At 63.8% G+C, this 40,546-nt stretch carries 33 protein-coding genes and 1 pseudogene; 11 read left to right on the top strand and 23 right to left on the bottom strand.

The genetic code is table 11. The annotated features are described in order from the left end of the window. A partial coding sequence (locus INT12_RS26200; RefSeq protein WP_193059079.1) for an RHS repeat-associated core domain-containing protein occupies positions 1-4,147 on the bottom strand: 4,147 nt, incomplete at its 3' end. A gap of 286 nt (positions 4,148-4,433) precedes the next feature. On the opposite strand from INT12_RS26200, the gene INT12_RS26195 reads away from it, so the two are divergent. From INT12_RS26195 to INT12_RS26185, 3 genes are all read left to right on the top strand, one after another. Continuing rightward, the gene (locus INT12_RS26195) at positions 4,434-5,408 is read left to right on the top strand and encodes an ABC transporter substrate-binding protein (RefSeq protein ID WP_193040887.1); all 975 of its coding nucleotides are present in this window, start codon (positions 4,434-4,436) and stop codon (positions 5,406-5,408) included. A gap of 12 nt (positions 5,409-5,420) precedes the next feature. Beyond that, positions 5,421-6,770, top strand: a complete 1,350-nt coding sequence (locus INT12_RS26190; protein WP_193040888.1) for an LLM class flavin-dependent oxidoreductase — start codon at positions 5,421-5,423, stop codon at positions 6,768-6,770. A 61-nt stretch (positions 6,771-6,831) separates the two neighbouring features. After that, complete coding sequence (locus tag INT12_RS26185) at positions 6,832-8,010, top strand: acyl-CoA dehydrogenase family protein (protein WP_193059078.1); 1,179 nt, start codon at positions 6,832-6,834, stop codon at positions 8,008-8,010. 99 nt (positions 8,011-8,109) lie between these two features. Here the strand turns inward: INT12_RS26185 and INT12_RS26180 are convergent, their stop codons facing one another. From INT12_RS26180 to INT12_RS26160, 5 genes are all read right to left on the bottom strand, one after another. Next, positions 8,110-8,883 (bottom strand): energy transducer TonB, encoded by a 774-nt coding sequence (locus INT12_RS26180; RefSeq protein WP_193040890.1) that lies wholly within the window; start codon positions 8,881-8,883, stop codon positions 8,110-8,112. After that, positions 8,880-9,326: a protein TolR gene (gene tolR / locus INT12_RS26175; protein WP_193059077.1), complete on the bottom strand. Its 447-nt coding sequence runs from the start codon at positions 9,324-9,326 to the stop codon at positions 8,880-8,882. Before tolR ends, INT12_RS26180 begins: the two co-directional genes overlap by 4 nt. Positions 9,327-9,340: 14 nt before the next feature. Then, entirely contained in the window at positions 9,341-10,033 is a 693-nt protein-coding gene (gene tolQ, locus INT12_RS26170) for a protein TolQ (protein ID WP_046383854.1), read from the bottom strand. A gap of 49 nt (positions 10,034-10,082) precedes the next feature. Then, positions 10,083-11,948, bottom strand: a complete 1,866-nt coding sequence (locus tag INT12_RS26165; RefSeq protein ID WP_193059076.1) for a phytase — start codon at positions 11,946-11,948, stop codon at positions 10,083-10,085. A gap of 144 nt (positions 11,949-12,092) precedes the next feature. Next, positions 12,093-14,606: a TonB-dependent receptor gene (locus INT12_RS26160; RefSeq protein WP_046383856.1), complete on the bottom strand. Its 2,514-nt coding sequence runs from the start codon at positions 14,604-14,606 to the stop codon at positions 12,093-12,095. A gap of 379 nt (positions 14,607-14,985) precedes the next feature. On the opposite strand from INT12_RS26160, the gene INT12_RS26155 reads away from it, so the two are divergent. Continuing rightward, the gene (locus INT12_RS26155) at positions 14,986-15,900 is read left to right on the top strand and encodes a GGDEF domain-containing protein (protein ID WP_046383857.1); all 915 of its coding nucleotides are present in this window, start codon (positions 14,986-14,988) and stop codon (positions 15,898-15,900) included. Position 15,901: 1 nt separating this feature from the next. Continuing rightward, the gene (locus INT12_RS26150; RefSeq protein ID WP_046383858.1) at positions 15,902-16,939 is read left to right on the top strand and encodes an AraC family transcriptional regulator; all 1,038 of its coding nucleotides are present in this window, start codon (positions 15,902-15,904) and stop codon (positions 16,937-16,939) included. Here the strand turns inward: INT12_RS26150 and INT12_RS26145 are convergent. The 5 genes from INT12_RS26145 to INT12_RS26125 all read right to left on the bottom strand — a co-directional run bounded on the left by INT12_RS26145 (position 16,926) and on the right by INT12_RS26125 (position 22,102). Then, positions 16,926-17,813 carry a LysR family transcriptional regulator gene (locus INT12_RS26145; RefSeq protein ID WP_193039688.1) on the bottom strand — a complete coding sequence of 296 codons (888 nt, stop codon included), beginning with the start codon at positions 17,811-17,813 and terminating at the stop codon, positions 16,926-16,928. The genes INT12_RS26150 and INT12_RS26145 overlap by 14 nt on opposite strands. A gap of 198 nt (positions 17,814-18,011) precedes the next feature. After that, positions 18,012-18,629 carry an isochorismate family cysteine hydrolase YcaC gene (gene ycaC, locus INT12_RS26140; protein WP_046488519.1) on the bottom strand — a complete coding sequence of 206 codons (618 nt, stop codon included), beginning with the start codon at positions 18,627-18,629 and terminating at the stop codon, positions 18,012-18,014. Positions 18,630-18,656: 27 nt separating this feature from the next. Beyond that, complete coding sequence (locus INT12_RS26135; RefSeq protein WP_104903432.1) at positions 18,657-20,495, bottom strand: amidohydrolase; 1,839 nt, start codon at positions 20,493-20,495, stop codon at positions 18,657-18,659. After that, complete coding sequence (locus INT12_RS26130; RefSeq protein ID WP_046488522.1) at positions 20,492-21,082, bottom strand: antibiotic biosynthesis monooxygenase; 591 nt, start codon at positions 21,080-21,082, stop codon at positions 20,492-20,494. The genes INT12_RS26135 and INT12_RS26130 overlap by 4 nt, the downstream gene beginning before the upstream one ends. A gap of 108 nt (positions 21,083-21,190) precedes the next feature. Then, positions 21,191-22,102: a LysR substrate-binding domain-containing protein gene (locus INT12_RS26125; RefSeq protein WP_046383863.1), complete on the bottom strand. Its 912-nt coding sequence runs from the start codon at positions 22,100-22,102 to the stop codon at positions 21,191-21,193. Positions 22,103-22,308: 206 nt separating this feature from the next. Here INT12_RS26125 and INT12_RS26120 point away from each other — a divergent pair, with 206 nt between their 5' ends. Both INT12_RS26120 and INT12_RS26115 read left to right on the top strand, forming a co-directional pair. Continuing rightward, positions 22,309-22,704, top strand: a complete 396-nt coding sequence (locus INT12_RS26120; protein WP_046383864.1) for a helix-turn-helix domain-containing protein — start codon at positions 22,309-22,311, stop codon at positions 22,702-22,704. A 58-nt stretch (positions 22,705-22,762) separates the two neighbouring features. Continuing rightward, positions 22,763-25,522, top strand: a complete 2,760-nt coding sequence (locus INT12_RS26115; RefSeq protein ID WP_193039687.1) for an ATP-binding protein — start codon at positions 22,763-22,765, stop codon at positions 25,520-25,522. Here INT12_RS26115 and INT12_RS26110 read toward each other — a convergent pair. Together INT12_RS26110 and INT12_RS26105 are read right to left on the bottom strand one after the other, a co-directional pair. Then, positions 25,469-26,920, bottom strand: a complete 1,452-nt coding sequence (locus tag INT12_RS26110; protein WP_057004842.1) for a winged helix-turn-helix domain-containing protein — start codon at positions 26,918-26,920, stop codon at positions 25,469-25,471. The two genes, INT12_RS26115 and INT12_RS26110, sit on opposite strands and share 54 nt — an antisense overlap. A 150-nt stretch (positions 26,921-27,070) precedes the next feature. Beyond that, on the bottom strand, positions 27,071-28,021 hold the full coding sequence (locus INT12_RS26105) for a GlxA family transcriptional regulator (RefSeq protein WP_104903434.1): 951 nt from the start codon (positions 28,019-28,021) through the stop codon (positions 27,071-27,073). A gap of 178 nt (positions 28,022-28,199) precedes the next feature. Between INT12_RS26105 and INT12_RS26100 the strand changes: the two genes are divergently transcribed. After that, positions 28,200-28,922 (top strand): pirin family protein, encoded by a 723-nt coding sequence (locus INT12_RS26100; protein WP_046383868.1) that lies wholly within the window; start codon positions 28,200-28,202, stop codon positions 28,920-28,922. 144 nt (positions 28,923-29,066) lie between these two features. After that, on the top strand, positions 29,067-29,492 hold the full coding sequence (locus INT12_RS26095; protein ID WP_079443559.1) for a hypothetical protein: 426 nt from the start codon (positions 29,067-29,069) through the stop codon (positions 29,490-29,492). A 60-nt stretch (positions 29,493-29,552) separates the two neighbouring features. Here INT12_RS26095 and INT12_RS26090 read toward each other — a convergent pair whose 3' ends face one another. Then, the gene (locus INT12_RS26090; RefSeq protein WP_193039686.1) at positions 29,553-30,512 is read right to left on the bottom strand and encodes a GlxA family transcriptional regulator; all 960 of its coding nucleotides are present in this window, start codon (positions 30,510-30,512) and stop codon (positions 29,553-29,555) included. A 107-nt stretch (positions 30,513-30,619) separates the two neighbouring features. Here INT12_RS26090 and INT12_RS26085 point away from each other — a divergent pair, with 107 nt between their 5' ends. Next, on the top strand, positions 30,620-31,162 hold the full coding sequence (locus INT12_RS26085; protein ID WP_193039685.1) for an acyl-CoA thioesterase: 543 nt from the start codon (positions 30,620-30,622) through the stop codon (positions 31,160-31,162). A 433-nt stretch (positions 31,163-31,595) separates the two neighbouring features. On the opposite strand, the gene INT12_RS26080 is transcribed toward INT12_RS26085, so the two are convergent. The 7 genes from INT12_RS26080 to INT12_RS26050 form a co-directional block, all read right to left on the bottom strand. Continuing rightward, positions 31,596-32,384, bottom strand: a complete 789-nt coding sequence (locus INT12_RS26080) for an ABC transporter ATP-binding protein (protein WP_193039684.1) — start codon at positions 32,382-32,384, stop codon at positions 31,596-31,598. Continuing rightward, the gene (locus INT12_RS26075; RefSeq protein WP_193039683.1) at positions 32,378-33,367 is read right to left on the bottom strand and encodes an ABC transporter permease; all 990 of its coding nucleotides are present in this window, start codon (positions 33,365-33,367) and stop codon (positions 32,378-32,380) included. The genes INT12_RS26080 and INT12_RS26075 overlap by 7 nt, the downstream gene beginning before the upstream one ends. Next, a complete protein-coding gene (locus INT12_RS26070) occupies positions 33,354-34,421 on the bottom strand; it encodes an ABC transporter substrate-binding protein (RefSeq protein ID WP_126589514.1) in 1,068 nt (355 codons plus the stop codon). Before INT12_RS26070 ends, INT12_RS26075 begins: the two co-directional genes overlap by 14 nt. Before the next feature lie 377 nt (positions 34,422-34,798). Further along, positions 34,799-35,503, bottom strand: coding sequence for an aquaporin Z (gene aqpZ / locus INT12_RS26065; RefSeq protein WP_046383876.1), 705 nt, complete (start codon positions 35,501-35,503; stop codon positions 34,799-34,801). A 121-nt stretch (positions 35,504-35,624) separates the two neighbouring features. Continuing rightward, on the bottom strand, positions 35,625-36,809 hold the full coding sequence (locus tag INT12_RS26060; protein WP_046383877.1) for a sugar transporter: 1,185 nt from the start codon (positions 36,807-36,809) through the stop codon (positions 35,625-35,627). Between the two features lie 123 nt (positions 36,810-36,932). After that, positions 36,933-37,295, bottom strand: coding sequence for a type 1 fimbrial protein (locus tag INT12_RS26055; RefSeq protein ID WP_126585977.1), 363 nt, complete (start codon positions 37,293-37,295; stop codon positions 36,933-36,935). A gap of 95 nt (positions 37,296-37,390) precedes the next feature. Beyond that, positions 37,391-38,389: a bile acid:sodium symporter family protein gene (locus INT12_RS26050; protein WP_193039682.1), complete on the bottom strand. Its 999-nt coding sequence runs from the start codon at positions 38,387-38,389 to the stop codon at positions 37,391-37,393. 85 nt (positions 38,390-38,474) lie between these two features. Between INT12_RS26050 and INT12_RS26045 the strand changes: the two genes are divergently transcribed. Continuing rightward, positions 38,475-39,263, top strand: coding sequence for an AraC family transcriptional regulator (locus INT12_RS26045; RefSeq protein WP_104903438.1), 789 nt, complete (start codon positions 38,475-38,477; stop codon positions 39,261-39,263). A gap of 15 nt (positions 39,264-39,278) precedes the next feature. Here the strand turns inward: INT12_RS26045 and araH are convergent, their stop codons facing one another. Then, complete coding sequence (gene araH / locus INT12_RS26040; RefSeq protein WP_046489319.1) at positions 39,279-40,247, bottom strand: L-arabinose ABC transporter permease AraH; 969 nt, start codon at positions 40,245-40,247, stop codon at positions 39,279-39,281. Between the two features lie 9 nt (positions 40,248-40,256). Further along, positions 40,257-40,546, bottom strand: a pseudogene (gene araG / locus INT12_RS26035) (L-arabinose ABC transporter ATP-binding protein AraG); the annotation flags it as partial.

The raw sequence follows: 40,546 nt of genomic DNA, 5'->3' as shown, positions 1-40,546 counted from the left end.
GCTGAATGGCATCAGGTCTGCCAGCTTGAGGATAACTTTTAGTCCAGCCACGAGTGCTTAGATAGCCGTCAAGGTCAGCAGATTTCTTGCCTGTCAACTTATCAATCCAGCGTTTGGCTATCGTAGATTTCCTGGAAAAACCCTTCGATGAGCCACAGTTTAATCCTATAGGGTCGACATATCCAAAAGGGTTTGGTGCATATACGTATAAGTTAACCCCACCCATCAACCCAATCGGATCCGGCGTCGTAAATCGCCCCACATCCGGATCATAAAACCTGAACGTATTGAAATGCAGCCCCGTCTCCCGATCCAGATACTGTCCCTGAAATCGCAGGTTCTGCTCTTCGATAAAGTAAGGCTCACGTACCTCTTCTACCGTGTTCCCCCACACCTGATACCGCGCCCGCCACACCGTTTTCCCGTCGGCTTCGGTCAATTGTTCCGGCAAGCCGTTGAGGTCGTTGTGGTAGTAGCGGATTTTTTGCAGCGGGCCGATGCCGTCGACTCGCGCTAAGGGTTCGTAGCCTTCGTCTGCGTAGACGTAAAGGCTGGTCTGGCTGTGTTTATGCTCCTGCAACAGACGCAGGCCATCCCAGGTGAATCGGGTTTCTCCCAGCGCATAACCCCGGCTGTCGTGTTCGGTTTTAGTGATGCGTCGACCGAGCGGGTCGTAGGTCATGTTCACCAGCGTTTCGCGCCCGTTCTTCTGGCTGCGTACTTCGATCAAGCGGTGTTCAGCGTCGTAGGCAAAATGTTGCACGCCGCGTTTGGCGCTGCGTTTTTCGATCAGTCGGCCAAAGCCGTCGTAGCGGTAATGCTTGTCCTGATAGGTCAGCAGTTTGTTATGCCGTACCCAACCGCCCCTTACTTGCGGGGCGTCGAGTAGGTTGGCGGCGTCGTCGTAGGCAAAGGTTTCGCGCTGGCCTTGTACGTTGTCCTGGCTGGCGATGATTCGAGCGCTCGCGTCGTAATGTAGTGACTGGTGCTGAGTCCCTTCCCTGCGGCCGATCAGGTTGTCGGCGGGGTCGTATTCGAAGTTCTTTTGGTGGGTCGGCGGCAGTTGCCAGGGCTGGCCGGTGAGGCTGCGTTTGCGCTGGCGCAGGCGGCCGCTGCGGTCGTATTCGCTGCGGGTGGTGATCTGGCCTTGGGTGCGCAGCACTTCGCGGTGCAGGCGGTCGCGTTCGAAGTCGCTGATGACCTGGCCGTCGAGGTTGAGCTGGTGCAGGTGGCCGCTGCCGTAGTACAGGCGATTGAGCCAGCGGCCGTCCGGTAGTTGCGTCTGGATCAGGTTGCCGAGTTCGTCGTAGTGGTGGTGCAGATTGCCCGCTGAACTCTGTTCGGCAAGCAACTGGCCAAGGGCGTCGTAAGCGAAACCAAGAGCCTGGGTATTGCCCTGCAAGCCGCTGAAGGTGACGGCGGTTAGCTGGTCCACCGCATCGTAGCTGTAGTCGGTGCGGCCATCGTCGGTGGTCTTGGCAATCAACCGGCCAACCGCATCGCGCTCCAGTCGATGAATGATGGGGGCCGGTGGCTCCTCGGGAACTATCGCCAAGCCATTGCCATAAGGCGCCGCAACGGCGGTCACCGCCGTGATGTTATCCAGCAGGTCATAGGTGTAGCGCTTGGCGCTGCCGTCGAGGTCTTGTTGTTGGGTCAGCCGATCCCCGGCATCCCACGCGAACCGATAGCTTTCGCCGTTCTCGTTGACCAGCGCTTGCAGCCGCCCATAGCTGTCATAGCCGAATTGCACCTGTCGTCCATGGGCGTCGGTGCGCTGGCGTACCTGACCGCGACGGTTGTGCTGGTAGAGCGTGGTGTGCCCGGCCGGGTCGGTGTAGCCCACCAACTGGCCGCTGGCATCACGCTGATATTGCTCGGTGCGCCCGTCCGGCAGTTGGCTACTGAGCAAGCGTCCTTGAGCGTTGTAGCTGAATTGAGTGCGTTCGCCGAGGGCGTCGGTGATGACCTGCAAATAGCCGCGCTCGTCGTAGCGAAAGCGCGTGGGGTAGCCCGAGCAATCGACATGCTCGACCAGTTGCCCGAACGGGTTCCAGCGCAGCTTTTTACTTTTGCCGGTGGCGTCGATGATTTCCACTGCTTGGCCAAAGCGGTCGTATCGATAGCGCGTTGTCTGACCAAGTGGATCGATTTCGCTGACGCAGTTGCCGCGCGGGTCGTACCGGTATTGCCAAGCCTGTCCGGCGGCATCGGTTTCCACCAACGGCAGCGACCAATGCTGCAACCACAAGGTGGATTCGATCCGCCCCAACGGATCTTGCGTCTCGCACAGGTTGCCGGACTCGTCGTAACCGAACGTCCACTGACCGCCCTGAGGATCGGTGGCGCCGAGCAACTGGCGCTCGTCATTCCAGTCGAATTGCCAGGTTTGGCCGAGGTTGTCGGTGTACTCGGTGATCTGGTACTGCGGATTCCATTGGCGTGTGCTGACCCGTTGCAAACCATCGGTAATCTGCGTGATCCCAGCGTGTAGGTCATAGTCGAACTGGTAGTCATCGCCTTCGTCGGTCCAGTGTCGGACCACGCGCCATTCGGCGTCTTCCACACAGGCCCACTGGTAATAGCAACGCAGTCCGGTGGGCCGTTGGTGCTCGACCATGCGCTGGCCGCTGTCGTAGGCAAAGCGGCGCTGCACATGCCCAATTGCATCGCGAACTTCGGCCAGGTCGCCAGCGGCATCGTAGTGATAGCTGGCTAACACTTCGCGGCTTTGATCCGGGAACAGCCGTTCGATCTGTTCCACGCGCCCGGTCCATTGACGGCTGTAGCCCAGTTCAATTCGTACATCATTGAAGGAATCGTGTAACTGACTCAGGCGACCTTGGGCGTCGTAGTCGAGGAGGATGCGGTTGTCATTGCGGTCCCCCAGCTGGCCCAGGCGCAGGTGCGACGGGTTGCCTGGCGTTGGTTCGAACAGCCGATAAATACCGTCGACGCTTTCAATCAGCACCTGCCCGTTGGCATGGCGCCGCACGCTCAGGCCTTCGCCCGCGCTGAACACCGCACCGCCCAGGGGGATGACGCCCATGTCAATCTGCCGGGCCTGCTCGTCGGTGTAGATCAGGCGCTCGCCGCACTCAGCAAGCCCCTGCATTTCGACGAAAACCTCGTAGATCACACTCCAACCGGCGCCGAACAGGCCATCGCGGCGTTCGTCCCGACTGCTGTAGTAGCGCTGCCACTCGATCGGCAACAGGCCAGGCAGGGTGAAGTCCAAGTCGTCTTCACCGTCGAGAATTTTCGCGCCCGTGGCACTGTGTACCGGGTTGGGCGAACCGGCGACCGCCGAGGTAATGGCATTGCTCACCTGGCTGCTGCCCCACGACACCAGCCCGCTCACCGCCATGCACGGCAGCTTGCTGAAAAACTTCGCGCCACCGCCGCGCAAGGTCAGCAGCGCCGTCACCGCCAGCCCGACACCGGGCGTCTTGCCGCTGCGGATTTCGCGGACGACGACCGGGGCGCCGCCGATGATTACATTCGGCGAAACCTGCGCCGTCCCAACCTTGGCCTCGCAGGTGCTGCGATCCCCACTGCGCACGGCGGGCTGGCCGTTGATAAATACGCGACTGGAACCCTCGGCCATGTACTGCTCTGGCATCGGCGGGTGTTTATCGCAGTCGACTTTATCGCCAGGACAAGGCACGGCGCCCAAGGCTGGCGTAGCGACTGTCGGGCGCCATAGCTGAGAGAAAAAGCCTTCAGCGATATCCAGATAAGTAGGCTCACCCTCTGGCGCCGCGATTACATCCGAGATCTTGCCAGCCGCCCGCGCCGCGGGTTTGCCGTTGATGAATACGTTGGGCGAACCGCTGCTGATGAAGGCGTCGATGACGGGAGGAAACAGGGCATTGGCAAAATACTCACATAATCGTGAAAGGCCTTTATCCGCGCCGGATTTGCTCATGCCGACGCCGACCACCGCACCCACCACGGCGCCGAGTACAACGCAGCCGAGGCCGCCAGTCGCCACGGTGACACCCGCCGCCGCAACCACCGCCGCTGTCGCCAATGCGGTCACGGCCACATTGGCGGCAATCTCCAGGACGCCGCCTAACACGTCGGCCAGCATGGAACTGTGCAGAAGCGCATCGCCCTCGCGGGCAGCCCAAGGCGTGTCAGTCATGCGCAACGATCCGTGTTTGAAAAAGACCCGGATCAAATCACGCGGTGGTTGCCTTGCTCAGGTGAGACTTTCCGATGCGCTCGTAGGAATACTCCGAATCAGCAGCCAAACTAAATGCATCAAAGGAATAATCATAAACCAGATAATCAGTTATTTTAATAATTACCATATAACCAAAAAGAACTTCACAGCAGGTTTTTATGGGAATAACGTTAACCCCTCACCGACCCCTTCTCCAGGCGGAGGTAGCCGAACCCTTTCTTGATCTGCCTGGAGCCTGTATCCCATGGTCTTTGCCTCCCCGTTCAAACGCCTGCTCCTGGGCACCGCACTGGCCTTCGGCCTGAGCACCGGCGCCCATGCCGCCGACCTGCAACCGCTGCGGGTGGCCAATCAGAAATCGACGATCAAGGCGCTGCTGGAAGTCTCCGGCGAAGCCAAGAATGTGCCCTATGAAATCCAGTGGGCGGAATTCCCGTCCGCCTCGCCGCTGGGTGAAGCCTTGAATGCCGGCGCCGTGGATATCGGTGCGTTGGGCGATGCACCGTATGTGTTCGCCCTCGGTGCCGGTGCGGCGCTCAAGGTGGTCAGCATCATCCACGCCGACGGGCGTAGCACCACCGCCCTGCTGGTGCCGAAGGACTCACCCATCAAGACCGTGGCGGACCTCAAAGGCAAGCGCATCGTGACAGGCCGTGGCTCCGTCGGGCATTACCTGGCGATCAAGGCCCTGGCCAGCGCCGGCCTGACCACCCAGGACGTGCAGTTCATTTTCCTGCTGCCCAGCGAATCGCGCCTGGTGCTGGACAATGGCAGCGCCGATGCCTGGTCGACCTGGGACCCCTACACCACCGTGGTCACCTCACAAAGCCAGGCGCGGATCGTGGCCAGCGGCAACACGCTGTTGAGCAACCACCTGTACCTCGCGGCAACCAGCCAGGCCATCAGCGAAAAACGCGCGCAGCTCGACGACTTTGTCGCACGCGTCGACCGCGCCTACGCCTGGGCCAATACGCACCCCAACGAGTACGCCACCGCCCAGAGCAAAATCACCGGGCTGCCGCTGGCCGTGCATGTGGCCGTGGCCAAAGAAACCCACCTGACCCCGGTGCTGATTGACGACGCCGTGATCAGCGGCCTGCAAGCGACCGCCGACACCTACCAACAAGAAGGCCTGCTGCCCCGGCACATCGACGTGTCGCAGGGTTTCGACAAGAGCTTTAACGCCAAGCGTGCCCCCCAAAACCAAGCATCGCGTTAACAGGAGCAGAACATGAGCAAGCCACGTCAATTGAAACTCGGCGCCATGGTCCACGGTGTCGGCCACGGCTGGGGCGAATGGCGCCACCCACAGGCGCAACCGAATGCCAGTACGAATTTTGCGTTCTACAAGCAGCAGACTGAACTGGCCGAAACCGCCAAGTTCGACTTCGTGTTCATCGCCGACAGCCTGCACATCCATGCCAAATCCAGCCCGCATTACCTCAACCGGTTCGAACCGCTGACCATCCTCTCGGCCCTGGCCGCGTTGACCACGCATATCGGCCTGGTCGCCACCGTCACCGTCAGCTACACCGAGCCCTACCAGGTCGCACGCCAGTTCGCCTCGCTGGACCACATCAGCGGCGGCCGCGCCGGTTGGAACGTGGTCACCTCGTGGCTGAGCGGCACCGCCGATAACTTCGGCAAGGCCGAGCACCCGCCACATGCGGTGCGCTACCGCATCGCCAGGGAACACCTGAATGTGGTCAAGGGGTTGTGGGACTCCTGGGAGGACGACGCCTTTACCTACAACAAGCAAAGCGGTGAGTTCTTCACCCCGCACAAGCTGCACACGCTGAATCACCAGGGCGAGTTTTTCTCGGTGAAAGGCCCGCTCAACATCGCCCGTTCGCGCCAGGGCCAGCCGGCGATTTTCCAGGCGGGCACCTCGGAGGACGGGCGCAACTTCGCCGCCGAGCATGCTGATGCGATCTTTGTGCATGTCGACAGCATCGAAGACGGCCTGGCCTACACCCAAGACCTCAAACGCCGCGCCACAGGCTTCGGCCGCGACGCCGACAGCCTGTCGATCCTGCCGGGTATCCGCCCGATTGTCGGCCGCGACGCCGCCGAAGTGGAACGCCGCTATCAGCAGGCAGTGGACCTGGTAACCGTGGAAGATGCGATTGTCGCCCTCGGTCGCCCGTTCAACGACCACGACTTCAGCCAGTATCCGCTGGACGAACCGTTCCCCGAGTTGGGCGAGCTGGGTTCCAACAGCCAGAAAGGCGGCTCCGACCACATCAAGCAACTGGCCCGGGACAAAGGCCTGACCCTGCGCGAAGTGGCCTTGCATTTCTCGCGGCCCAAGCGTGATTTTGTCGGCACCCCGGAGCACGTCGCCGATACGATCCAGACCTGGTTCGAGACCGGCGCCAGCGATGGTTTCATCGTCAATTCGGTGCTGCCCGATGGCTTGCAATACTTCACCGAACGGGTGGTGCCACTGCTGCAACAGCGCGGCCTGTTCCGCAGCGAATACAGCGGCCAGACCCTGCGCGACAACCTCGGCCTGGACGTACCGGCCAACCGCTACAGCGTCGCCGCCGAGGTCGAAGCACAGCAGGAGGCATTGGCATGAGCAAATCCCTCCACATCGGGGAGCCAGCCCGCGCCCCGATTTCTGACCGAGTTCACGCATCATGACGTCATCCTCGCCACCGTCCTTGCGCGCCGTGGAAGTCGCCAACTTCGACGCCCTGCTCGACCGTCTCAGCGCCGAACTGGCCGGCAGCGCTCAGCTTTTCGACGAGAGCGGCGCCTTCCCCCACGCCAACTTCAAACGGCTGCATGAACACGGCCTGCTCGCCCTCACCGTGCCCAAGGCCCTCGGTGGCGGCGGCGCCAGCCTGGCCCAGGCACGCAAAGCCATCAGCGCGATTGCCAAGGGCGAACCCTCTACCGCGCTGATCCTGGTGATGCAGTACCTGCAACACACGCGCCTGCAAGACAGCAAAACCTGGCCCGCGCACCTGCGTGTAAAAGTCGCCGAAGACGCGGTACGCCACGGTGCGTTGATCAACGCGCTGCGCGTCGAGCCGGACCTCGGCACCCCCGCCCGCGGCGGCCTGCCGGCGACCACCGCAGTGCGCAGCCCTGAAGGCTGGCGCATCAGCGGGCGCAAGCTCTACTCCACCGGCAGCCACGGCCTGAGCTGGTTCAGCGTGTGGGCGCGCAGTGACGATGTCGACCCGCTGGTAGGCGCCTGGCTGGTCCCCAAAAACAGCCCCGGCATAAGCATCAGCGACAGCTGGGACCACCTGGGCATGCGCGCTACCTGTAGCCATGACGTGGTGTTCGACAACGTGCTGGTGCCGCTCGACCACGCCGTCAGCGTCAGCCCCTGGAGCGCACCGCAGCCGGAACTGGATGCCGAGGGGTTGCTGTGGATGTCAGTGCTGCTGTCGTCGGTGTATGACGCCGTGGCCCAGGCCGCGCGCGATTGGCTGGTGAACTGGCTGCAAACGCGCCAGCCGTCCAACCTCGGCGCCGCGCTGGCGACATTGCCGCGTTTCCAGGAAACCGTCGGGCACATCGACACCCTGCTGTTTGCCAACCGCAGCCTGCTCGACGCCGCCGCCGAAGGGCATACCCCGGCCGGCAATGCGGCGCAGTTGAAGTACCTGGTGACCGGCAACGCGATCCGCGCCGTGGAGCTGGCGATCGAAGCCTCGGGCAACCCCGGCCTGTCCCGCCACAGCCCGCTGCAGCGCCACTACCGCGACGTGTTGTGCAGCCGCGTCCACACCCCGCAGAACGATGCCGTGCTGCAAGGCGTCGGCAAGGCGGCCTTCGCCCAACGGCAGAAGGAACGCACATGAGCAAGGGCACCACCCTGAGCATCCTCGTCTGAGGTGCGCTCGGCCAACGCCTGACTCGGTTAAAAAATGTGGCTGGGGCCTTGTGTCGGCTGGCCAATCTCATTTGATGCGATAGTGAAAGGTATTGCGCACCGCCGGCACCGCTACCGCCTTGCCGTCAACGATCCTCGGCTGGTAGCGGAAGGTATTCGCCGCCGCCAATGAAGGCCGGATAAACAGCGGATGACAGCCGTCCAGCACCTTGGGGTTTTCCACGCGGCCCAGGGAGTTGACGGTGTACTCCACCGAGCAATCGCCTTCGATGTTTTTGTCCAGGGCGCGTTCGGGGTACTGCGGTGCTTCTTTGCTCAGCGGCAAGTATTGGCGACTGTCGAACGCCGGGGCTGGAGCAGGTGTGGCAACCCGCGCGGTTTCAGCGGCCAGCCGCGCCTGGTTCAGCCGTTGTTGCTCCAGCTCGCGGTTGTGCTGTTCGGTGGCCTGGCGTTCCTGTTGCTGTTCAAGGCGCTTTTGCTCGACGCGCTTACGCGCCAGGGCCGCTTTCTCCAGTTTTTGCGCCTGGATCTGCGGGTCGAGAGTGGGTTTCACCGGCGTCGGCACCGCCACGGGCTCCGGCGGTGGCGGCGCCACCGCCAGCGCTTCAGGCAGCGGTTCAGCCGCGGGGGCCGGGGCCGGCGGCAGCATCACCAGTTGCGTATGCATCACCTGCGGCGCTTGCACCATGGGCTTCTGCGGTGACCAGCCCAGCATCAGCCCGGCCACCACACCCACATGCAGCGCAACGGCCAGGCTCGCCGCCAAGCCTTTGCGCCACCACCCGCTGCAATCCCGAGGCGCCATCACCAGGCTCGGACTGTGCATGATCATCGCCGTCATTGCGGGGCCTCGGTCACCAGCCCCAGGTGGCTGACGCCGCCCTTTTGCAACACCGCCATCGCCGCGACCACGCGCCCATACCCGGCGTCTTCGTCAGCGCGGATATAGACCTGGGTGTCACTGCGCGCCGCCACCACTTGCATGACCTTGGCGCCCATGTCCTCCAGGCTCACGGCGCTGTCGGTCTGGTGCTGCGTGTCCAGCTCGTCGCCGAGGTTCCAGTAGTAACTGCCGTCGGCCTTTACCGACAGCGTGAGGATCTGCTGGCGGGGGTCGGGGGCCAGCGCCTCGGCGGCGACCTTGGGCAGGTCGATCTTCACGCCCTGGGTCAGCATCGGTGCGGTGACCATAAAGATCACCAGCAGCACCAGCATCACATCGATATACGGCACCACGTTCATCTCGGCCTTGGGCCCGTGCTTGCGTTGCGGCCTGGTTAACATGGGCTTGCTCCTGTTCAGGCGGCCGTGGCCAGGTGGGTCGGCATGCCGCTCAGGCTGCGATGCAGGCGCACTTGCAGTTCATTGCCGAAGGCGTAGTAGCGGGTGAGCAGCGTCTGGCTGCGCGCCGAAAAGCGGTTGTAGGCGATCACCGCCGGGATGGCGGCAAACAGGCCGATGGCCGTGGCGATCAAGGCTTCGGCGATGCCCGGCGCCACCGTGGACAGCGTGGCTTGTTGCACCTGGGACAAGCCGAGAAAGGAATTCATGATGCCCCACACCGTGCCGAACAGGCCGATGTACGGGCTGACCGAACCCACGGTGGCGAGAAACTGCAGGCCCTTTTCCAACTCGATTTCCTGCGCGGTGATCGCCACCTGCAAGGCGCGCTCCACCCCTTCGAGCACCGCCGGATCGTGGCTGTGCAGGTGCTGGTATTCCTCGACCCCGGCGATAAAGATCGGCGCCACGCCGCCCTCGCCCGCCTGCACGGTGTCGCGGTACAGCGCCTGCAGGTCCGGAGCCGCGCGAAAGCGCGGCAAAAACCCGTTCAACTGGCGCTCCAGGCGCCGCAGCACACTGCCGCGCTGGAGAATCAAGTACCAACTGAGCAAGGACGCCAACAGCAGCGTGACCATCACCGCCTTGACCAACAGGCTGGCGTCGCTGATCAACCCCCAGATCGTCATATGTTCCATCGTCGCGTGCATGGTGGTGAACTCCTATTCGATTAAAAAGTGATGACCGGGTGATGACGGCTTACGGCAATTTCAGCGCGCGGGTCACATCGCGCCAGGGCACGAACTTGAAGTTCTGGGTTTGCTCGGGCATGCGCTTGCGCCCGTCCTGCACCACCAGCATGCCTTGGCTCCACGGCCCGCCGATGTTGACGGCGGTGACTTCGAGGCCATCGGTTTCCGACGCCCCATCGATCCCGGCCTCAGCGTTCAAACCGACGCGAAAGGCGCCGTGGGCGGCGAACGGCGGTTCGGCATCCACCACCAGGTAGCTGTCATTGCCTTGGCTGGAGATCACCAGGTAATCGCGCGCGCCGCTCTGGTACAGCGCCAGGCCCTCGACATCCGCGTGCAGTTGCGCGCCGACCTTGATCACGCTGGTCAACGTCGCCGGCTGATCGGCTCGGGCGTCCACCGCCCAGACGCCGACATCTTCTTCACCGATGAACAGGCGCTGACGCTGGTCATCGGCGACGCAGCCTTCGGGTTGGCTGTCGACCTTGAACTGGCGCACCAACTCGCCCTGCACGCGGCCAGCCGGCGCGCTCAAACGGTATTGCAGGAAGGTGCCGTCCTTGCCGTTGGCGATCGCGTACAGTTCACCGCTGGCCGGCTGGAACAGACAGATGCCGTAGATTTCCTTGAGCGGCGTCGGCACTTCGCCGGCTTCGCGCAACTCGCCGCTCTGACGGTCGATGCTGAACAGGCTCAGGCTGTTGTGATCGCGATTGCTCGCCACGGCGAGGTCGACGGTCTGTTGGCCAAGCTTGAAGTTGGGGCGGACATCGACGTTGTTCAGGCGCCCCACCGCCAGCTCCTGCAACAGCTTGCCGTCGAGGTCGTAGGCCAGCAGGCCTTGTTTTTTGTTGGTGCCGAGCACGCGGCTCTGCGCCGGTCGTTGCGGGTGAATCCAGATCGCCGGGTCGTCCGCCGCATCGCCTTGGCGCCCGACCGGGTCGGTCTGGCGCTGGGCGGCGACTTCCGGCAGCACCGGCAGCGGCGCGACGGGCGTAGCCTGCCACGTCAACTCGGCCTGATAGAGGTTGCCGCTGTCGTCGTCGCGCAACAGCAGTTGCCGACCTTTGATTGCCAGGTTTTCCGCCTCCTTCACACCCGGCAGGTGCAGGCTCGGCTGGGCCACCCAGCGCTCGCCGTCCTGCTGGAACAGCTGCAGTTGAGCGGTCTTCGGATCAAGCGCGACCAGCCCACCCGGCACCAGCGCCATGGCCCCGGCGGCGCGCCCGGGATTGTCGAACAGCGCCACCGGGGTGCGTTTCACCTCGGCTTCCGGGTGCGCCGGGTAGGCCCACCAGCCGACGTTTTCTTCGTTCACCACCAGTTGATGGGTCGCATCGTCCACCTGGCAGAACTGCGCCGACGGCGGCAGCGGCAAGCCGCGCCCACGCTGGGGTCGGGCCAGCAACGTCGGGCCATTGCCCACCAGCCATTGCTCGCCCTTGCCCTCTTCGCCCACCAGGAACACAAACAGGTTGGCCGCCGAGTCGCGATACAGGCACACGCCGTTGACCGGATAGTCGCGGGTCGGCAGGTACAGCGGCGCGCCCCAGCGTTTGCCGGCGCTATCCAGGCTGATCAGCATGGCCTGCTGGCGTTGGTTATCCAGGGTCGCCACCAGCACCTGGGCACCGGCGGCACGGCTGTCGAGGCTGCTGAAGTTGCCCTTGAAACGCGCCAGTTCGGCGCCTTTTTCGTCGAGCAGCAACAGGCCGTCACGGGTGCTGGCGGCCAGGCGTTCGGGGCCGTTGGGCAGGAAGGCCAGCGCCTCGGCGTTCAGGTTCGGCGCCCAACGCGTCAGGGCCAGGTCGGCGGCCAGCGCATGGCCGCAGGTGGCCAGGGCCATCAGCAGGTATAGCTTGGAAAATCTCATGAACAGGCAAATCCTTCGAAAACGATGAACAACCCATGTGGGAGGGGGTTTGCTCCCGATGGCAGTGGTTCGGCTAATGAATCCGGCGACTGACATACCGCTATCGGGGGCAAGCGCCCTCCCACATTCGGATTGAGGTGTTGGTTAAAAATGGGTGAAGGTCAGGCCGAGCTTGTAGGTCGGGCCGTACTCTTCGTACTGGCCGTTGTAGCTGCGGTGGCCGGTGTAGACGAAGTACGACTCGTCGGTGAGGTTCTGCGCCTCGAAGCTGACTTGCAGGTTCTTGGTCAGCGAGTAGCGTGCGCTGAAGTCGACAAAAGTCTGTGCGTCGACGTGCAGGTCGTGGGCCTTGTCGTTGATCGAGGCCAACTCATACAGGTAGGCCGATTTGTAGTTGGCCGACACGCGCAGGCTGAGCTTGTCGTTTTCCCAGCCGAGCATCAGGTTGCCGACAGTGTCCGACTGGTTGGGCAAGCTGATGTTGCGTGTGCGGTTGCCGCCGCTGGCCGCGTCGAAGCCTTCGATATCGGCGCTGGAGCGGCTGAACGTGGTGTTGGCACCGACCAACAGGCCGTTCCACGGCGCGGGCAGCCAGTCGAACTTTTGTGAGTAGGCCAGTTCCAGGCCGTAGAGCTTGGCGCTGTCGCCGTTGGCGTAGGTGTGGGCCTCGGCGAAGTTGGTCCAGGCGCCGGTGCCGGCCACGTCGGTGTTGTAGACAAAGTGCTTGATGTCTTTGTAGAACACGAACGCCGACACGGTGCCTGCGCGGCCCATGAAGTGCTCGATGCCCAGGTCGAGGTTGCTCGATTCCAGGGGCTTGAGGTCCGGATTGCCGAAGGTGGCTTCGTCATCGTCGATCACGAACCCCGGCGCCAGTTGGCCAAAGGTCGGGCGCACCACGGACTTGGTCCAGGCCGCGCGCACCTGGGTGTTCTTGTCGATCTGGTAACGCGCATGCAGGCCCGGCAACCAATGGTGATAACGCCGCTTGGTCTCGGTGGCGCTGAACTGGCCGTCGGTGGCGCCGGTGCCTTTGGCTTCGAACTCGGTGCCTTCGTAGCGCATGCCCGCGATGAAACGCCAGTCGTCGATGTCGATGGTGTTCATCAGGTAGCCGGCGTTGATGTCCTCGCGGATGGTGAAGTCGTTGACCCGGGATTCGGTCTCGTCATAGAAGTCATCACGGTTGAGGCTGCCGATCAGCTGCTTGATACTCCCCGCGCTGATACCCGGGCCGTAATTGCCGAGACGATAGTCGACGCTGCCCTTCTGGAACCGGGTGAGGTTGAGTTGTTCGTCGGTGAAGCCCAGGTCGTCGAAGTTCTTGTAGACCCAGGCTTCCAGGTCGTTGTCCTTGTGCCGACGGCTGACCTTGCCGCCGAACTTGACCTGGGACGCGTAGCCGCTCAGGTCGTAGTCGCGGGCCAGGTCCAGGCGCAGGTTTTTCTCGGTGTCTTGGGTGTTCTGTTTTTCCCAGTCGACCTTGTCCAGGGTGAAGTTGCTCGCGTCGTAGAAGCCGGCGCCGACGATCGGGCGCGGTTTGTCTTTGTCGTAGAAGCCGCTGTCGGCAAAGTCGCCGCCATCGAAGGTGGCGCCGGCGATATGCGCCGGGCTGTCTTCGCTGGATTGGCTGTAGCCGGCCTGGCCGCTGAGGGTCCACAGGCCGAGCATGCGTTCGCCGCCGAACACATAGGACTGGATTTCCTGGGTTTCCTCACGGTTCTTCAACTTGCGCTTGCCCTCGGCCACACCCAGCTCGCCAGGGGCCTGGGGGTCGGCAAACTCGAGGCTGGCGGCGTTGCGGGTCTCGGTGTCGGTGTAGCGGCTGTAGAGGGTGCGCAGGTAGTAGCTGCTGAGGTCATCGGGCTTGTAGTCGAAGTTCAGGCCACCGCCGGCGCGTTCGCGGCTGATGTCGTAGTCACGCTGTTCGAACTTGTTGAGTTTGGCCCCCTGGCTGAAGTCCCAGGCGCCGCCGGTTTCGACGTTGTCCGAGCCGAAGTCGCGCTTCTGCCAGCTCAGGGCCGCGGCGACACCGAAGTTGTCGATACCATCACCGAGGCTGAAACGGTTGCTCGCCGCGCCGGAGAATTTCGGGCTGGTCTGGCGTGTGTTCTTGTCGTAGCTGGCCTCGGTGCTGCCAGTGTAGAACAGGCCTTTGTGATCGAACGCCGACAGGCTCTTCACATCGACGGTGCCGCCGAGGGAGTTGGCGTCCATGTCCGGGGTCAGGGTCTTGATCACCGACAGCGACTGCACCAGCTCGGAGGGCAGCACATCGAGGGCCACGGCGCGACGTTCGCTTTCGGGCGACGGCACCAGGGTGCCGTTGATGGTCACGCTGTTGAGGTCCGGGCCGAGGCCGCGCACGCTGACAAACCGCCCTTCGCCCTGGTCGCGCTCGACGCTGATGCCGGGCAGGCGCTGCGCGGCTTCAGCAACGTTTTCATCCGGCAACTGCGCCACGCCGTCGGCATGCACCACGCTCTTGATGCTGTCGGAGGAGCGCTGCTCCTTGAGCGCCTGGTCGATGGCGGCCGCCTGGCCGACCACGTCGACGTGCTCGGTGTGGGTGGCGTCGGCGGCCTGGAGCCGCTCGCTGGCCATCGCCAGGGCCAAGGCGGTGAGCGTAAAGCTGACGAGCCCGGTGCGCTTGTACATGAAGTCCTCCCCAAGAGTCCGTTGGCGCCAGGCAAGAGGCCCGGCAACTGGGAGGGCACGCTAGGGCCGGGGGATGACGGTTCTGTGACAGGGGTTGGCCGCAAGGCCCGTAAACCGGGAGTTTTGCCTGGTTCTCAACGTGGAATGAGCCGAAATGACCTCTGGAGGTCAACGGTGGGAGGGGGCTCGCCCCCGATAGCGGTGGGTCAGTCAATAGATAAGCCATCTGGCACACCGCAATCGGGGGCAAGCCCCCTCCCACCGTTGGTTTTCATCGCGTGTGGGGTGAGCTGATTCGACCCTCCCCCAGCGTCATCCAATCGTCACATCCATCTGCTGTGCTGGCGCCCATCGCTCATTCGCCAGAGGACTCGCGGCCATGTTTTGCGTGCTCAAACCCCACCGCTGGAAACTCGCCCTGCTGCTGCTCGCGGCCAATCTGGGGCTGATCCTGCACCTGGCCTGCGGCGAGCTCAAAAGCGTCAGCGAGTGGGTATGGCTGGATATCATCGGCGAAGGCGGCTCCGCCCTGCTCGCCCTGGTATGGCTGGGCCTGGTGCTGAAAAGCCGCCCCGCCGGGCGCGTCACCAATTACCTGGCACTGGGCCTGTCGTGCATCTTTTTCTCCTGGTGGATCGACAGCCTCGACGAATTCATTCGCCTGCCCGCCAGCATCACTTGGGATCACTGGCTGGAGTCCGGGCCGATGCCGGTGGGCATGATCCTGCTGACCCTGGGCATCTACCACTGGCACCGCGAACAACTGGCGATCAGCGCGCAAATGGAAAAACGCGAGCGGCTGTTTCGCGAGCACCGGTTGTTCGACACACTCACGCCCCTGGGCGGCGCCGATTACCTCAAGCGCCAACTGGCCGACAGCCTGCAAGACAGCCGCGACCAGCAACAACCGCTGTCGCTGCTGGCTCTGGACCTGGACAATTTCACTGCGATCAACCAGGCCTACGGCCACGCCGAGGGCGATGCGGTATTGCAGGCCCTCAGCCATGTGCTACTGCTCAATCTGCGCCGCCAGGACTTACTCTGCCGCCTGGCCGGCGACCGCTTTGTGGTGGTGTTGCCCAACACCGGCGAGCGCCAGGCCCAGGCGTTGGCGCTGGAGTTGGAGCAAGCGGTGCGCAGCCTGGCGCACAAGACGCGACAACACGGCGAGCGCCTGCAACTGGCGGCGAGCACGGCCGTGGTGATGGCCCTGGACGAGCCGCCCCAGGACTTGCTCAAGCGCCTGAACCTGACGCTCGCCCGGGCCAAACAACCGCTTGCGAAAAGCGCCTGAGATGGCCGTGAAAACCCGTTGGTATGAGGCCGACAGCCGCTTCATCCCAGGGCATTACCAACCCGCCGCGTTGATCGACCTGGCCTTGTCCCGCGACATCGACAGCCATCGCCTGTTGCGCGGCACCGGGTTGTTCCACGAGGACATCCTCGCCGGTACAGCACAACTGAGCCCGCAGCAGTTTCTCGGATTGATCGGCAACAGCCGGCGCCTGCTCGCTGCCGATGAGAGCAGCTTCCTGTTTGGCCAACGCCTGCTGCCCGGCTATTACGGCGCCGCCAGCCATGCCCTGGGCCACGCGCAGAACCTGGATCAGGCGCTGGAGATCCTGATCCAGCAACAGGTGCTGCTCAGCCCGCTGGTGACGCTGCAATTGGAGCGGGATGAACACCATGCCTACCTGTACTGGCGGGACAGCTGCGGCGCCGGCGAACACTGGCGGTTCCTGCTGGAAGCCAGCATGACCTCGCTGGTCGCCATGAGCCGCTGGCTCAGCGGCCAGCGCCTGCCGTGGCAATGCAGCTTCAGCCATGGCGAGCCGCATTACGTCGAACAATACTGGGTTCACCTGGGCGAACACACGCGCTTCGCGCGCCCGCTGGACATGATGTGCATCCCGCGCGAATACCTAGTCATGGCCTGGCCCGGCGCGTCCGCCACCGCCGGCCAAGTCGCGCGCCAGCAGGCCCGCGAGCAGATCGAACAGCTCGGTTTTGCCGACAGTTTTCTCGATTGCCTCTACGACTACCTGCGCGAACAGGTGCGCCAGCCGCCCAGCCTGGAACAGGCGGCCCAGGCGTTCGCCATGAGCCCGGCGACCCTCAAGCGCAAACTGCACAAGCACGACACCGGCTTTCAGCAGCAGGTGGATCGGGTGCGCAAGCACGTCGCGTTGCACCTGTATCAGGTCAAGGGGTTCAGCAACGATGAAGTGGCCGCGTACCTGAACTTCAACGATGCGGCGAACTTCCGGCGTTCGTTCAAGCGCTGGACAGGCACCACGCCGAACCTGATCCGTCAGCTGTTCAACAGCCGTTAGCCAGGCGCTCGCGCAGGAACTCCACCAGCGCCTGCACCGGCCTCGAACTCTGCCGGTGCTGCGGGTACACCGCCGACAGCGTCAGGGCTTCGGGGGCGAAGTCTTGCAACAGCGTCACCAGGCGCCCGTCCGCCAAGGCATCGGCGACGATAAAGGTCGGCAGGTAGGTGACGCCCAACCCGGCGATGGCGGCGTCGCGCAGCAACTCGCCATTATTGACGCGCATGCGCCCGCTGACGTTCAGCGACAGCGGCTTGCCTTTGCTCTGGAACCGCCATTGCACCTGGCGGCCGTGGCCGTAGGGCAGGCAATCGTGGTCGGTCAGGTCGTCGGGTTTCTGCGGTGTGCCACGCAATGCAAGGTACTCGGGGCTGGCGCAGTACACACGCTGCACGCTGGCGATACGCCGGGCGATCAGGGTGGAGTCTTCGAGGATGCCGATGCGCAACACCAGATCGTAGCCTTCGCCGATCAAGTCCACCGGGCGGTCGCTCAGATCGACTTCCACCGACACCTGCGGATAGCGCTGCAAAAACAGCGGCAGCAGGCAACCCAGATGGGCCATGGCAAACGACAACGGCGCACTCAGGCGAATGGTGCCGCGCGGTTCGCTGTTCTGCCCGGCGATGCCCTGCTCCACTTGCTCGACTTCGCTGAGCAGGCGCAAGGCCGATTCGTAGTAACTCTGCCCCAGGGGTGTGACATCCAGGCGGCGGGTCGAGCGGTTGAGCAGGCGCACGCCGAGGCGGTCTTCGAGTTGGATCAGGCGGCGGCTGACGAATTGCTTGGACAGACCCAATTGCTCGGCGGCGGCGGTGAAACTGCCGGACTCCATGACCTGGCAAAACAGGCGCATGTCTTCGAAGGGATTCATTGTCGCGTCTCGGTGGACATTTTGCTGATTTATAGCCTGTCAGGTGCTGCACCACAAACCTAATGTGCCAACACAATCAAAAGTGGGAGGGGGCTTGCCCCCGATAGCAATATGTCAGCCACTACATGCATGACTGATCCACCGCTATCGGGAGCAAGCCCCCTCCCACAGGGGATTACCGAGATTCCCGAGGTCGGGTTACTTGGTGGTGAACGCCGAGTAGCTGTTCATCAGGTTGCGGTAGTTGGGAATGCGCGGCGACAGCAGGTTGGCCAGGCCTTCCATGTCGTTGCGCCAGTCAACCTGCAGCTCGCAGGCCACGGAGAACCAGTTCACCAGTTGCGCGCCGGCCGCGGTCATACGGGCCCAGGCAGCCTGTTGCACGGTTTCGTTAAAGGTACCGGAAGCGTCGGTGACCACGAACACCTCAAAGCCTTCGGAAAGAGCGCACAGGGTCGGGAACGCTACGCACACATCCGTCACCACACCGGCAATGATGATCTGCTTGCGGCCGGTGGCCTTCACCGCCTTGACGAAGTCTTCGTTGTCCCAGGCGTTGATCTGGCCAGGGCGCGGGATGTACGGCGCGTCCGGAAACAGTTCTTTGAGCTCGGGCACCAGCGGGCCGTTGGGGCCGCTTTCAAAGCTGGTGGTGAGGATGGTCGGCAGGTTGAAGAACTTCGCCACGTCGGCCAGGGCCAGCACGTTGTTCTTGAATTCGTTGGGGGAGAAATCCTGCACCAGGGAGATCAGGCCGGTCTGGTGATCCACCAACAGCACCACGGCGTCATCTTTGTTCAAGCGCTTGTAAGTCATGGGTTAACTCCTTTGTGGGTTTAGGTATCAGAACGCAAAGCACGAGCAGCCAAACGCACCCCAGAAGCCCTGGAAGTCGCTGACCGGCACGTTGGAAAGACGCGCTTTCTCATGGCCATGAGCATGCACGCCACACGGGCCACTGCAGTGGTGAGCCTGCGCCTGCAGCGGCGAAGCGGGACGCCAGTGTCCCGGCACCTTGACCACCGGCGACCAGTCCGGCAGCACCGGCACGCGCGGCGGTGCGAAATCTTCGAAGTCGCCGGCGCCATACACCACCTTGCCGCCGACCACGGTCAGCACCGACTCGATCCACTTGATGGCCTCTTCATCGACGCTGAAAAAATCCGCCGACAGCGCGGCGACGTCCGCCAACTGGCCGACCTTGATCTGGCCCTTCTTGCCCTGCTCGGACGAGAACCAGGCGCTGCCATGGGTGAACAGCTCCAGCGCGGTCAGGCGCGGCAGGCCTTCGGCGTGCAGCTCCAGGCCACCCACAGTGCGGCCGCTGACCATCCAGTACAGCGAGGTCCACGGGTTGTAGCTCGACACCCGCGTGGCGTCGGTGCCCGCGCCGACCGGTACACCTTCGGCGAGCATGCGTTTGATCGGCGGCGTGGCTTCGGCGGCCTTGGCGCCATAGCGCTCGACAAAGTACTCACCCTGGAACGCCATGCGGTCCTGGATCGCAATCCCGCCGCCGAGGGCGCGCACACGCTCGATGTTGTGCGGGGTGATGGTTTCGGCGTGGTCGAAGAACCACGGCAAGCCGTTGAACGGGATGTCGCGGTTGACCTTCTCGAACACATCGAGCATGCGCGAGATCGATTCGTTATAGGTGGCGTGCAGGCGGAACGGCCAGCGCTGCTCGACCAGGTGGCGCACCACCGGCTCCAGTTCCTGCTCCATGCTCAGCGGCAGGTCGGGGCGCGGTTCGAGGAAGTCTTCGAAGTCGGCGGCGGAGAACACCAGCATCTCGCCGGCACCGTTGTGGCGCAGGTAGTCGTCGCCCTGATGCAGGGTGACGCTGCCGGTCCAGTGCTTGAAGTCGCTGAGTTCTTCCTTGGGCTTCTGCGTGAACAGGTTGTAGGCGATACGTACCGTCAGCTGTTCATCCTTGGCCAGTTGCTCGATCACCGCGTAATCGTCGGGGTAGTTCTGGAAACCGCCGCCGGCGTCGATCGCACTGGTCAGGCCGAGGCGATTGAGTTCGCGCATGAACTGGCGGGTCGAGTTGACCTGGTATTCCAGCGGCAGTTTCGGGCCCTTGGCCAGGGTCGCGTAGAGAATCATTGCGTTAGGCCGCGCCACCAGCATGCCGGTGGGGTTGCCGTTGCTGTCACGCACGATCTCGCCGCCCGGCGGGTTGGGCGTGTCCTTGGTGTAGCCGGCCACGCGCAGGGCGGCGCGGTTGAGCAAGGCGCGGTCGTACAGGTGCAGCACGAACACCGGCGTGTCCGGCGCCGCCTGGTTGAGCTCGTCCAGGGTCGGCATGCGCTTTTCGGCGAACTGGAATTCGTTCCAGCCGCCGACCACGCGCACCCATTGCGGCGTCGGGGTGCGATCGGCCTGGTCCTTGAGCATGCGCAGGGCGTCGGCCAGGGACGGCACGCCTTCCCAGCGCAGTTCGAGGTTGTAGTTCAAGCCGCCACGGATCAGGTGCAGGTGCGAGTCGTTGAGGCCGGGGATCACCGTGCGGCCCTTGAGGTCGATGACCTCGGTGCCGCTGCCGCGCAGGGCCATGGCCTCGCCATCGGTGCCCACGGCCACGAAGCGCCCCTGGCGAATGGCGACGGCGGTGGCGCGTGGGTTTTCACGGTCCACGGTGTGGAACTGGCCATTGAACAAAATCAGATCGGCGTTCATAGGGTTTCCTTTACAGAGGCTTCAAGCCAGGGAGCGAACAGGCGGGTAGCCGCCGGCATCAGCAGGTACACCACCAGCAACACGATGGTCAGGGTGATCAGGAAGGTGGCGACCACGTAGTTGGACAGGAACGGGTGCAGGCCCAATATCGGGCCCCACACGATCGGTACCAGCAGGGTCAGCGGCAGGATCACGCACAGGGTGACCACGGCCTGTTTCCAGCGCGGCGGTTTGGCGACGCTGTCGGTTTGGGGGGTGAACCAGAACTCGTTGACCGCACCGATTTCGGTGTGGTCGCCGTCGGCCAGCAGCGGCGCGGCTTCTTCGATCAGGGTTTTGCGCTCGGGGGAGTCGAGCCAGCGTTGCAGGTCGTCGGTGGAGCGGTAGCGCAACACGCAGGTGAACAGCGCCAGGCCGTCGTGTTTACCGCGCACGACGTCGACGCCGAGGTGGCCCGGGCGTTCGCCGGCGATGCGTACTATGCGGCGTAGCCACGCTTCGTAGTTGGCCTCGCTGCCGGATTTGATCCGGTGTTTGACGATCAGGGTGACGACTTCGTCGGAGCCGGTTTCAGGTGTTGGGTCCATGGTGTGTTCTTCCCCCCTGGAGAGCTGAGCGATGAGGCGAGTTTGGCGGCGACGGGCGATTCGAAATTGGATGTTTGTGCTGTTTGGCGTGGTGACCTGCGAGGCCGCCTACGCGGGGAAGCTGGACATGTGCGCGCTGATCCGGCTCCTCAACCAGCGCTCCGCCGGGTCGTTGTCATGCACCCCGCTCCACACCATCGACAGCTCCGCGGCGTCGATTGCAAACGGTGGGTCCTGCGCGCGCAACGTGGTGCCTTCGGTCAAGGCGCACGCTGCGTAGTCCGGCACGGTCGCGATGATCTGCGTGCCCGCCAGTAACGCCCGCAAGCCACTGAATTGCGGCACCGCCAGCACCACCCGGCGCGCCCGACCGATGCGCGCCAGGTCGAGGTCGATATTGCCGCTCAAGTCCCCCGAGAACGACACCATGGCATGCGGCCGTTCACAGTATTCGTCCAGGCTCAGCGGTGCGGTGCCGCCATCGCCGCGCAGCACCTTGCACGGAATGTCGCGCAGTTTCTTGCGCTTGGCATTGGCCGGCAGATCCGTGGTGTAGCTGACTCCCACGGTGATCTCGCCACTGGCCAGCAGCGACGACATCAACAGGTAATTGGCGCGGCGCACCACCACCACGATCCCCGGTGCCTCGTCGCGCAGTTGGCTGAGCAACGGCGGGAACAGGCCGAATTCGGCGTCATCGGACAGGCCGATGCGGAACACCGCACAGCTGGTGGAAGGGTCGAAATCCTTGGCGCGGCTGACCGCGCTCGAGATGGTGTCCATGGCCGGTTGCAGCTCCTTGAGTATTGCCATTGCGCGTGGTGTGGGCTCCATGCCGCGCCCATTGCGCAGCAGCAACGGGTCGTCGAACAAATCGCGTAAACGGCCCAAGGCCGCGCTCACCGCCGGTTGGCCCATAAACAGTTTTTCGGCGACCCGGGTCAGGTTCTTCTCGAACATCAGCGCTTCGAAAATCACCAGCAGGTTCATGTCGACGCGGCGCAGGTCGTTGCGGTTCATGGCGGTCCCCAAACAGTTGACAGAGCACCAGCTAAGCACGCGGCGCGGCGAGCGCGATTGCACACCTGTGCTGTCTTTTCCACGCCAACAACTGGCGAAATTAACAACGATTAACTCGTCAGTCGGACGGCACGGCACCAAGAATGAGGCCGTCTACACTGCATCCATTCACCGGGAACGCTCCCATCGACTGCGGATATTTCGTCATGGCCCGACTTGAGCACGGTGCTCCAAGCTTCTGCGCGACCGGCGGCCTCTGCCCCCGGCGCGAGCGTATCGCCAAGCAACTGATCCTCGCCAACCTCGGCGAAAGCCTGGCGATTGCCGACCTGGCCCAGGCCTGCGCACTGTCGCGCAGCCACTTCTCCCGCGCCTTCAAATGCACCACCGGGCTGTCGCCGCAGGAATGGATTCGCCAACAGCGCATCCAGCGCGCCAAGGAGTTGATCACCGGCACGTCCTTGAGCCTGACGCAAATCAGCCTGGAATGTGGCTTCTGCGACCAGGCGCACTTCTGCCATATGTTCACGCGCAGCGAAGGCGTCAACCCGATGACCTGGCGTAATCACCAATTGCGTCGCAAGCAGGCGATTGCCGCCTAGTGGTCAGCGCAAGCGTGGAATATGCTGGGCGAACCCTTTTTTCAGAGCTCGCGCTGGCATGAACGATCTCAGCGAACAGGCCGTACACTTCGGCCCGTATCGGATACACCCGCGCCAACGCCTGGTGCTGGAGGCTGGCCGGCCGTTGCGCCTGGGACGGCGGGCAGTGGACATCCTGCTGATCCTGCTGGAACAGGCCGGCAATGTGGTGAGCAAGCAGGAACTGATCGCGCGGGTCTGGCCCAAAAGCGTGGTCGAAGACGGCAACCTGCGCGTGCATATGGCGGCGTTGCGCAAGGCCCTGGGCGATGGCCAGGCCGGGCAGCGCTATATCGTCACCGTGGCCCAGCGCGGTTACAGTTTTGTTGCGCCACTGAGCATCGAACCGATGACCCTTCCAACCGACGGCTGTGCGCAAAGCCAGGCCCATAACCTGCCGCTGCGCAGCACGCGGATGATCGGCCGCCAGGCGCTGATCGATGCGCTGGTGCAGCAATTGCCGCAACAACGCTTTATCACCCTGACCGGCGCGGGAGGCATCGGTAAGACCACGGTCGCGCTGCGTGTCGCCGAGTTGTTGATCGGGCATTACCGCGACGGCATTCGCCTGCTCGACCTCGCCCCCCTCAGCGCACCGTCGATGATCCTGCCCAACCTCGCCGCCCTGCTCGACCTCACCCCCGACGAACACGCGCCGCTGTTGACCCTCGCGCGCAGTCTCCACACGCGCCAGTTGCTGTTGGTGATCGACAACTGCGAACACCTGCTCGATGACATCGCCCTGATCAGCGAGACCCTGCTGCGCCACGCCCCCAACGTTCACATCCTCGCCACCAGCCGCGAAGCACTGCGCGCCGAGGGTGAATACGTGCAGCGCCTGGAGCCGCTGGCCTGCCCGCCCGCCACCGGCAACCGTGCCCAGGCGCTGGGCTATCCGGCCCTGCAACTGTTGATCGAGCGCGCCATGTCCCATCAGGACAGCTTCGCCCTCAGCGAAGCCGAACTGCCATTGGCGATTGATATCTGCCAGCGCCTCGACGGTATCCCGCTGGCCATTGAACTGGTGGCGGCGCAGATCGAACGTTTCGGCCTGCAAGGCCTGCTGGTGCAGATGGAAGACAACTTTCGCCTGCTGACCCGTGGCCGCCGCAGTGCCCTGCCCCGTCAACAGACGCTGCGCGCCACGCTGGACTGGAGTTTCGACCTGCTCGCGCCCTGCGAACAGATCTGCCTGCGCCGCCTGGCGGTGTTTCGCGGCGGCTTCAGCCTGGCCAGCGCGGCGGCGGTGATCGCCGGGGAACAGATCGCGCCGGCCGAGGTGCTGGGTTCGATCACCCAACTGGTGGCCAAGTCGTTGCTCAATGTCGAGCCCGGCGATGACGAGATGGTCTACCGCCTGCTGGACATCACCCGCACCTACGCCCTGGAAAAGCTCAGCGTGGCCGCTGAACTCGACACCACCCGCGAGCGCCACGCCGCACGCTGCCTGGCCTTGATGGAACAGGCCCGGGACGATTGGGAACTGACCTCGACGCAGCCCTGGATCGACCGCTACGCGCCCCTGCGCGAAGACATCCGCGCCGCACTGGATTGGGGCCTGGGCGACCAGGGCACGCACCTGTTGGGTATTCGCCTGACGGTCAGCGCGATGCCCTTGTGGCAGGAACTGTCATTGCTGGGGGAACACGGGCTGTACGTGGGCAAGGCGCTCGCACGGCTGGCGCAATCGCCCGCGCCGAACCCGCACTTGCACATGGCGTTGCAACTGGCGCTGGGCAGTTTTTCGTATCACACCCAGGGCGGTACGCCGCAGACCATTGACGCCTTTGCCTACGCGCGGCGCCTGGCCGAAGCGAACAACGATCTGAGCGGCCAGTTGCGTGCGGTGTCGGGCCATATGGCGGTCAACCTGTGCTGCGGCAATTATCGCCAGGCACTTGCGCAAAGCCTGCACTTCGATCAACTCGGCCCCCAGGCCGACCCCTTGCTCGACCTCAGCGCCCAGCGCCTGCGGGTACTGGCCCAGCACTTTGCCGGTCACCAGGCATTGGCCCTGCGCAATGCCGAACAGGTGATCCAGCGCATGGCCCACAGCGGCCATCTGAACCGGTTCACCCATGGCTTCGGCGTGCAGTACGACCAGGGCGTGGCCTCGCTGACGATCCTCGCTCGCATCCTGTGGCTGCGGGGGTTCCCGGAGCGGGCCTGGCGCACCGCGAACCAGGCCCTGGAACTGGCGCTGCAGATCAACCACGGCACCTCGATCTGCTACACCCTGGCCCTGGCCGGGGTGGTCATCGCCCGCTACAACGGCGACGCGGCCGCGGCCCATTCGCTGCAGGAACTGTTGTTGCAACAAGCGCAAAAGCACTCGGTGCAGCTGTTTCATACCTGGGCCCGACACTACGCGGGCGCAGCGCCGACGCAAGCCATGCCCGGGCTCGGCCTGATCGCGGATACCCTGGTGACCTTCAATGCGGGCGCGGTGGACGCGGCGATGTTCGAACGCGCCAAAAGCGGCGCGGCCGGCTGGTGTACGGCAGAGATCCTGCGGGTGCGCGCCGAGCACAGTGACGACATCCCGGCAGAAGCGCTGTTGCTCGAGGCACTCGGCCTGGCGCACCAGCAAGGCGCCCTGGCCTGGGAGTTACGCAGTGCCACCGCGCTGGCGCGGCTGTGGCAGCGCCAAGACCGCCGGCAAGCGGCACGCGAGTTGCTGGACTCGGTCTACGGGCGATTCAGCGAAGGGTTCGCCACCCAGGACCTAATCGGCGTGCGCCGCCTGCTCGACGAGTTGCAGGACAAACGGCCGGCCTGAAAACGCCCCCAGATAATGCCCATACCCTTGCTGCAGACGCGCCACTTGCAGCGGGTCGCGCAGTTGCGCCAGGGCGTAGCTGCGCACGCTGTTGAGCAGGCGGTAACGCTCGGGACCGAGGCCGGGCTCCACGCTCAGCAGCGAGATGTCGACCAGTCGCCGCAGCAGGTATGGCAGGTCGGCGTGAGCCAGCTCGGTGCCAGCGATCAACTGCCCCAGGACGGGCAAGCTCACCGCCATCTTGAACAGACCCAGTTGCAGGAACAGCCAACGCTCCGGCAGGCTCAGGCGCTCGTATGACCAGTCCAGGGCCGCCGCCAGGGATCGGTGGCGTTCCAGCGCCGTGCGCCGACCGCGCGCCAGCACTTGCAGGCCGCTGCGCAATTGCACCTGCAAGCCCTGCACGCCGAGAGCATCGACCTGGGCCGCCGCCAGTTCGAGGGCCAACGGAATACCGTCGAGCCGGCGGCAGATATCGCGCAGCGCCGGCAAGTCCTGGGGCCGCAGGGCAAACCCTTGCTGACTGGCGCGCACGCGCGCGACGAACACCTGCACCGCCGAGTAGGCCATCGCCTGCTCGACGCTGCCCCAGGCGGACGGCATCGGCAGCGCCAGGCGAGGCACGCGCTGCACCCACTCGCCGGGCACCCGCAAGGCTTCGCGGCTGCTCAACAACAGCGTCACCCCAGGCGCGCTGGCCTGCAGCGCGCGCACCAGATGACGGCAGGCGCCGAGCAACACGTCGGCGCCATCGAGCACCAGCAATAACTGGCGCGAGGCCAATTGACGGAAGAGTGCCGCGGCACTGTCAGCCGCGTCGAGCCCGAGGGTCTCGGCCAACTGGCGCAGCATTGCCGTGGGCGTATCGACACCGGCCAGATCCAGCCACCACACGCCGTCGCGATAACGCGGCAACACACGCTCGGCCAACGCCAGCGCCAGGCTGCTCTTGCCGACGCCAGCGCCTCCGGTGAGGGTCATCAGGCGTTGCCCCGACAGGCGTCGGACCAGCGTCCCCACCAGTTCGTCGCGACCGATCAGCGGGCTGAGCCGGGTCGCCAGGTTGTGCCGCGGTGCCGCGTTCCCAGCGGCCTCCTGCAGCGGCGCAACCAGGCAATAGCCGCGTTGGGGTTCATTGAGAATGTAGCGACGACCGTCCAATGCACGGCGCAGGGCGGCGATATGCACCCGCAGGTTGTTCTCTTCCACCACGCTGCACGGCCAGACGCGGGCGATCAGGGTGTCTTTGCTGACAAATTGCCCGGGCGTTTCGAGCAGCACCGCCAGGATGTCCAGCGCGCGCCCGCCCAACGGCACGGGCATGCCTGCCTTGCTGACCAGGCGCTGCTGACGATGAAAGGTGTAAGGGCCAAAGCGCATCGCATGGTCGTTGTTCATCTGCGTAAAAGCGCTGAAACACCCGAGCTTGGGCTTCCGCGCATCCTTCTTCCATGGGCCTGCCGTTATCTTGCCAGCTCGTTGTAACAGGACAATGCTGGCACGGGGAGCGATACGGACAATCGGGTGCGCGAAACGGACATCCAGTCGTTAACTGAACTGCTGCCGGTATTGGGTGGGGTTGAGGCCGAGTTTTTCACTGAACAGAAAGCGCATATGCCGCACGCTGCCAAAGCCTGCGTGAAAGGCCACGGTTTTGAGCGGCAGGTCGGTGGTTTCCAGCAGGTGCCGGGCGCGGTCGATGCGCGCGCCCTGCAGGAAGGCCATCGGCGTCATCTGCACCTCTTTGGCGAACAACCGCGCAAAGTGCCGCGCACTCATGCCGGCGAGTGCCGCCATGGATTCGATGGTGAACGGCTGGTCCAGATGCGCCAGCACATGGCTCTGCACCCGCGTGATCGCGGTTTCCTGGGGCGCCACGGCGGCGGTCATCGGGCTGAACTGGGCCTGCCCGCCCTGGCGCTTCATCACCACCAGCAGCACTTTGGCCACGTCCACCGCGACCTGCTTGCCGTGATCCTGGGCGACAACCGACAGCGCCAGGTCGATGCCCGCCGTCACCCCGCCGGACGTGATCAGGCGGCCGTCCTGCAGGTAGATACGGTCGGTTTCGACAACGGCCTGAGGGAAGGCCTTGATCAGCCGCTCGGTGTAATGCCAGTGGGTGGTCACGCGGTGGCCGTCGAGCAGCCCGGCATGCCCCAGCACAAAGGCACCGGTGCAGATCGAGCCGAAGCGCCGCGCGCGTGGAGCCGCGGCCTGGAGCCAGGGCAACAGGTCGGGGTGGCATTCGTTATAGGCACCGGGACCACCGGGCACCAGCAGCAGGTCATAGGCCTCGTGCGCCTGGGCCAGCAGCAGGTCGGGCTGCACGACCACGCCATTGGACGCACGCAGCGGGCCGGGCTCGGTGCCAACGATCAGGATCCGATAGTGCTGCGCCGCTGGCAGGTAGCGGTTGGCAATCGAAAACACTTCAAGCGGCCCGGCCATGTCGAGCAGGAGGAAGTCCGGAAACAGCGCCATGGCCACGGTGTTCATAGAGAGACGTCCATCAGGAAGGAAGGCAGCGGGTATTATGCCACGTCCGCAACTGTCAACCTCAATGCGACAGTTATTCAGATATCAGCTTCTTAATGAATATTCCAGTAACCAGTAACCTTCTTCTCAACGCAAGCGCCCTGCATTTCGCAGCCCGCTCTGACTTGAGGACACCACCATGCTGACCCTTCGCAAAGCCTCCGACCGCGGCGCCGCCAATCACGGTTGGTTGAAGTCGTTCCACACCTTCTCGTTCGCCAACTACTGGAACCCCGCCGAACAGGGTTTTTCCGACCTGCTGGTGATCAACGATGACCGCGTCGCCGCAGGCCGTGGCTTCGGTCAGCACCCGCACCGCGACATGGAGATTTTCTCCTATGTGCTCGAAGGCGCCCTGGAACACAAGGACACCCTGGGCACCGGTTCGGTGATCCGCCCCGGCGATGTGCAACTGATGAGCGCCGGCAGCGGCGTGGCCCACAGCGAGTTCAACCATAGCCAGAGCCGTGGCGTGCATTTCCTGCAGATCTGGATCGTACCGAATGTCTCCGGCGCCGAGCCACGCTATCAGCAGGAGCACTTCAGCGCAGCGCAGAAACGTGGACGCTTGCAGTTGATCATCTCGCCGGATGGCGCCGAAGGCTCCCTTCACGTGCGCCAGGATGCACGGGTCTATGCCGGGCTGTTCAACGCTGACGAAAGCGCAAGCCTGGACCTGGCGCCGGACCGCCACGTGTACATCCATGTGGCCCGCGGCAGCGTCGAGATCAACGGCCAACGCCTACAGGAAGGCGACGGGGCCCGCGTGCGCGATGAGCGCCAGATCCGCCTGAGCCACGGTGACGATGCCGAGGTGCTGGTATTTGACCTGCGCCCTCTGGAACTGCCGCAGATGCCATGACGGCTACACGATAGCCCGCCGACGCGGGCTATCGCTGGCGTCGATAGTCACCATCAGCCCAATGAAGTTCTCTTAAAAATGCCAACGCGTAACATCAAACCCACACCAGGCAACACCCTAATCAAACACTCGGAGCACACTCTCATGAAACGCCAACTCTTGCTTAGCCTCGCTTTCTCGGTACTTGCTGCAAACGCTTTTGCCCACCCTGTCGTCGCTGAAGGCGGCGCTGATCGCCTCAACGAAAACCGCGTCGCCGAAGGCGGTGCCGAGCGTCTGCAAGGCAACCGTGTCGCCGAAGGCGGTGCTGAACGCCTGCTGGAACGTCGCGTCGCTGAAGGCGGTGCGGATCGCTTGCAAGAACGTGGCCTGGCCGAAGGCGGTGCAGATCGTCTGCAGGAACGTGGCCTGGCCGAAGGCGGTGCGGATCGCCTGCAGGAACGTGGCCTGGCCGAAGGCGGTGCGGATCGTCTGCAGGAACGTGGCCTGGCTGAAGGCGGTGCTGATCGTCTGCAGGAACGTGGCCTGGCTGAAGGCGGTGCAGATCGCCTGCAGGGCAACAACGCTTGACCCCGCGCTGTGTGCGCGGCACCCCAAACCGGCCTGATCAGCCGGTTTTTTTTCGCCTGCTTATTGTGTACTGGCCTGAAACCGCTTGCGATACGCCGCCGGCAGCATCCCCACCCGCTGCTGGAACAGGCGCCGGAACGAGTTGCTGTCTTCGTAGCCCACCGCATAGGTGATGCTTTCGAGGGTCATGCGCGTCGACTCCAGCATCTGCTTGGCGCGCTCCAGGCGCAGGGTCTGCACATAAGCGATCGGCGTATAGCCGGTGGCATCCTTGAAACGTCGCTTGAAATTGCGCACCCCAAAACCAAAGTGCCGGGCCACCTCGTCAATCACCAGCGCCTCGGCGCAGTGCTGCTCCAGCCAATGCTGCACGCGCAGTATCTGCGCGTCGCCGTGGCTCTTGGGCAACGACCACATCGCGTACACCGACTGCACCGTCCGCACCGTGTCGATCAGCAGGTATTTGCCACAGGTGTGAGCCAGTTCCGGCGAGCCGAAGCGGCGGATCAGGTGGAGCATCAAGTCCATTGCCGCACTGGCGCCACCACAGGTGATCACGCGGTTTTCTTCGCAGAGCATCTGCGCGTCATCGAGGCTTACGTCTGCGTAGCGTCGCCGGAAAAGCTCGGCAAACGCCCAGTGGGTGGTGGCGCGCAAGCCTTGCAGTACACCGGTTTCCGCCAACAGAAAGGCGGCGGTACACATCGACGCCAGCACGGCGCCGCGCCCATGCTGTTCGCGCAGCCAGGGGCCGAAGGCGGCAAACGTCGGCAAAGCCTCTTTCAAGGTGAAGAGAAAGCCGGGGATCAACACCAGGTCGGTCTGTGCGATCTGCGCGGTCGAACAGGCCACTTGCAGACGCTGCCCGCCCCAGGCATTCACGGCCTGGCCGTCGAGGGACGCGACCACGATCTCGAAGGGCGGATGGTCGGCAAACAGGTTGGCGGCGCTGAGCATTTCCAGGGCCAGGGTGGCGCTGGCGGCGGAGCAGTGATCGGCCAGGAGCAAGGTAATGTGCATTCACGGACCTTTTTGCGCTTTTCGCATTAAATAAGTCATTTGCGCACCTACCTTAGCCGATTTGGCGCCCTTACAGTGCTGCCACTGTTCAACTCTGTGGCGTCTTTATGAATCTCTGGTTTCGATTGCTCTACATGCTCTGCCGTCGCCCCTGGCGCAAGCCTGCCCATGGCCTGGCCACCACCGTGGTACGCATGCGGGTGTGGCCGCTGGACCTGGATCTCAACCGGCATGTCACCAATGGCCGCTACTTCACCCTGGCGGACGTTGCACGGATGGATTTTGTCTTGCGCACTGGCGCTTTTCGCGTGGCCCTGCGCAACAAGGCGCTGCCGATCGTGGGCGATACCTGGGGCAAGTTCCGCCGCGAACTCAAGGTGTTCGAAGTGTTCGAGGTACACACCCGCATACTCGGCTGGGACCACAAGTGGAGCCTGATGGAGCACCGTTTCGTCAGCAAGGGTCGGGTGGTCGGCGTGGTGGTGATGCGCGGGCTGTTCCGCTCAGTCAAGGGCACCCTGCCCCCGGCGGATTTCCTGCGGGAGCTGGGGCTGGCCGAAACATCGCCGGCCCTGCCGCAGTGGCTGAGCGACTGGGCGCAGAGTTGCGAGGCGATGAGCGTGCAGTTGCGAGGTGAGGAACAGGATTGAGGATCATCCGCTCATCATCGTCTTGAGGCATGCGCTCCTTGGCCAACATGTCCTTGGCGATTTTACGAGTCGTCGCGGCGCCTTCCAACTGCGCGCTGGATATAGGAGTCCACCAGATACCGAGTGTTATCGCGGTATTGGGGAGAAGACGCCACTGCCCCGCCCAAGCTGGACGTCAACGACTCGACGCCGTGAACAACCGCCTCACAAAAGTCAGTGATGCACAAAAAAAACGCACTGCCGCACTCGCTGCGAAGCTCCAGGGTCTTACTCGCGCAAGCCCGGGACATCTTGATAGCTGCCCATGCGGCCTCTTTCTTGAGACCCGGCGCTGGATATCGACGAAACTCGTCCCAATGCAGATACCGGCCCTAGTCATCGACAGCTTTATAGATTGAGTCGCCAGGCGCTGCTCAGACTGATCAAGTCATACCTACCAGCTCTCCCCCAACCCCAGCAAGCCGAGTATCTGCCGGCGCAGGTCCACCAGATAAGGATCGTCGCGGTGCCGGGGGTATGGCCGCTCGATGGTCAATTGCGCCTGCAGGGTCGCCGGGCGGTCGCTGAACACGATCACGCGGTTGGCCAGGAGCAAGGCTTCTTCCACATCGTGGGTCACCAGCAACGCCGTGTAGCCCTGGCGTTGCCACAGGTCGATCAGTTCCTTTTGCATGGTGATGCGGGTCAGGGAATCGAGTTTGCCCAAGGGCTCGTCGAGGATCAGCAGACGCGGCTGGTTCACCAGCGCACGGGCCAGCGCAACCCGCTGCGCCATGCCGCCGGACAGTTGCCGAGGGAAGGCGCGGGCGAATTGGCTGAGGCCGACTTTTTCCAAGGCTTCATCGACTTTGGCGGCATGGGTCTTGAGCAGGCCCTGGGCTTCGAGGCCGAGGGCGACGTTGTCCCACACGCGGCGCCACGGATACAAGGTCGGGTCCTGGAACACCACCACGCGGCTCGGGTCCGGGCCGCTGATCGGCTCACCATCGGCGAGCAAGCGCCCGGAATCCGCCGGTTCCAGCCCAGCGACCAGACGCAGCAAGGTGGACTTGCCGCACCCCGAAGGCCCGAGCAAGGCAACGAACTCCCCCGCTGCCACGTCCAGCGAAACCCGCTGCAGCACCGGCAGATGCTCACCGTCCAAGGCAAACCCGTGGCTCAGGTTTTCGATGCGCAGCGCCAATCCCGCCGCGGCTTCTACTGCGGTTGCCAGGGCTACCATTTCATCGCTCCTTTCTGCCAGGCCAGCAAGTGGTCGCGCAGCCGGAACAAGCCGCTGATCAACCCCGAGCAGGCCAGCGCCATGATTAACAACGCTGCATACATATTCGCGTAGGCCGCCCACCCCTGGGCCCATTGCAGGTACCAGCCGATGCCGGATTTCACGCCCATCATTTCCGCCACCACCAGGGTCGAAAACGAGGCGCCGAGGCCCATGAACAGGCCAACGAACACATGGGGCAAGGCGGCGGGAATCGCCACCTTGAAAATCAGGAAAGGCTGTTTTGCACCAAGGGTGCGCGCCACGTCGTAATAGGCTTTATCGACACTGGCCACGCCGGACCAGGTCAGCACCGTGACCGGAAACCAAGTGGCCAGGGCGATCAGGAAGACGCTGGCGCTCCAACTGCTGGGGAACAGGAAAAAGCACAACGGCAACAGCGCCGTCGACGGCACCGGGCCGAGGATGCGCAGCACCGGATGCAGCCAATAGCCGATACGCGTCGACCAACCGATGGCCACGCCGGCGATAAACCCGGTCGCCGCGCCCAACGCCACGCCCGCACCGAGCAGCAACGCCGAATGCAGCAGGCTGTCGGCCAGGCGCGCGTAGTCTTCGACATACACCGCGAGCAGGGCCTGGGGCGGCGCGAAGAACGGCACCGGCAGCAGCGCGAGTTTCGCCGTGAGCAGCTCCCAAATGCCCAACAGCAGCGGTAAAGCGATCAGCCATGACGCGGCTCCGCGCAGGCGCAGGCCGAGCCTGGCGAACCGGCGCCCGGCCACACTCGACACCCCGAACACCGCCGCCACGCCCACGCAGAGATGGGCCAAGCCTTGGGTCATCGGCCAGTCGCGCGTCGCATTGGGCCAGTAGCTGATCAGCAGCGCCACGGCCAACCAGGCGCCGACCACCGCCAGGCCCGGCCACCCGACCTTGAACGCCACGGGTGGGTTGAGGGTGGTCGCGTCAACTGAAGACATCGGCGGTGATCTCCTTGGCGAACGCCAGCGGGTCGGTGCCCTGGCTGATCACTTCCACGGTTTTCAGGTCGGTGACGTAGGTGGTGATTTCCGCGGTCAGCGCGGTGCCGACCGCATGGTGGCCGTGGGTGTGGTCGTGGAGGATCGCCTGGACTTCTTCGGTGGAGGTGTTCAACGCATAGGCCTGGAAACCCTTGGCGACGACCTCGGGGTGTTGCACGGAATAGTCATGAGCTTCGAGGATCGCCTGGGTCAGCGCCGCGACCACCCGCTTGTCTTCGCGCACCAGCTTGCCGGTGACACCGACCACGCAGCAGCTGAGGTTGGCGTAGGCCTCCACCAGGTTGGTGGACAGTTCCCGCGCCACGCCGGATTTGATCAGGCGATACATGAACGGGTCGCTGCCGCTGACCGCCTGCACCTCGCCGCGCTCCAGGGCGGTGCCGAGCAGGTCGGCCGGGTACAGGCGCCATTCGACGTCGCGCACCGGGTCGATGCCGTGCTTCTTGAGCAGGATCGAGAAGAAATTGCGGTCCGGGCTGGCCATGTCCGTCACGCCGATCGTCTTGCCCTTGAGGGCTTCGAGTGTGCTTACGCCGCCGTTCGCCGCACTGAGCAAACGCAGGCAGCCGCCATGAGTGCCGGCGGTCAGCTTGACGTCGAAGCCCTGCTCCAGGGCCTTGAGCCAACGCAGCGCCATGCCCACACCTGCATCGGCCTTGCCGGTGGCGATGGCTTCCAGCAGCACCTCGGTGGAATTGCCGAAGTTGACCAGTTCCACATCCAGGTTGTGCTGTTTGAAGAAACCTTGACCGTGGGCGATCACCACCGGGGCCAGGCACACGGCATTCAGGTTGACCGCCAGTTTCAGCGCGCGAGGCGCATCCAGGCGGATGAACTCACCGGTGCCAGCGGGCTCCTGGGGCGTGTGGTGCGCGGCGTGCTCGTCGGCGGCGAAGCCCAGGCGGGGCAGCGACAGCAGCAAGGGGCTGGCCAGGGTAATACCGGCCATGCCCAGGAGGCGGCGGCGGGTTAAAGGATCGAAAGCGGCCATGCAAAAACTCCCATGATTGTGTTCGCTAGGTAGATTGCGCGCCTTGCGTCATGCAGGGCACCTGCGGCAAAACTACAATTTGATTATATTAATCAGCGACAATTATGAAAGAACCATATAATTCTATGGTTATGCCCGATGTCTCGAAACGCACAAAAAGCGCCCTAAGCTCAGATCGGAACAGTATTTATCGGGGGTGTACGCGCAGTGGGTACAGGCCGGGAAATGGGTGAAACCGCACCTGTAACCGTGGACGATCGATCAGTTGGCTGAGCAGCAGAAGATCGCGGATGCGTTCTTCAAGGCGGTGGATGCACAGGACGTGCAGACCTGGACGTGATGCAGGGGGAATGCGCTTGATTCCCCCCTTTTTCGATTCAAGCCGGGCTGCGCGCCTCCCACCCGCGCGCCGCCAACGCCCCCAACACCCCGCCGGCAATCGGCGCCAGCCAGAACGCCCAGAGTTGCGCGAGGTACTCGACCCCGGCGAACAACGCCGGTCCGGTGCTGCGCGCCGGGTTGACCGAGGTGTTGGTCACGGGGATCAGGATCAGGTGAATCAAGGTCAGCGCCAGGCCGATGGCAATCGGCGCAAAGCCGGCAACCGCGCCCGGTGCGGTCACGCGCATGATGATCAGGACAAAGAAGAACGTAGCGATCAGTTCGGCCAGCAACGCCGCCTTCATGTCGAACTGGCCGGGGCTCAGCGGGCCATAGCCGTTGGCGGCAAAACCACCCGGCTCAAAACCCGACTGCCCGTTGGCAATCACGTACAGGGCGGCAGAGGCGACAATCGCTCCTGCGACCTGGGCGGCGATGTAAGGCAGCACATCGGCGCCGGGAACGCGGCGCCCGGCCCATAGGCCGATGGTCACCGCCGGGTTGAAATGCCCGCCTGAGACACCGCCCACCGCGTAGGCCATGGTCAGCACGGTGAGCCCGAACGCCAGGGACACCCCCAGAAACCCGATCCCCAGCGTCGGGAATGCCGCCGCCAGGATGGCACTGCCACACCCGCCGAACGTCAACCAGAAGGTACCTGCAAACTCTGCGGTCAAACGCTTTTGCACAATCGACTCCATTGCTTTTCAAACACCACGGCCCTGATCGAAGGGCGTGGTGATCGCCGTCACCACAGGATGTGGGAGGTCCAGGGAGACGGTAGCAACAGGCATCAAATTGCCCTGTAAGACTTGTCTGATTTCAGTCGCGTGCGACACCCTGGCCGAACCGTCGGATCGCCAGGCAATAACCGATCAACGCCAGCGCCGCCAACAACCCGCCCGCCGCGCCGATCCAGGCGAAGCCGAAGTGGCTGCCGACCCAACTGCCCAGCAACGCGCCGCCGCCGATGCCGATGTTGTAGATGCCGGAGAACATGGCCATGGCCACGTCGGTGGCGTCCGGGGCGAGTACCAGGACCTTGGACTGCATGGCCAGGCCGAAGCCCATGATCGCCATGCCCCAGAACACGCTCAGGCCGACGAGGTAGGATTCGGCCCCACTCAACGGCAGCAGCAGTGCCAGGCACGCGCCCAGCAGGAACACCGCGCCGACCACGAACAGATGCGGGTTGAAGCGGTGTACCAGGCTGAACAACAGCGAGCCGATGATGCCCGCGCCGCCGAACACCAGCAGGAACAGGGTCACGACGTTACCGCTCAGGCCAGCGACACGTTCGACAAACGGTTCGATATAGCTGTAGGCGGTGAATTGCGCGGTGACCACCATGGCGGTGAGCACGTACAGCGCCACCAGCGCCGGGCGCTTGAACAGCAGCGGCAGGCTGCGCAGGGAGCCCGAGTTCTGGCTTGGCAACAGCGGCAAGGTGCGCGCCAGCCAGAACACCAGGCCGGCGGCGAAGGCCGCAATCACCAGGAACGTGGTGCGCCAGCCCATCGCTTCGCCCAGCAGGCGGCCCAGGGGAATGCCCAACACCATCGCCAGCGACGTGCCGGTGGCCAACAGGCCGAGGGCTTGCACCTGTTTGCCGGCCGGCGCCAGGCGTACCGCGAGGGACGCGGTAATCGACCAGAACAGCGCATGGGACAAGGCGATGCCGATCCGGCTGACCATCAGCAGGCCGAAGCTGGTGGCGACGCTGGAGAGGATATGACTGGCGATGAACAGGCCGAACAACACGATCAGCAGCTTGCGCCGTTCGATGTTGCGCGTCAGCAGCATCACCGGCAGCGAGGTCAGCGACACGATCCAGGCATAGATGGTGAGCATCAGGCCGACGCTGGCAATGGGCATGTCGAAGCTGGCGCCGATGGCGCTGAGCAGGCCGACGGGCACAAATTCGGTGGTATTGAACACAAAGGCGGCCAGCGCGAGGGCGATGACCGGTTGCCAGTTGGCACGGGGCGTTGCGGTTGAAAGGCTCATTGAAGGGCGCGGCACTCTGACGATGATCAAACGGCCACCCAGGACAAGCGCCGCCGCCGAGCATTCTATAGGTTTCTCGGGCGGCTGTTGACGCTCATCCGGAGCAAATCGCCTGCGGATCGATCAGGGCGAGGTCAGGGTGATCAAGTAGCTACCCGTCTGAATGGGCTTATCGAAGCCGTCCACCAAGACATACCGCTGGTCGTAATAACGTCCGTTGGGGGTGTCGGCCATCAACCGCACATGGGCGTTGGGCGCGCCCACCGCCTTGACGCTGCGGACCGGCTGCACCGCGAGCTGGTTGCCGCGACTGGCCTGCGGGCAGCCTTTCAAGTCCATTATCGAGCCGCTCGCCGCCGCCGTGGTGCAGCCCGGCTCGACGATACTGCCGTAGAATCGGACGACGCCACCCTGCGGCGCCGCCATGCACGTCCCCGTCCATACAGCGAGGAAGCCTGTAACCAGTGACAAACGTATAACGTTCATGTCGACGCTCCTTCTTGGGTTGACAAGAAGTGAGTCGTCCGTTTTGACGCAGGCTTTAGGCCTTTCGTCGCTTTAAGAAATGTCTGATAGACCGATCACGGGTCCACCTGCCCCATCAGTTCCGGAATGCTTTCCGGGCGCTGCGCATAACGTTGCGCCAAGGCCGCACACACCATCAACTGGATCTGGTGAAACAGCATCAACGGCAGGATCAACACACCCATGGTCGCCCCGGCGAACAGCACCTGGGCCATCGGCACTCCGGTCGCCAGGCTTTTCTTCGAACCGCAGAACAGGATGGTGATGCGGTCCTCCTGATTAAAGCCAAAAGCCTTGCCCAGCAGCGTGGACGCCAGCAATACCAGGGCGAGCAACACGCAGCAGGCCACCACCAGGCCGCCCAGCTCCCACAGCGGAATCTGCTGCCAGATGCCTTGGATGACCGCTTCGCTGAACGCGCCGTAGACCACCAACAGGATCGAGCCCTGGTCGACGAACTTCAGCCAGGCCTTGTTGCGGCCGACCCACTCACCGATCCAGCGGCGGGCGATCTGCCCGGCGATGAACGGCAACAGCAATTGCACGCTGATTTTCAGGATGGCGTCGACGGTCGAACCGCTCTCGCCGTGGACATTCAGCAACAGCGTCACCAGCAACGGCGTGAGGAAGATCCCGAACAGGCTCGACGCCGCCGCGCTGCAAATCGCCGCCGGGATATTGCCGCGCGCCAGGGACGTAAAGGCAATCGCCGACTGCACCGTGGCCGGCAACGCGCACAGATAGAGCATGCCCATGTACAGGTCTTTGCCGATCAGCGGCGACAACAGCGGTTTGAGCGCCAGGCCCAGCAAGGGGAACAGCACAAAGGTCAGGCTGAACACCAGCAGGTGCAGGCGCCAGTGCCCGGCCCCGGCGACGATGGCCTGGCGCGACAGCTTGGCGCCGTGCAGGAAAAACAACAGCGCGATGGCCAGGTTGGTCACCCAGCCGAAAGCCACGGCGGTCTGGCCGCTGGCGGGCAGCAAGGACGCGAGGAGCACGGTGCCAATCAGGGTCAGGGTGAAATTGTCGGGCAGAAAACGCGGGCGAGTCATAAGCAGGATCTTCCGGGGTTGCCAAGAACGTCATCGCGACTCTAACGTAACGCTTTATTACCGACTAACGCCAATGAGCCAGTAAATGCCGCCTAAAGGACATGACAAGACCGTCCGCCGCAGCGTGCCCGGGCTTTCCAGCCTGCCACGCCCGGTGTACGGACGCACCGAATCCTTGCCCAACCGCGCCTTGACCCGTCGGCACAGCCATCCGTGGGTGCAGTTGTCCTACGCGATTTCCGGGGTGCTGGAGATCCAGACCAGCGTCGGCCGCTTCGTCGCGCCGCCGCAGCGCGCGGTGTGGATTCCGGCGGGCATGCCGCACCGGGTCTACAGCTCGCCGCACACGGAGATGCGCAGCCTGTACCTGGATTGCAGCGTCACCGCCTGGGCGGACGAACGTTGCCAGGTGTTGGAGGTGAGCAGTTTGTTGCGCGAGTTGATCCGCCGCTTCAGCGAACTGCCGGTGGAATATGCCGAAGAGGGCCCGGACGGCAGGCTGGCCCAGGTGGTGCTGGACCAACTGGCGGCGGCGCCCCAGGTGGATTTGATGCTGCCGTTGCCCCTCGACCCGCGCTTACGGCAGATCTATCGCAGTTTGGAGCTGCACCCGGAGCAACCCACCACGCTGGAGGATTGGAGCCGCAAGCTGGCGGTTAGCGAGAAGACCCTCAGCCGCCTGTTTTTGCGTGACACCGGGCTGACCTTCCGCGCCTGGCGCCAGCGCTTGCGCCTGCTCGGCGCCCTGCCCGCCCTGGAGCAAGGCGAGCGGGTGACGGATGTGGCGTTGGCGTGCGGGTATGAATCCACGTCGGCGTTTATCAACGCGTTTCGCCAGCAATTCGACGCCACTCCCGGCGAGTTCTTCCGCTAATGCAAAGGAAGGAGCTCAGCGTTGCTTCATGCGATCGATCACCACCGCCAGCAGCAGGATCGAGCCGCGAATCACGTACTGGTAGAAGGTGTCGATGTTCTTCAGGTTCATCGCGTTCTCGATGATCGCCAGGATCAGCACCCCGGCGATCACATGGCGGATCATGCCGATGCCGCCGCTGAGCGATACCCCGCCCAGCACGCAGGCGGAAATCACCGTCAGCTCGAAGCCCTGGCCGATCATCGGCTGGCCCGAGGTCATGCGTGACGCGAGGATCACCCCGGCCAACGCACCGATCAGGCCATGCACGGCAAAGATCAGGATCTTCGTGCGGTCCACGTTGACCCCGGCCAACAGCGCCGCTTCCGGGTTGCCGCCGATGGCCATGGTGTTGCGCCCGTAGGTGGTGTAATTGAGCAGCCAGCCGAAGAACACAAAGCAGACGATGGTTATCAGGATCGGCACCGGCACGCCCAATAACTGGCCGTTGCCGAACACGAAGAACTGATCCTGGGACACTCCTACCGCCTTGCCGTCGGCAAAGATATAGGCCAGGCCGCGCACGATCTGCATGGTCGCCAAGGTGGTGATCAGCGCATTGACCCGCAGCTTGGCGATGACGATGCCGTTGATCAGCCCGACGATCAGGCCCATCAGCAGCGCCGCGCCGATGCCGAGCATGACGCTGTCGGTGTCGCGCATCACAATCGCGGCCACCACCCCGGCGCAGGCGATCACCGAACCGACCGACAAGTCGAAGTGCCCCGACGCCAGGCAGAACAGCATGGTGCAGGCGGCGATGCCCACGGTGGAAATCGCCAGGCCCAGCCCGCGCATGTTCAGCGGCGAGAGGAAGTTGTCGATCAGCAAGGCACACAGCAGGAAAATCGCCAGCGCCGCGAGCAGCATCGCCCAGTTGTCGAGCAGCGCGCGCAGGTCCACGGGTTTGCGTGCCGTCGGCAACGCGTTGTGTTGGGTCGTCATAGTCGTCTCTCAGTTCGCCAGGCCACGCGGCAAGGCCAGTTGCAGCAAGTTGGATTCAGTGGCGTGTTCGCGCCGTTGTTCGCCGCGCAAAGCGCCTTCACACAGCACCAGAATGCGATCGGAAACCCCCATCACCTCCATCAAGTCGCTGGACACCACAATCACCGCGATGCCGCTCGCCGCCAGGTCATGGATGATCTGGTAGATCTCCGACTTGGCGCCGATGTCGATGCCCCGCGTCGGCTCGTCCAGCAGCAGCACCTTCATCGGCATCGACAGCCAGCGGCCGAGAATGGCCT

Source organism: Pseudomonas sp. K8 (assembly GCF_014889455.1).
GTDB classification, from domain to species: Bacteria; Pseudomonadota; Gammaproteobacteria; order Pseudomonadales; family Pseudomonadaceae; genus Aquipseudomonas; species Aquipseudomonas veronii.
Note: the sequence above shows the minus strand (reverse complement) of the source record. Positions and strands in the feature narration are given on the sequence as shown.

Coding starts and splice junctions, on each gene's coding strand:
- INT12_RS26080 (WP_193039684.1), bottom strand. CDS start 32,384: ATGGTAGCCCTGGCAACCGCAGTAGAAGCCGCGGCGGGATTGGCGCTG.
- INT12_RS26105 (WP_104903434.1), bottom strand. CDS start 28,021: ATGAACACCGTGGCCATGGCGCTGTTTCCGGACTTCCTCCTGCTCGAC.
- INT12_RS26135 (WP_104903432.1), bottom strand. CDS start 20,495: ATGAACGCCGATCTGATTTTGTTCAATGGCCAGTTCCACACCGTGGAC.
- INT12_RS26075 (WP_193039683.1), bottom strand. CDS start 33,367: ATGTCTTCAGTTGACGCGACCACCCTCAACCCACCCGTGGCGTTCAAG.
- INT12_RS26155 (WP_046383857.1), top strand. CDS start 14,986: ATGTTTTGCGTGCTCAAACCCCACCGCTGGAAACTCGCCCTGCTGCTG.
- INT12_RS26085 (WP_193039685.1), top strand. CDS start 30,620: ATGAATCTCTGGTTTCGATTGCTCTACATGCTCTGCCGTCGCCCCTGG.
- INT12_RS26055 (WP_126585977.1), bottom strand. CDS start 37,295: ATGAACGTTATACGTTTGTCACTGGTTACAGGCTTCCTCGCTGTATGG.
- INT12_RS26130 (WP_046488522.1), bottom strand. CDS start 21,082: ATGGACCCAACACCTGAAACCGGCTCCGACGAAGTCGTCACCCTGATC.
- INT12_RS26165 (WP_193059076.1), bottom strand. CDS start 11,948: ATGAGATTTTCCAAGCTATACCTGCTGATGGCCCTGGCCACCTGCGGC.
- INT12_RS26110 (WP_057004842.1), bottom strand. CDS start 26,920: ATGAACAACGACCATGCGATGCGCTTTGGCCCTTACACCTTTCATCGT.
- INT12_RS26190 (WP_193040888.1), top strand. CDS start 5,421: ATGAGCAAGCCACGTCAATTGAAACTCGGCGCCATGGTCCACGGTGTC.
- INT12_RS26045 (WP_104903438.1), top strand. CDS start 38,475: ATGCCGCCTAAAGGACATGACAAGACCGTCCGCCGCAGCGTGCCCGGG.
- INT12_RS26145 (WP_193039688.1), bottom strand. CDS start 17,813: ATGAATCCCTTCGAAGACATGCGCCTGTTTTGCCAGGTCATGGAGTCC.
- INT12_RS26100 (WP_046383868.1), top strand. CDS start 28,200: ATGCTGACCCTTCGCAAAGCCTCCGACCGCGGCGCCGCCAATCACGGT.
- INT12_RS26160 (WP_046383856.1), bottom strand. CDS start 14,606: ATGTACAAGCGCACCGGGCTCGTCAGCTTTACGCTCACCGCCTTGGCC.
- INT12_RS26115 (WP_193039687.1), top strand. CDS start 22,763: ATGAACGATCTCAGCGAACAGGCCGTACACTTCGGCCCGTATCGGATA.
- INT12_RS26125 (WP_046383863.1), bottom strand. CDS start 22,102: ATGAACCGCAACGACCTGCGCCGCGTCGACATGAACCTGCTGGTGATT.
- aqpZ (WP_046383876.1), bottom strand. CDS start 35,503: ATGGAGTCGATTGTGCAAAAGCGTTTGACCGCAGAGTTTGCAGGTACC.
- INT12_RS26185 (WP_193059078.1), top strand. CDS start 6,832: ATGACGTCATCCTCGCCACCGTCCTTGCGCGCCGTGGAAGTCGCCAAC.
- INT12_RS26150 (WP_046383858.1), top strand. CDS start 15,902: ATGGCCGTGAAAACCCGTTGGTATGAGGCCGACAGCCGCTTCATCCCA.
- tolQ (WP_046383854.1), bottom strand. CDS start 10,033: ATGCACGCGACGATGGAACATATGACGATCTGGGGGTTGATCAGCGAC.
- INT12_RS26060 (WP_046383877.1), bottom strand. CDS start 36,809: ATGAGCCTTTCAACCGCAACGCCCCGTGCCAACTGGCAACCGGTCATC.
- INT12_RS26050 (WP_193039682.1), bottom strand. CDS start 38,389: ATGACTCGCCCGCGTTTTCTGCCCGACAATTTCACCCTGACCCTGATT.
- INT12_RS26095 (WP_079443559.1), top strand. CDS start 29,067: ATGAAACGCCAACTCTTGCTTAGCCTCGCTTTCTCGGTACTTGCTGCA.
- INT12_RS26180 (WP_193040890.1), bottom strand. CDS start 8,883: ATGACGGCGATGATCATGCACAGTCCGAGCCTGGTGATGGCGCCTCGG.
- INT12_RS26070 (WP_126589514.1), bottom strand. CDS start 34,421: ATGGCCGCTTTCGATCCTTTAACCCGCCGCCGCCTCCTGGGCATGGCC.
- INT12_RS26090 (WP_193039686.1), bottom strand. CDS start 30,512: ATGCACATTACCTTGCTCCTGGCCGATCACTGCTCCGCCGCCAGCGCC.
- INT12_RS26120 (WP_046383864.1), top strand. CDS start 22,309: ATGGCCCGACTTGAGCACGGTGCTCCAAGCTTCTGCGCGACCGGCGGC.
- INT12_RS26195 (WP_193040887.1), top strand. CDS start 4,434: ATGGTCTTTGCCTCCCCGTTCAAACGCCTGCTCCTGGGCACCGCACTG.
- ycaC (WP_046488519.1), bottom strand. CDS start 18,629: ATGACTTACAAGCGCTTGAACAAAGATGACGCCGTGGTGCTGTTGGTG.
- araH (WP_046489319.1), bottom strand. CDS start 40,247: ATGACGACCCAACACAACGCGTTGCCGACGGCACGCAAACCCGTGGAC.
- tolR (WP_193059077.1), bottom strand. CDS start 9,326: ATGTTAACCAGGCCGCAACGCAAGCACGGGCCCAAGGCCGAGATGAAC.